The 57671-nt window shown below is 59.7% G+C and carries 50 protein-coding genes (2 of these 50 cut by a window edge); 26 read left to right on the top strand and 24 right to left on the bottom strand.

Features of this window, described 5'->3' with window-relative positions:
- The 3 genes from B060_RS0109190 to B060_RS0109180 all read left to right on the top strand — a co-directional run.
- Positions 1-220, top strand: partial view of a response regulator gene (locus B060_RS0109190; protein WP_018081485.1) — the 3' portion only. It extends 692 nt beyond the left edge of the window; 220 of the gene's 912 nt are visible here — the last part of the coding sequence; the start codon falls outside the window, past its left edge; the stop codon is at positions 218-220.
- A gap of 14 nt (positions 221-234) precedes the next feature.
- Positions 235-1383 carry a hypothetical protein gene (locus B060_RS0109185; protein ID WP_164468319.1) on the top strand — a complete coding sequence of 383 codons (1149 nt, stop codon included), beginning with the start codon at positions 235-237 and terminating at the stop codon, positions 1381-1383.
- A 76-nt stretch (positions 1384-1459) separates the two neighbouring features.
- On the top strand, positions 1460-2656 hold the full coding sequence (locus B060_RS0109180) for a hypothetical protein (protein WP_018081483.1): 1197 nt from the start codon (positions 1460-1462) through the stop codon (positions 2654-2656).
- 64 nt (positions 2657-2720) lie between these two features.
- Here the strand turns inward: B060_RS0109180 and B060_RS0109175 are convergent, their stop codons facing one another.
- The gene (locus B060_RS0109175) at positions 2721-4811 is read right to left on the bottom strand and encodes a prolyl oligopeptidase family serine peptidase (RefSeq protein WP_018081482.1); all 2091 of its coding nucleotides are present in this window, start codon (positions 4809-4811) and stop codon (positions 2721-2723) included.
- A 266-nt stretch (positions 4812-5077) separates the two neighbouring features.
- Here B060_RS0109175 and B060_RS0109170 point away from each other — a divergent pair, with 266 nt between their 5' ends.
- From B060_RS0109170 to B060_RS0109150, 5 genes are all read left to right on the top strand, one after another.
- Complete coding sequence (locus B060_RS0109170; protein ID WP_035422875.1) at positions 5078-5677, top strand: hypothetical protein; 600 nt, start codon at positions 5078-5080, stop codon at positions 5675-5677.
- Positions 5678-5697: 20 nt separating this feature from the next.
- The gene (locus B060_RS0109165; RefSeq protein WP_018081480.1) at positions 5698-6297 is read left to right on the top strand and encodes a hypothetical protein; all 600 of its coding nucleotides are present in this window, start codon (positions 5698-5700) and stop codon (positions 6295-6297) included.
- Between the two features lie 4 nt (positions 6298-6301).
- Positions 6302-6622, top strand: a complete 321-nt coding sequence (locus B060_RS0109160) for a winged helix-turn-helix domain-containing protein (protein WP_018081479.1) — start codon at positions 6302-6304, stop codon at positions 6620-6622.
- A gap of 70 nt (positions 6623-6692) precedes the next feature.
- A complete protein-coding gene (gene phhA / locus B060_RS0109155; RefSeq protein WP_018081478.1) occupies positions 6693-7586 on the top strand; it encodes a phenylalanine 4-monooxygenase in 894 nt (297 codons plus the stop codon).
- 48 nt (positions 7587-7634) lie between these two features.
- Entirely contained in the window at positions 7635-8450 is an 816-nt protein-coding gene (locus tag B060_RS0109150) for a sugar phosphate isomerase/epimerase family protein (protein ID WP_018081477.1), read from the top strand.
- A 46-nt stretch (positions 8451-8496) separates the two neighbouring features.
- Here the strand turns inward: B060_RS0109150 and B060_RS0109145 are convergent, their stop codons facing one another.
- Entirely contained in the window at positions 8497-10389 is a 1893-nt protein-coding gene (locus B060_RS0109145; RefSeq protein ID WP_236621542.1) for a glycoside hydrolase family 2 protein, read from the bottom strand.
- A 125-nt stretch (positions 10390-10514) separates the two neighbouring features.
- Between B060_RS0109145 and B060_RS0109140 the strand changes: the two genes are divergently transcribed.
- From B060_RS0109140 to B060_RS0109125, 3 genes are all read left to right on the top strand, one after another.
- Entirely contained in the window at positions 10515-10811 is a 297-nt protein-coding gene (locus B060_RS0109140; protein WP_023447255.1) for a 4a-hydroxytetrahydrobiopterin dehydratase, read from the top strand.
- A gap of 117 nt (positions 10812-10928) precedes the next feature.
- Positions 10929-11624: a response regulator gene (locus B060_RS0109135; RefSeq protein ID WP_018081474.1), complete on the top strand. Its 696-nt coding sequence runs from the start codon at positions 10929-10931 to the stop codon at positions 11622-11624.
- 248 nt (positions 11625-11872) lie between these two features.
- On the top strand, positions 11873-12055 hold the full coding sequence (locus B060_RS0109125; RefSeq protein WP_018081472.1) for a DUF1328 domain-containing protein: 183 nt from the start codon (positions 11873-11875) through the stop codon (positions 12053-12055).
- A gap of 73 nt (positions 12056-12128) precedes the next feature.
- Here the strand turns inward: B060_RS0109125 and B060_RS0109120 are convergent, their stop codons facing one another.
- The 9 genes from B060_RS0109120 to B060_RS0109080 all read right to left on the bottom strand — a co-directional run bounded on the left by B060_RS0109120 (position 12129) and on the right by B060_RS0109080 (position 19385).
- Entirely contained in the window at positions 12129-12887 is a 759-nt protein-coding gene (locus tag B060_RS0109120; RefSeq protein WP_018081471.1) for a sensor histidine kinase, read from the bottom strand.
- A 156-nt stretch (positions 12888-13043) separates the two neighbouring features.
- A complete protein-coding gene (locus B060_RS0109115; RefSeq protein WP_018081470.1) occupies positions 13044-13415 on the bottom strand; it encodes a hypothetical protein in 372 nt (123 codons plus the stop codon).
- A 3-nt stretch (positions 13416-13418) separates the two neighbouring features.
- A complete protein-coding gene (locus B060_RS27145) occupies positions 13419-13589 on the bottom strand; it encodes a hypothetical protein (protein WP_018081469.1) in 171 nt (56 codons plus the stop codon).
- Positions 13590-13616: 27 nt separating this feature from the next.
- Complete coding sequence (locus tag B060_RS0109105; RefSeq protein WP_018081468.1) at positions 13617-14213, bottom strand: hypothetical protein; 597 nt, start codon at positions 14211-14213, stop codon at positions 13617-13619.
- Between the two features lie 126 nt (positions 14214-14339).
- Positions 14340-15986, bottom strand: coding sequence for a hybrid sensor histidine kinase/response regulator (locus B060_RS0109100; protein WP_018081467.1), 1647 nt, complete (start codon positions 15984-15986; stop codon positions 14340-14342).
- Between the two features lie 72 nt (positions 15987-16058).
- Entirely contained in the window at positions 16059-16502 is a 444-nt protein-coding gene (locus tag B060_RS0109095) for a response regulator (protein ID WP_018081466.1), read from the bottom strand.
- Positions 16499-18259: a sensor histidine kinase gene (locus B060_RS24145; protein WP_236621543.1), complete on the bottom strand. Its 1761-nt coding sequence runs from the start codon at positions 18257-18259 to the stop codon at positions 16499-16501. The genes B060_RS0109095 and B060_RS24145 overlap by 4 nt, the downstream gene beginning before the upstream one ends.
- Before the next feature lie 293 nt (positions 18260-18552).
- Positions 18553-18981, bottom strand: a complete 429-nt coding sequence (locus tag B060_RS24140; RefSeq protein ID WP_023447256.1) for a hypothetical protein — start codon at positions 18979-18981, stop codon at positions 18553-18555.
- Between the two features lie 98 nt (positions 18982-19079).
- Positions 19080-19385 (bottom strand): ElaB/YgaM/YqjD family protein, encoded by a 306-nt coding sequence (locus B060_RS0109080; protein WP_018081463.1) that lies wholly within the window; start codon positions 19383-19385, stop codon positions 19080-19082.
- Between the two features lie 342 nt (positions 19386-19727).
- Here B060_RS0109080 and B060_RS27570 point away from each other — a divergent pair, with 342 nt between their 5' ends.
- Entirely contained in the window at positions 19728-19901 is a 174-nt protein-coding gene (locus tag B060_RS27570) for a hypothetical protein (RefSeq protein WP_018081462.1), read from the top strand.
- 69 nt (positions 19902-19970) lie between these two features.
- Here the strand turns inward: B060_RS27570 and B060_RS0109070 are convergent, their stop codons facing one another.
- Both B060_RS0109070 and B060_RS0109065 read right to left on the bottom strand, forming a co-directional pair.
- Positions 19971-21287 carry a glycoside hydrolase family 130 protein gene (locus tag B060_RS0109070; protein WP_018081461.1) on the bottom strand — a complete coding sequence of 439 codons (1317 nt, stop codon included), beginning with the start codon at positions 21285-21287 and terminating at the stop codon, positions 19971-19973.
- Between the two features lie 84 nt (positions 21288-21371).
- Complete coding sequence (locus B060_RS0109065; RefSeq protein WP_018081460.1) at positions 21372-23693, bottom strand: glycosyltransferase family 4 protein; 2322 nt, start codon at positions 23691-23693, stop codon at positions 21372-21374.
- Positions 23694-24144: 451 nt separating this feature from the next.
- Here B060_RS0109065 and B060_RS24130 point away from each other — a divergent pair, with 451 nt between their 5' ends.
- Positions 24145-25050, top strand: a complete 906-nt coding sequence (locus tag B060_RS24130; protein WP_018081459.1) for a helix-turn-helix transcriptional regulator — start codon at positions 24145-24147, stop codon at positions 25048-25050.
- Positions 25051-25239: 189 nt separating this feature from the next.
- Entirely contained in the window at positions 25240-26226 is a 987-nt protein-coding gene (locus tag B060_RS0109055) for an alpha/beta fold hydrolase (RefSeq protein WP_018081458.1), read from the top strand.
- A 148-nt stretch (positions 26227-26374) separates the two neighbouring features.
- Here B060_RS0109055 and B060_RS0109050 read toward each other — a convergent pair whose 3' ends face one another.
- The 5 genes from B060_RS0109050 to B060_RS0109030 form a co-directional block, all read right to left on the bottom strand.
- A complete protein-coding gene (locus B060_RS0109050; RefSeq protein ID WP_018081457.1) occupies positions 26375-27748 on the bottom strand; it encodes an efflux transporter outer membrane subunit in 1374 nt (457 codons plus the stop codon).
- The gene (locus B060_RS0109045) at positions 27748-29712 is read right to left on the bottom strand and encodes a MacB family efflux pump subunit (protein ID WP_018081456.1); all 1965 of its coding nucleotides are present in this window, start codon (positions 29710-29712) and stop codon (positions 27748-27750) included. Before B060_RS0109045 ends, B060_RS0109050 begins: the two co-directional genes overlap by 1 nt.
- Positions 29713-29725: 13 nt before the next feature.
- On the bottom strand, positions 29726-30922 hold the full coding sequence (locus B060_RS0109040; protein WP_018081455.1) for an efflux RND transporter periplasmic adaptor subunit: 1197 nt from the start codon (positions 30920-30922) through the stop codon (positions 29726-29728).
- Between the two features lie 274 nt (positions 30923-31196).
- Complete coding sequence (locus tag B060_RS0109035) at positions 31197-32246, bottom strand: Gfo/Idh/MocA family protein (RefSeq protein ID WP_018081454.1); 1050 nt, start codon at positions 32244-32246, stop codon at positions 31197-31199.
- 2 nt (positions 32247-32248) lie between these two features.
- Positions 32249-33031 carry a DUF72 domain-containing protein gene (locus B060_RS0109030; RefSeq protein WP_018081453.1) on the bottom strand — a complete coding sequence of 261 codons (783 nt, stop codon included), beginning with the start codon at positions 33029-33031 and terminating at the stop codon, positions 32249-32251.
- Between the two features lie 142 nt (positions 33032-33173).
- Between B060_RS0109030 and dinB the strand changes: the two genes are divergently transcribed.
- Entirely contained in the window at positions 33174-34262 is a 1089-nt protein-coding gene (gene dinB, locus B060_RS0109025) for a DNA polymerase IV (RefSeq protein WP_201768073.1), read from the top strand.
- Positions 34263-34339: 77 nt separating this feature from the next.
- On the top strand, positions 34340-35362 hold the full coding sequence (gene moaA, locus B060_RS0109020) for a GTP 3',8-cyclase MoaA (RefSeq protein ID WP_018081451.1): 1023 nt from the start codon (positions 34340-34342) through the stop codon (positions 35360-35362).
- Here moaA and mobA read toward each other — a convergent pair.
- Positions 35348-35917, bottom strand: coding sequence for a molybdenum cofactor guanylyltransferase (mobA, locus tag B060_RS24125; RefSeq protein ID WP_155847563.1), 570 nt, complete (start codon positions 35915-35917; stop codon positions 35348-35350). The genes moaA and mobA overlap by 15 nt on opposite strands.
- A gap of 262 nt (positions 35918-36179) precedes the next feature.
- On the opposite strand from mobA, the gene B060_RS0109010 reads away from it, so the two are divergent.
- The 5 genes from B060_RS0109010 to B060_RS0108990 are packed head-to-tail and all read left to right on the top strand — an operon-like array spanning position 36180 to position 43083.
- Positions 36180-39608: a response regulator gene (locus tag B060_RS0109010; RefSeq protein ID WP_330217072.1), complete on the top strand. Its 3429-nt coding sequence runs from the start codon at positions 36180-36182 to the stop codon at positions 39606-39608.
- Positions 39608-40435: a CheR family methyltransferase gene (locus tag B060_RS0109005; RefSeq protein ID WP_026172712.1), complete on the top strand. Its 828-nt coding sequence runs from the start codon at positions 39608-39610 to the stop codon at positions 40433-40435. Before B060_RS0109010 ends, B060_RS0109005 begins: the two co-directional genes overlap by 1 nt.
- Positions 40436-40443: 8 nt before the next feature.
- Positions 40444-41049 carry a chemotaxis protein CheB gene (locus B060_RS0109000; protein ID WP_018081447.1) on the top strand — a complete coding sequence of 202 codons (606 nt, stop codon included), beginning with the start codon at positions 40444-40446 and terminating at the stop codon, positions 41047-41049.
- Complete coding sequence (locus tag B060_RS0108995; RefSeq protein ID WP_018081446.1) at positions 41046-42695, top strand: response regulator; 1650 nt, start codon at positions 41046-41048, stop codon at positions 42693-42695. Before B060_RS0109000 ends, B060_RS0108995 begins: the two co-directional genes overlap by 4 nt.
- Positions 42688-43083 (top strand): response regulator, encoded by a 396-nt coding sequence (locus tag B060_RS0108990; RefSeq protein ID WP_018081445.1) that lies wholly within the window; start codon positions 42688-42690, stop codon positions 43081-43083. The genes B060_RS0108995 and B060_RS0108990 overlap by 8 nt, the downstream gene beginning before the upstream one ends.
- A 171-nt stretch (positions 43084-43254) precedes the next feature.
- On the opposite strand, the gene B060_RS0108985 is transcribed toward B060_RS0108990, so the two are convergent.
- Together B060_RS0108985 and B060_RS0108980 are read right to left on the bottom strand one after the other, a co-directional pair.
- Entirely contained in the window at positions 43255-44478 is a 1224-nt protein-coding gene (locus B060_RS0108985; RefSeq protein WP_018081444.1) for a sensor histidine kinase, read from the bottom strand.
- The gene (locus B060_RS0108980) at positions 44468-45025 is read right to left on the bottom strand and encodes a response regulator transcription factor (protein WP_018081443.1); all 558 of its coding nucleotides are present in this window, start codon (positions 45023-45025) and stop codon (positions 44468-44470) included. The genes B060_RS0108985 and B060_RS0108980 overlap by 11 nt, the downstream gene beginning before the upstream one ends.
- Before the next feature lie 117 nt (positions 45026-45142).
- Between B060_RS0108980 and B060_RS0108975 the strand changes: the two genes are divergently transcribed.
- Genes B060_RS0108975 through B060_RS0108965 form a run of 3 tightly spaced genes read left to right on the top strand, consistent with a single transcriptional unit; the run spans position 45143 to position 49562 of the window.
- Positions 45143-46435 (top strand): efflux RND transporter periplasmic adaptor subunit, encoded by a 1293-nt coding sequence (locus B060_RS0108975; RefSeq protein ID WP_018081442.1) that lies wholly within the window; start codon positions 45143-45145, stop codon positions 46433-46435.
- A complete protein-coding gene (locus tag B060_RS0108970; protein WP_018081441.1) occupies positions 46432-47121 on the top strand; it encodes an ABC transporter ATP-binding protein in 690 nt (229 codons plus the stop codon). Before B060_RS0108975 ends, B060_RS0108970 begins: the two co-directional genes overlap by 4 nt.
- Positions 47121-49562, top strand: coding sequence for an ABC transporter permease (locus B060_RS0108965; RefSeq protein ID WP_018081440.1), 2442 nt, complete (start codon positions 47121-47123; stop codon positions 49560-49562). The genes B060_RS0108970 and B060_RS0108965 overlap by 1 nt, the downstream gene beginning before the upstream one ends.
- Positions 49563-49601: 39 nt before the next feature.
- On the opposite strand, the gene B060_RS0108960 is transcribed toward B060_RS0108965, so the two are convergent.
- Genes B060_RS0108960 through B060_RS0108950 form a run of 3 tightly spaced genes read right to left on the bottom strand, consistent with a single transcriptional unit; the run spans position 49602 to position 52586 of the window.
- Positions 49602-50639 carry an aromatic ring-hydroxylating oxygenase subunit alpha gene (locus B060_RS0108960; protein ID WP_018081439.1) on the bottom strand — a complete coding sequence of 346 codons (1038 nt, stop codon included), beginning with the start codon at positions 50637-50639 and terminating at the stop codon, positions 49602-49604.
- On the bottom strand, positions 50640-52043 hold the full coding sequence (locus B060_RS0108955; protein WP_018081438.1) for an APC family permease: 1404 nt from the start codon (positions 52041-52043) through the stop codon (positions 50640-50642). It lies immediately after the preceding gene.
- A gap of 45 nt (positions 52044-52088) precedes the next feature.
- Entirely contained in the window at positions 52089-52586 is a 498-nt protein-coding gene (locus B060_RS0108950) for an MOSC domain-containing protein (protein WP_023447259.1), read from the bottom strand.
- A gap of 210 nt (positions 52587-52796) precedes the next feature.
- Here B060_RS0108950 and B060_RS24120 point away from each other — a divergent pair, with 210 nt between their 5' ends.
- Together B060_RS24120 and B060_RS0108940 are read left to right on the top strand one after the other, a co-directional pair.
- A complete protein-coding gene (locus B060_RS24120) occupies positions 52797-56372 on the top strand; it encodes an EAL domain-containing protein (protein WP_155847565.1) in 3576 nt (1191 codons plus the stop codon).
- 62 nt (positions 56373-56434) lie between these two features.
- Positions 56435-57671, top strand: partial view of an outer membrane protein assembly factor BamB family protein gene (locus tag B060_RS0108940; RefSeq protein ID WP_018081435.1) — the 5' portion only. 881 nt of this gene lie beyond the right edge of the window; only the first 1237 of its 2118 coding nucleotides appear in the window; the start codon lies at positions 56435-56437; the stop codon falls past the right edge of the window.

Below are 57671 nucleotides of genomic sequence, written 5' to 3'. Positions count from 1 at the left end.
CCTGCGCATGCGTCTGATCGAGCAGGCCACCAAGTCCCTGAATGCCTATGTCCACCTGTTCGGTGAGCAGGCTGAAGAGGAGGTGCTCGATGTTCACCTCGACGCTCTGATCCGTCTTAACGAAACACCGCACGCCGACCCGGACGAAGCGGTCAATATCGTCAAACATCTCAATACTCTCGTCAACAAGCGTAAAACCAATCGTAAGGTGTCACAATGAATGCGTTTGCTGTCATGGATAAGACTGCCGGTCCAGGCACGACCAATTTCAACCGCGATGTCCGCAGCCTGGCCAATCTGGGTGATACGGCCTCGACCAGTCGCGTCCTGAATCTGTCGCAGGTTTACGCCACCTCGGCGCGCGAAAAAGATTACCAGCTGAAGCCGTTTTTCCGCGACTCCCAGCTTAACAAGTGCATCCTCGTCAAACATACCCTGCGCAGCAATGAGCGCGAGTTGTTTACGCGCATCCGCCGCACCGCCACCAAGATCATCCTGCCGTTTGACGTCAACGATCTGAAGCTTGGTGGTCGTTCGATCATGGTCAACCAGATCGGTTTCGAGCACTTCTGCCGCGCCTATCTGAATACCGACGATGTCGCCTCCAGCAACGATGTGCAGGTGCTGAAGCTGCTTGATCAGTTGCCGTCGCTCGATCCGTTCCTGGTGCGCGAACATCTGGCGCGCCACGGCAATCGCCCCGGCGCCTGCTATCTGAAAATCTCGCCCTATGATATCCAGCGCATGATCGGTTTTGCCAACGAGGAAATCGAACGCCTGGTCCGTACCGCCTTTTCAAGTTCGATGAGCGGCGGTGCGGCTATCAAGCTGGCCGGCAAAATTCTCGCCAACGAACTCGACAAGGAACTGTGGCCCCTGAAGGCGACTCTGCGCATGTCGGACGACGAGTTCTCCGATGGCATTTTCTCATGGCGCGGCTTTCTCTATTTCAAGTGGCGTCACATCGAGTTGCAGGAAGAGATGCGCCGCGTACTGGAAGGCCTGGCCACCTATCAGCCGCTCGGTGCCTGCGATGAAGGCATGCGCGAATACCTGAAGGAGACGCGTCCGCGTCTGGCGCGAAGCATCGTCAATGCCGTCGCCGCTGTCGGCCGCACGCTCGGTGTTTACGATACCGCCTATCATGCGCTCGTCGATGCCTCAAACCCCGGCCCGTTCCGTCGTTTTCTGCTCGATGGGCCCAGCCTGTTTTACGAACTGGGCGAAAGCATCGGCATCCTTAGCCATATCGGCTCGTTCTGGTCGTATCGGATGGGGCAGCAGATGCTGACCCAACGTCTGACGCCGGCCGAATATGGCGATATCCTTATGGATTTTGAAGACTCGCTGATGGCGGTCGCGCAATACGATACCCGGACATGAGTCGGATATGTCGTCGTGTACCGCTTTTTCCATCCCGTAATGCCGCGTCGTCGCGGCAGATGAAGGTGCGTACCCGATGATCAAGTCCAGCACCGATTTCAGCGCCGGCATCTCCGTGGCCGCCAGCGAAAGCGATTTCTCAACGACACGGGAAATCCGCAATCTCGCCAATCTGAACCGTACCTGGTCATCGTGCCGTATCCTCAACCTGGCCAAGCTCTACACGGCCTACAAGGACAGCGACGACTATAACGCCAAGCCCCTGTTCGAGCACTCGGCGCTGAACCGCGCCCTCATCATGAAGCACACCCTGCGGCTGGACGAGCGCGACCTCTTTCCCAACGGCCGCCGCACGGTGACCAAGATCATCCTGCCTTACGATTCTTATGACCTGCGCCTGGGCGGACGCTCCTTATTCGTGCGCCAGACCGGCTATGAAACCCTGATGCGCAGCTATCTCGGTATCGAAGATATCGGCAAGAACCGCGACGCCCGTGTGCTGCGGTGCCTCGATGATCTGCCATCGCTCGATCCCTTCTTGTTGCGTGAACATCTCGACAAGGCGGGTTTCAATCCTTCCGGCGTCTATTTCCAGATTTCACCGCACGACCTAAGATCCATGACCGCCTTTACGGCGCGCGAGATCGAGAAGCTGGTCAATGTCGCTTTTGGCGGCGGCAAGGATGGCAAGGGCGCCACCAAGCTGGGTAACAAGATCCTGTCCGACAAGCTGACCCAAACCCTGGCGCCGCTGCAGCGGACCCTGCGCATGAGCGACGAGGAGTTTCAGGAAGGCATCATGTGCTGGCGTGGCTTTCTCTATTACAAATGGTGCCACGCCGAACTGCAGGATGGCCTGCGCGATGTGCTGGCCGGCATCGGCGGTTATCGCCCCAGTGGCGGCCATGACGATTCGCTGCGTACCTATCTGAAGAAGGCGCGTCCGCGTATCGCCAAGGCGATCGTGGCGGAGATCAGGGAGGCACGTGCTTCCCTCGACCACTACGACAAGGTCTATCACGCCCTTTCGGCGCGGCGCGATCCGGAGCCGTTTCGGCAGTTCCTGCTGTTCGGTTCCGAGTTGTTTCTCGAACTGGGCCTGAAGATCGGTACGCTCAACCACATCACTTCGTTCTGGCGCTACCGCATGGCGCGCGTTAATCGCAAGGGCGCTAAGCCGTTGCAGGATATCGAGTTCGCCGACATTCTGGTCGATTTTGAGAGCGGGCTGTTCAACGCGATGAAAAAAGACGAGATGCGCCAACGGGCTTAGTCCGCTCGCAAAAAAGGCTCGCCGATGACGGCGAGCCTTTGCGTCGTTTCTGCTTTTACAGAACCTACTTATCCATCAACTTTTGCATGAAATACGTATAGTCGATGGCGTATCTGCGGGCACGTTCCGGCAGGTTGGAGGCTGCCGCATGACCGCCTTCGGTATTTTCATAATAGTAGAACGGCAGCCCCATCTCTTCAAAGAGTGCGGCCATCTTGCGGGCGTGCACCGGTCCGACGCGGTCGTCCTTGGTCGAGGTCTCGAACAGGGGTTCCGGATAGGCGACGCCAGCCTTGACGTTGTGATAGGGCGAGATCGAGCGCAGGAAAGCGCCTTCGACCGGATCGTTCGGGTCGCCGTATTCGCCCTGCCACGAGGCGCCGGCCGACATCTTGGTGTAGTTGACCATATCGAGCAACGGCACCTGCACGTCGACGGCATTCCACAAATCCGGGCGCTGGGTGAGCTGGACGCCCATCAGCAGGCCGCCGTTGGAGCCGCCCATTATGCCGAGGTGGCGCGGCGAGGTGATCTTTTTGGCGATCAGGTCTTCGGCCACCGCCTGGAAGTCGTTATAGATGTTCTGGCGCTTGGTCTTGAGACCGGCCTCATGCCAGCCAGGGCCGAATTCGCCGCCGCCGCGGATATTGGCCAGCACGAAGGCGCCGCCCTTCTCCAGCCACAGCTTGCCGATCGTGCCTGAATAGTAGGGGGTCGAAGAGACCTCGAAGCCGCCGTAAGCGTTCAGGATGGTCGGGGTGGTGCCATCGAGCGCGATGTCTTTTTTGGCGATCAGGAAGTAAGGCACCTTGGTGCCATCCTTCGAGGTGGCCCAGTATTGCTGCACCTGCAAGCCGGCGGCGTTGAAGCGTTCCGGCGATGACTTGATCTTTTCGACGAGACCCGTCGCGGCATCGACATTGATCAGGGTCGAAGGGATCAGGAAGCTCGACACATTGATGAGAACGCGATCGGACTGATCGTCCGTCGAGGCCAGGTCGAGCGCCGCATTGGCGGGCAGGTCGAGCTTTTTCGCCGACCACTTGCCAGCCTTGTGCTCATAGCTCCACACCTCGCCGGTGACGTTGGACAGCAGCGACAGGATCAGGCGGTTCTTCGTCTGGCTGATGCCTTCGACCGACTGGTGCGAGTCCGGCTGGAACAAGAGGGTGGGCTCCAGCTTAGCCGGGGCGGCCAGGGCCCCTTTCAGATCGAAGACCAGCACGGCGCCGCTCTTGAAAGCCTTGCCGCCGGCCGAGGTCCAGTCTTCCTTCAGCGTGTAGATGGCCTGGCCGTCCATGAAGCCGGCGAAGTTCGAGCTTTGTGGCAGGGGCAGTTCGACCGGCTTGTCGCCGACATAGAAAAGTTGCTGGCTGTGGAAGAAGTCGAGCCCGCGATAGGCATAGTCCATCACATAGGCACCGCTGACATCGCGCAGTACGGTGCGACCGGCGCTGACATCGGTCTTTTCGCCGCGATAGATTTCGACCGCCTGATCAAGCGACTGACCGCGCTTGAGTGACTTGGTGATATAGGCGTAGCTCGACTCGGTGACATCGCCCGGCTGCCATTCGCGGGTGATGTAGACCGTATCGGCGTCACGCCACGTAATGCTCTGCTTGCCTTCTGGCAGCTCAAAACCGCCCTTGATAAAGCTCTTGGTGGTGATGTCGAACTCGCGCACGATGATGGCGTCCTTACCGCCGTCGGACAGTTCGATCAGGCAGCGCGTATAGTCGGGCGCCAGGCAGTTGGCGCCTTCCCACACCCAGTTCTTGCCCTCGGCCTTCGAGAGCGCGTCTATATCGAGAATGGTGTCCCACTTGGGTGTGGCGGTCTTGTAGCTGTCCCAGGTCGTCTGGCGCCAGATGCCGTGGGTATGTTCGCCATCCTGCCAGAAATTCTGTACCAGACCGCCATGGGCGAAGTTCGACACGGCGATGCGGTCGGTGGCCTGCAGAATGGCGAGGGCCTCGGCCTGGTTCTGAGCGAAGCGCGGGTCTTTCGACAGGCGGTCGAGTGTCGTCTGGTTGCGTGCCAGCACCCATTTCATTGCGTCCGCGCCGTCGATCTCATCGAGGAAGGCGCGCGGATCGGGCGCATCCTTAGCAGCAGTATTAGGATTGTCGGCGACGGTTTTGGCGACTGTGGTCATTTGAGCCCAGGAAGCGGAGGGTTGCGTAAGGGCGAGGCCGGAGAGGATCGCCGTGGTTACACATAAGGTTTTGAGGGAAGTTTGCATCGGGGAGCCCCACCTTTTTTCGGATGCTGAAAATTGCAGGTGAAACTAGCCGCTTTGTGGCGCTTGGCAAGATTACAAAAGAGTCATAAATCGGCTTCAAAAAAGAACTTTACAAAATAAAGTGTTTTATGTATTTTGGTCGCAACTGCAAAATCAAAATCTTCTTCCAGGAGCCCTCGATGTCATCTCTTTCCCTTACGGCTGATACATCTGCCAGCCCGTCCTCAGAAATGTTGGTAATGGATGGGGGGATGCTGTTCTGGGCCGGTCTGAGCTACGGACTGGCCAGCCTTGCTCAGTATCTTGTCCTCACCGGACATGTCCAATTGCTGCATCCCGCCATGATGGGCCTGATCTGGATGGGGGCGAGCGGCATTTTTGTCATGTTCGGTTTTGTCTTCAAGGTCGGCAGTGATCCGCTGGTGCTGAAACGGCCGTCGGTCAAACGTTTTCGCGCTGTCTGGGGCACCCTTATCATCGGCGCCGCCGTCGTTATCGCCGCCCTGATGATCATGATGGTCCGGTTCGGCGCCGGTGCGGAAGCCGCCTTTGTGATTTCGCCCGTCGCCATTTCCATCTATGGCATCGGCTGGCGCGTGGCGGCGCTGATGACTGGCAAGCGTTGGCCCAACCTCCTGTCGCTTGGCTGCTTCGCCGGCGCTATCGGGCTTGCCTTGCTTGCCGGCCAGCCGGAGCAATCGCTTGCCTATGCCGTCTGCCTGACCTTCTTCGCTGTCCTGCCTGGTCTTGCGCTCATGCTGCGTCAGAACGCCAACTAAATTCTTTAGGAACACACGCCATGTCCAATCTGCAATCCGATATTGACTACATGAAATCCCTGGCGGAGGCCGGTGGCCGCGGACCGCTGAAAAACGGCGCCACCCTGTTCTGGGCCGGTTTGCTCTACGGTGCGGCAGCGATCGCTCAATATGCCATGATCATGGGCTGGCTGCCCAAATCCTCGGGGATGTCGGCCTTTATCTGGCTGGGCGCCAGTGTGCTTTTTGGCATATTGGCAACGGTTTTCGGCTTTAACCGGCTGCGTGTCAGGGGATCGGTTGGAAACCGCGCCACCGCTTCGGCCTGGTCGGCGGTCGGGTTGGGCATTGTCGCCTTTATCGTCTGCATCGCGGTGATAGCCAATATCTACAAAACCGTTGAGCCCATGTCCTATCTGATAGCGCCGGTTATCCTGCTGATGTACGGCATGGGCTGGTGGGTCAGCGCCCTGATGTCGGGGCAGGGCTGGCTGAAAATGGTTAGTCTGGGCTGTTTCCTTGCCGCACCGGCGATCTCGCTGCTGGCGGGGCAACCTATACAGATGTTGGCCTATGCCGGTTGCCTGTTCCTTTTCGCCATGGTGCCGGGCATAGTGTTGATGCGCGCTGAAAAGGCGTAAGCTCATGGCAAAAGAACCAGATTCTGACTTCAATATCGAGGCTTTGGATGACGTCATCCACGGGCGCCTGCGATTGGGCATCATGGCTTTTTTGTCGACGGCCGAATCGGCGGATTTCACCCTGCTTAAGAACCGGCTCCAGGCGACGGACGGTAATCTTTCGGTACAGTTGCGCAAGCTGGAAGAGGCGGGATATGTGGCCATAGACAAGGCCTTTGTCGGTAAGAAGCCCCAGACGACGGTGACCCTGAGCGATGCCGGCCGCACCGCCTATATCGGATATCTCGACGCCATGCGCAAACTGATCGCGGACAGTGGTGGCTGACGGCTTCACGAAATAATCATTTCAATTGCAACCACATCGGCGCTACACTCGGATAAAAGAGGAAGCGCCCATGTTGGACTTGCAGGATGAGAAACCGAATTCCGACCTTCACGGTATTGTCGGCGGCTATGTGCCCGAACGTGCCGACTGGACTATTGATCAGGACTGGGCAGCCTATAGCCCCGAACAGCATGCCACCTGGAAGACGCTTTTTGAGCGCCAGATGAAGCTGGTGTCCGGCCGCGCCTCGCAGCACTATCTCGACGGGCTGGCCGACCTGCCGATCACCGCCGACGCCATCCCCGATTTCGATCGCCTGTCCGATGCGCTGGAAAAGCGCACCGGCTGGCGGGTGGTGGCGGTGCCGGGCATGGTGCCAAACGACGTCTTCTTCACCCATATGGCCAATCGTCGCTTTCCGGCCGGGCAGTTTATCCGCAACGCGCACCAGCTCGACTATCTGCAGGAGCCGGATGTCTTCCACGATATTTTCGGCCACGTGCCGATGATGGTCAATCCGGTCATGGCCGACTTCATGCAGGCCTATGGCGAAGGTGGATTGAAGGCGATGCGCCTCGGTGAACTGGACCGGATCGCGCGGCTATACTGGTATACGGTCGAGTTCGGGCTGATCGAGGAGAAAAACGACGTGCGCGTCTTCGGCGGCGGCATCCTGTCCTCTTTTACCGAGACGCGGTTTGCGCTGGAAGATGCCTCGCCCAATCGCATCGGCTTCGATCTGGAGCGCGTGATGCGCACCAACTACCGCATCGACGAGTTCCAGGAGACCTATTTCATCATGCCGTCGATCGATACCCTGTTCGACATGGCCAATACAGATTTCGCGCCGATCTATGAACGGCTCAAGGCCGAACCGGATTACGAGCTGTCAGAGGTTTTGCCGCAAGACCGTGTGTTCCATTGCGGCACCGGCGCCTATCACAAGGCGCTTCTGAGCATTTGACAGCGCTGCCGTCCCGTGGTCTCTAACCTGCAAAACGGGAGAAACATCATGGAACTTAATCGTCGTCATTTGCTGGCCGGTTTTTCGGCCTTGGGTCTGGTCGGCGCTTCGGCGCACGCGGCCGCCATCAAGCAGCCCTATCAGAAGATCGGTGTCCAGCTCTACACGGTGCGCGATGCCTTCGCCGCCGACCCGCTCGGCACGCTGAAGCGCGTCAAGGCGCTCGGTTTCGATCAGGTCGAAACCATCAGCTTCGGCGGCATGGCAGCCAAGGACTTAAAAGCGAAGCTGGGCGATATCGGCCTGACCGCGCCGTCGTCGCATATCGGTCTGGCTGACTGGCAAAGCCGTCCGGAAGCCGCGCTCGATGATATGGCCGCGCTCGGCGCCGATTATGCCGTGCTGGCCTGGCTGCCGGCAGAAGACCGCGGGAGCTGGAAGGCGTGGGCGGACAAGATGAATGCCTGGGGTACACTCGCCAAGGCGCGCGGTCTGGGCTTCGCCTATCACAACCATGATTTTGAATTCAAGAAGACGCCGGAAGGCGAGATGCCCTTCCATATCCTGCTTGAAAACACCGATCCGGCGCTGGTGACGTTCGAGCTGGATTGTTATTGGGCCAGCTTCGCCGGCCACGATCCGGTCCATGTGCTGCATGAGCACGGCGACCGCGTGCGCCTGCTGCACCTCAAGGATAAACTGGCTGATGGCGGTATGGCGCCGGTTGGTGAAGGCACGATCGATTACGCCGCCGTGCTGGCTCTGGCGCACAAGATTGGCGTCAAATACGGCTATGTCGAGCACGATAACCCCACCGACCCTTGGGCCAGCATCACGACCAGCATCAAGAATTTGAAGGGATAGAGACGACTAATCCTCCCCTGCGAAGCGGGGGAGGATAAATTTCTTCCTATTCCCCCGCCTTCTTCCAGTAATAATCGCTCAGCACAAAGAATGCCTGCTTGCGTTCGCCGTTCTCCGACTCCACACCTTTACGGTTCCAGCCCTGCTGCCAGGTGTTCTGACGGCGGGGCGAGCGGAAATCCTTCAATATCCACGGTGACAGGCCGGCGAGGAAGGGGATCTTGTCGGCCATGGCCAAGGTGTTGACGTAGTATTTCGCCTGATATTCCTCGGTGAAACGACCCTGCCGCTCCGGTTCATGCACGCCGGCTAAAGTCTCGGCGCCAAATTCCGACAGGATTAGCGGTTTGTTGAAGCTGGAATGCCAGACGGTGGCCGGTACATCGGCGATTTTGGCATTGCCATACCAGCCATTATAGGTGTTGACCGCCATGACATCGAGTTCGTGGATCAGCGGATCGTCGATGGTGATGTCGATATGACCATCGATCGTCTTGGTACCGGTCAGCAGCGCCGCCGACACCAGTCGTGAGCCATCGAGCGCCTTGGCTTCACGCGCGAGCGCGGTCAGGAAACTGTTGCGCGCATCAGAGATCGGCGTCTCGTTGGCGACGCTCCAGATGACGACCGAGGCGCGGTTGCGGTCGCGCAGAATGTTCTCGGCCAGCATGGTTTGGGCGGTTTTGAGCGTGTCGGGATTGCCGAACTTCACCGCCCAATAAACCGGGATTTCACTCCACACCAGAAGACCCATTTCATCCGCCATGCGCGTCGTGACCTCGGAATGCGGGTAATGCGACAGGCGGACATAGTTGCCGTTCAGGCCATGCTTGATCTCGCTCAAAAGGGCGCGCGAAGCCTCCGGCGTGATGCGGCGCGACGGATTGGGGCCGAACTCTTCCTCATGCAGGCAGATGCCGCGCAGGAAGATCGGCTGGCCATTGAGGATGATCTGTGTACCCTTGACCTCGATGGTGCGGAAGCCGATCCGGTCGGTCAGCACGTCCGCGCCGGCCTTGACCGTGACATCATAAAGCGTTGGCGTGTCGGGTGACCAGCGCTTGAGGCCTTTTGGTGCGGCTGCGCTTAAAGAGACGCGGCCATCGGCGCCGGTGGTGCCTTTCAGCGTCAGTTTCAACGCTGGCACGCTGACCTCGACCGCCTGTCCGGCCCTGGCATCACCTTCCAGCGCCACATCGGCCTTGATCTGGCCATCGGTGGTCAGGCGGATAAAATCGTCGTCGATAAAGGTCTGCGGCGTCGATACCAGCGTCACGTCGCGGATGAGGCCGCCATAGGTTTCCCAGTCGGTGACCTGCGTTGGCACCGAATCCGGCGTGCGCTCGGAATCGACCGCGACGACCAGATTGTTGCCTGTGGGGCGCAACAGGCCGGTGACTTCAAATGAGAAGGGGGTGAAGCCGCCTTCGTGTTCGCCCAGTCTGTGCCCGTTGAGATAGACCATGGTCTTGTAGTCGGCGGCGGCGAAGCGAATAAACTGGCGCTCCCCCGCTTTCGCGGGCGCATCGAAGCTTTTTTGATACCACATCAGGCCGTTGTAGTAGCGCAGTTCGGGGCTGTAGCCGATCCAGGCCGAGGGCACGGTGCCTACGGGGGCGCGCGCCAGATCGTATTCGTAAAAGACATCGGGATCGTTCTTCATCGCCTGTTCGACATTGACGTCCGAGCCGCGGCCCTTGGTGACGTCATAGGGCTTGCCGTGAAAATCGGCCATGCCATCCTTGTAGGGATCGACGCTGTAATGCCATGGGCCGGAGAGCGACAGCACGTCGCGCCGGTCGGCATTGACCAGCACGAACTGCGGCACCAGAGCGGCATAGGCCGCATTATCGGCAGGTTTGGCCGGTGCCGCCATGACGGGGGCGGTGGTTATCAAAATCGTGAAAACAGCGGCGAACAGGGGCTTGTGGCGGCGCATGGTCATCTCCCTCGTCTTTTATATTTGGCAGGACGCTAACCCTTAAAGATACCGGTGGCAAGATGCCGCATAACCGGCTTTTCCCGCAGCTTGCTAAATGGTCCCAAGGGGCGCAAGATGCCCAGATGAGACCTGTCCTGACAACTGCCGAACTGTCCGCCTTGCCAGCCGATCTGCCGCAATGGACGCTGGATGACGAAGCCAAGGCCATCTCGCGCGACCTTAAATTCAAGGATTTCCGCCAGGCCTTTGCTTTCATGACCCAGGTGGCGGAAGTGGCCGACAGGATGGACCACCATCCCGAATGGTCCAATGTCTATAATACCGTATCCATTCGCCTGACGACCCACGATTCCCATGGCCTGACCCAAGGCGACATCGAGCTGGCGAGACAGATCGACAGCGCTGCAAGCGGCGTATAAGTCCCACTCAAGCATTTAATTTTTATTTTTCTGACAGTAGTGCTTGAACACCAAAAGTTAGTGATCCCCTGAAGTTCAGGGGTCCGGCGGCGTCTATTAGAGGATCACGGAATACCCATGCTCGAAAAGAAAAACACCATTCTGATCGTTGATGATGAAGAAGAAATCCGCAAGATGCTCAGTATCTTCCTCGATGCGGCGGACTTCAAGGTGTGCGAATGTGATAGCGGCAAACAGGCCCTGCGTATGAGCGCTTCGGTTCGTCCCGATCTTATCCTGCTTGATCTAGGCCTGCCCGATATTGACGGCAAGGAAGTCATCACCAAGATCCGCGAATGGTCGAATGTGCCGATCGTGGTTCTGACCGCCCGCGCCGAGGATATGGAGGCGGCCCCCGCCCTCAATATCGGCGCCGACGACTATGTCACCAAGCCGTTTTCAGCCGAAGTGCTGCTCGCGCGTATCAACGCCAACCTGCGCAAATCGGCAGTCAAGGAAGTCGGCGATCCGGAAATCGTTCATGGCCCTATCCGCATGGATCTGGTGCGTCACGAAGTCTATATCGATGATGAACGGGTCGGCTTCACGCCCAAGGAATACGATCTGCTGCGCTTCTTCCTGGTCAACCGCGGCCGTATGCTGACGCACAAGCAAATCCTGAAAGAAGTCTGGGGTCCTGCCCACCTCGAGGATACGCAATATCTGCGCGTCTATATCGGCCAGGTGCGCGACAAGCTGGAAACCCGTCCGGGTCTGGGTAAGTCGATAGTATCGGAATCCGGCATCGGCTACCGGATGGACATGGTGAACTGATTTAGCTCATACGCCGCATGGCTTGCTTAGCATAAGCTCGGACGGCCGGTCGGAATAAGAAACGACCCTGACGAACGCCCCGAAGCCCGTTATGAATGATCATGACGGGCTTCGTCGTATTCAGCGGCTTCTTACTTACCCGTTCCTTATTCTTGAAGGTGCGCTCGCCTTTGTATATTTATGCGGAGAGCGATAGCGTTACCTTAAGGTTTCACGCCAAGTCGGCGGGGCTACAATAGGAGAACGCTATGCTCAACTGGATCGTTACATTCTTTATCCTGGCCGTTGTGGCGGCCTTCTTCGGATTTACAGGCCTTGCCGGCACCTTTGCTGAAATCGCCAAGTTTATCGCAGTGATCTTCGTGGTTCTGTTCGTGGCCAGCCTGGTCTACCGCATGATCACCGGCCGCAGCGCCAATCCCCCGCTATAAGCGCTTAAGGTCACAAACTAAAAGAGCCGGTTCTGAAAAGAACCGGCTCTTTTAGTTTGGCAATACCCGATAATCAGGCGGTCTTTTTATTGGAATAGTAAAGCGTGAAGACCGCGCCGCCTTCGGGGTGGTTATGCAATTCGATGCGGCCGTCGAGGAGGCGCATGATGTACTGGCAGATGGTCAGGCCAAGGCCGGTGCTGGCGTTTTGCTGATCGGTCTTTTGCAGACGCGTATACTTGTCAAAAACCGCCGCCTGTTGGCTCAAGGGGATGCCCTCGCCATGATCGCGGATGCTGACAAACCCCTCATTGCCCTTGAGGCCGTAGGCGACCTCGATCACCGGCACGGCTTCATTTGTCTTGGAGCCCTTGCGCGCGCCGTATTTGAAGGCGTTGTGCAGCACCAGCCCGATGGCGCGGGCACCCAGCATAGGGTCGGTCGTCAGCTCATCATTGCCGTCATCCGGCGCCTTGATCTGGATTTCACCCTTTGTCTTCAGGGGGCCCAGACGCGCCAGGCTGTCACGGATCATATTGCCGAGCTTGGCCGATTCAAACCGTGGTTTGACCGCATCGGCTTCGAACTTGGCCATGTCGAGAATATTGGTGATGAAATGATCTAGACGAAAAGCTTCGGTGAGGGCCGAGCCGATCAGCGACTTGCGCTTTTCTTCGCTCAGCTTGTCATAGAGCATGGTCATGACTTCAAGCGAGCCTATGATGGTGGCCAGCGGAGTCTTGAGATCGTGGGAGACGGACGACAGCATCTGACGATGCAGGTATTCGCGTATCTCGTCGTGCGTAGGGGAGGTGATCTCAGCAGGGGTCATGGTTATGTCTTACCAACAATAGCTTACGACAGCAAATCTATAGATGTATGCGAAGGAAAAGGGAGCAAGGCTTTCAGGACCTTACTCCCTTTTTGTTACCAAACGCGCCAGCCAGGGGAAACTGCGGTTCGGTCTGTGGTACCTCACTCAGGGGGACTAGTCTGCCGCCCGGCTGCGCGACGCCTCGGCATTGCGTTCCTTCTGATTATCGGATGCGGCCTTGATATCATCCGATGTGTCCGAAACCACTCTGGAAGCGGCGGCGCCGGTTTTGGAAACAGCGCTTGAGGCCGATTTGCCGGCGTCCTTGAGGGCCTCACCGGTTTTGTCGAGCGCCTCCTTGTCGGTGATCTCGTCCGCCGCCTTGCTCACCTTGGCGGGGACGGCGTCGATCGCTTCCCCGACATGTTCGCCAACGGTAACGACGTGGTTTTTGTTGTAGATCCACACACCGCCGATCACGACAATGATCAGCAGGATAATAAGCAGCAGAGTTGTTCCAAAGGAACTGCGCGGCGCGTCATTCATGGTTTAATCGTTCCAGCTGTCGGCAATGCTGACATACATGGCCAATTCGGCATCGTCTTCGTCGGCATCAAAGAGTACCGGCGGCACATCATCTTCGAAATACTCACCGTCAAGGCTGACCTGACGTACAGGCGCGGGCTTGGGGGCGGGAAAAGGAATGATCTGGGCGTTCATGGTGAGCTCCTTGATGGGAGTGGAAACTTAGGCCAAACGGGATTGAGGATTGCTGACAGGCGGAATTTCGGCCGGCAATTCGGGGTTGCTGTCCGGCAGGGGCTCCGGATTGACTTCCGGCTCGTGAGGCGGAATCTCCGGCTCTTCCGGATCGTTTGGGCCGCTGGTGGCGAAGGCTTCTTCAACGGCAGGTATCAAGCTGTGGATACGTCGCAGGGCCTTGGAGATATCCTCGATACGACGCTCCTGGTCGGCAGTTGCCGCATTACCACCTTCGCCTTCAAAGCGCAGATAATCATCGAGCGACAGGCCGAGTTCTTTTTGCGCCTCAATCAGGGTGTCGTAACCGGCCTCACTGATCTTTTGCGCCGCTTCAAGGCCTTTGAGATAGGTGTTGGTCCAGTCATTCAGGCGGGCAACCTGCACCTTGACATCGGTCTTGAGGCGGGCGGCGTCGCAGCCGGTCAGCAGCCGCTTCAGATCATGCGAAACCTTCTGCACCGAGGCGATGTGATCTTCGTCATAAAGCGCGGAGAGTGCGCCGAAATCAGGCGTTGAGGCGGTATCGGCACTGGCAGTCACACCCTGGCTTGTCGGGCTTGTTCTGACACTTGTATCGAGCATGGCTTGTCTCCTGATGGTAAAATTTTATCCGCAAATGGCGGACTTGATTTCACCTTAGGGAAAAGCCTGCAAAGGCTCAGTGCTTAAGCCGGAGATCGCCTGTAAGGCCAGCATAAGGGGCCAGACTTATGCCGCCGCAATTGTACGCGAAGCGCCCAGTTTTTGCGCCAGGATATCGGGCAGGACGGGCTTGGAGATATAGTCATCCATGCCGGCCGCCAGGCAGCGTTCGCGGTCGCCGGCGAGGGCATGGGCCGTGACGCCGATAATGGTGTGGCGCGGCACCCGGCCGGAATTTTCGGCTTCGCTTTCCCGTATACAGCTTGTCGTTTCCAGCCCGTCCATGCCATGCATCTGCACGTCCATCAGGATAGCGTGGAAAGGGCCCTGCCCCTCATCGAGCGCATGCCTGATCAGGGCCAGGGCCTCGGCGCCGGACGTGGCGGCCTGGGTGTCGTAACCCAATTCTTCCAGCATCAGCGACAGCACCATGATGTTGGGTTCGTAGTCCTCCACGATCAGCACACGGGGTTTGTGGCCATCGGGCGCGGGGCCTGGATGGTAATCCGGCGTGACGTCCACTGGCTTTTCGCTGCGCTTGCCTTCCGGCAGTGTCAGCGACACCATGAAGGTAGAGCCGTCGGAATCGCTTTTCACCTCGATATCGCCGCCCATGAGCTGGACCAGCGAGCGCGCGATGGAAAGACCGAGGCCCGAACCGCCGAAGCGGCGCGTGATGGTTTCATCGGCCTGGGTGAATTTCTCGAAGATGATCGGCAGCTTGTCGGCCGGGATGCCGATACCGGAATCGTGGACATTGATCGACAGGGCGTAGTGGCCGTTTTCAGCCGGCGCGGTCGTGGCGATAATGGCGATCTCACCGCGATCGGTGAATTTCAGCGCATTGCTGACGAGGTTCATGAGCACCTGCTGGAGGCGGGAGCGATCGCCGACCAGCCAGACACCGTTCGTTGTGTCATCGATGCGCAGGGTCAGGCCCTTACGCTCGATGTCCTGCCAGAACATGGTGCGGATGTCTTCCAGCACGGCTGAGACCTCGAAAGGAATAGCCTCCAGTTCGATATGGTCGTCCTCGATGCGGCTGATATCGAGCAGGTCATTGATCAGCTTGAGCAGCAGGTCGGCATTGCTGCGCAGGGTATCGACCATCTTGCGCTGGTCATCGTCAAGGCGGGTGCGCGACAGCACGGTGGCGAGGCCGGTGACGACGTTCATCGGCGTGCGGATTTCGTGGCTCATGGTGGCCAGGAAGCGGCTCTTGGCCTGATTGGCGGCTTCGGCTTTTTCCTTGGCGGCGGTCAGTTCGACGCTTTGCTGGGCGTTTTCACGCAGCAGGCGTTCCTTGGTGAAGGCGGCGACCATAATGGCGGGCAGCAGGTCGAGATAGGTCTGGTTGACGTCCTTGACCGCGTAATCGGCGGCGCCCTTTTCAAGCGCTTCCAGCGCGATGCGCTCGTCACCGCCGGCGGTCAGGATGACGGCGGGCGGCGCAATGGGCATCTCGGCCAGATGGTCGAGCAGTTCCAGCCCACTCATGCCTGGCAGGTTGTAATCGACCAGCAGAAGATCGAAATCACGCTGATTTAATAGTTTAAGCGCATCCTCGGCCGTTGCGGCGGTCTCGACCTTGAGGCCAAGCCGTTCCATGCGCTTTTGCAGCAGGCGCGCCAGGGCATCATCATCCTCGACATACAAGATGTTCTGTATGGAGGGCGGGCTAGCCTTGGCATCGTTGTGACCGGGATGGGGCATGGTATCTTACAGGCCTGTTTATCTTACATTTCCGACGGCCAAAGGTCTTCGGCAAGGGCAAGCTTAAGCGAACTATTTAATGTGTGGCACGCGAACTATGGTCAACATAAGGCCAAGCTTACGTATGGCTTCGGAAAAATCCTCGTACCCTACGGGCTTGGTCATGAAGGCGTTGCAGCCGAGCGCGTAACAACGGTCGATATCCTTCGGATGGTCGGTCGTGGTCAGCACAATGACCGGAATGCGCTTCGTGCTGTCATCGGTTTTGAGGCGGCGCAGGATCTCGAAACCATCAATATCCGGTAGGTTGAGATCGAGCACCACCACACTACGGTCGAGGTGTTCGGGGGTGGCGCCGGCGCCAAAGAAATAGGCGATAGCCTCTGTGCCATCCTTTAGGCGTGTGATCGGATTGAGCACGCCGACGCGCTGGAGGTTACGGTTGATCAGGCTGGCATGGCCTTCATCATCCTCGATCAGGACCACTGAAAAGGGCTCGGTATAGGTGCTTATCATGCCGCGCGCTCCTTGCCGGTCTGGTCATTGGAAGCGGCCAGAGGGTGGCGTTTGGGCAGGCTGAAATGGAAGGTGGTGCCGACATTGAGCTTGGATTCAAACCAGATGGCGCCGTTGAGTTTGCGTAACGTCGCCTTGACGAAGGCCATGCCGAGGCCGAGGCCGCGCACATCGCCGGTATTGCGGGCACGGCGGAAGATATTGAACACGCGCTCAGCGTCCTCGGCATCGATGCCGCGGCCGTTGTCGCGGATCGAGAAGATGTAATCGCGTGAGGTTTCCAGACAGGTGATCTCGATATGGCCGGGCTCATCGGGTCGTAAATATTTCACGGCATTGTCGAGCAGATTGGAGAAGATCTGCTCCAGCGCCACCGGATCGGTGATCAGGCGCGGCAGGCCTGAGGCCTTGACCTCGACGCCTTTGGTGGAAATCTCGTAACTCTGCGCGCCCATACATTTGTCGAAGACGACCTGGGCGTCCACAAGCTCATCACGGTAGGTGAACTTGCCGATGCGCGACAGATCGAGAATGGCGGTGGTGAGGGTATCCATGCGATCGACCGCATTGCCGATAAAGCCAAGCGCCTCGGGGATATCCTGTTTCAGAATAGTTTCCAGCCGCGTCCAGGTCTCGGTGCCGAGCTTTTTGCTCTGCGGTTCCAGCAGGCTGTTGACGTCTTTCACCGCCAGGCCCAACTCGTGCGAAAAGCCTTTCAGATTGACCAGTGGTGAGCGCATATCGTGCGAGGTGATGTAGGTAAAGGCTTCCATGTCGGCATTGAGCTGGCGCAGTTCTTCTTCGCGGTTCTTCTGCTCTGTGATGTCGGTATGGGTGCCGATCATGGTGCGGATCTGGCCGAACTTGTCCCAGGTGCCGATGCCGCGCGACATGACCCAGCGCCAGGTGCCATCCTTGTGCTTGAGGCGGAAGACGTTGTTGTAGATCGGTGTTTTCTTGATGATGTAGTCGTGGCGGACCTGCATATAGGTCTCGACGTCATCAGGATGGATGCGCTCGATGAGGTCGCGCACGCTGTCGCCCAGTTCCCCCTCGCCAAAGCCGATCATCGCCTTGAATTCGCGCGACATATACATGGTTTCGTTGACGAAATTGATCTCGTAAACCCCGTCATTGATGCCGTTCATCACCGCCCGGAAACGCATTTCGGAGCGAGCGTTGCGCGCCTCGATCGCTTCGTTTTCGGCTTCCAGTTTGATGATGATGATGGTGCCGGCGAGAAAAATGCCGATGCCAAGAATAGTGCCGATAATGACGATATAGAAGAAGTTGGTCTTGTGCGGTGCCACCAGCGTGCGGCGCTCTTCCAGACGGTACAGGCGGTGTTCAATATTGGCTTCGATCAGGCTGCGCAACTCGTTCATCTGGGTTTTCTGGATATCGAGCGCGTTCATGCTGATCTGCCCGCGACCGTGGGCGCGCATGTAATTCATCTGCGATTCCAGCAGTTTTTGCAGGCTGTCGACGCGGTCGAGCAGATTGTTGGTTTCGGCGAAAGCGTTGGATTCGTAATAGGTGGCCTGGCGCAGGGCGCGAATCTCATCGGGCAGGCGGTCGGCGGCGCGCTGGAAAGGCGCCAGATAGCGACCGTCACCCGAAAGAACATAGCCGCGCACGCCAGTTTCCATATCGACCACATCCATAAGAATGTTTTTCGTCTGGCGAATATTTTCATATTCGTAGCGCATGTAGTCGTTGAGATTTTGCGATTTTTGGTACTGGCTATAGATAATCATGCTGAAAGCGCAAAAAGCTATAGAAATCAGACTGAAAAAGGCCAGGTACAAATGTTTTACATTTATTCCCCACGGCGCTCTCATAGCAAATTGCCAACTTTCATGGCGCTATAAGATATTTATATCTTAACTCGCCCCATTATTACTGATTAGTCTTGTAAAAACGTTTGCCGCCGCACCCAAGGCTAAAACATTTAAGGGTCAGGCTAACCTACAGGCTGTAATAGGGCAATAAGTGTCAATCGTAAAAATATAAAGATAGTATAAGGCCGAAAAGCGCAATCTGTAGCCGTTTAACGTTTTGTGTGCCCGGGTTTGACGCCATGCGAGGTGCGCAGGCCATTCAGGAATGAGCTGGCCACATTCGTCACACGGTCCACCACGGGGGCAACAATTGGGGATTGGCTGCGGAAAATAAGCTCTACGCCCTCCCGAACCTGCCCGAAAATGCGGGTGGCGATCGTGGCTGCTATGCCCAGAATGATAAAGGTGAGGGCGGCCGTGCCAAGGCAGGCCAAAAGCACGCCCGCGCCCGCTATCAGCATCTGCGTATAGGTCAGCCACAGAAGCAGGCCGGTCATCAGTGCAAAAAGAAAGGTGCCAAATACGCCCAGAAGCATAACAACCACCAATCCGGATACCACGCTCATGAGATAGGCTTTCGACGCATTGAGCTTTTTCGTTGCCGATAAAAGCTCGAAAACTCGTGAAATCCAAAACATGAAGTGCGGTCTCCGGTGATGCGTTATGCTCCAGGATGTATTCGGCTCAAAAGTCAGACCGGCGCCAGGGGAAACGCCGGTCTGACCTTTTGAATAACCTAGCGACGGGTCAGAAGCGCGCCGATAATGAAGCCTGCGCCGAGCGCGATGGCCGATGAGCGGATCGGGTTGCTCTTGATTTCGTTTTCAATCTTGCTGGTCGCGTTCTTGCTGTTATCGATCGTGCGATCGAACAGGCTGCGCACCTTCTGGCCGGCTTCGTTGGCGTAACCACTGACGTCATTGAGCACGTCATGGCCGCGATCCTCAACATCGCGCAGCGTGTCACGGGCGGTGTTGCGAATGTCGTTTTCGGCCAGGCTCTTGGTGACGTTGGCGGCGACTTTGGTGGCGGAAGACAGCATGGGATTTCTCCTTACGAGAAAAACAGGATATGAATGGGGGGAGGAAAAATGGGGGTCACGTCCACGGCGGGCTTGTCTTAAGCCCAGGGGCTGGGGGGGCGGAGACGGGCTTGAGATAAGCGGCTGTGGACGTGATGTGCTCAGACTATCGGGCCATCTTTAAGGAAGCGATGCGCTCACCATGGGCTGAAAATAAAGAACGCATAAACGCCGGATATTTTCTTAAGCGCTTACCCCATCCTTACGTGCAAGGCCGCATCCGGTGCGTCAATTTTATGCTCAAGCGGCTAGGGTTCGGTGATCGCCAAGGTCGGCGACGCATCTTTATCCAGGAGATTCACCATGACGGTTAAAGCCAGTATCAAGGAAACAACGGGCGCTGCGGAAGAAGAGCTCGGCGAAGCCCTCGGCAATGACAAGATGGCCGACAAGGGGCGTCAGTTGCGCAACGAAGGCCGTATTGAAAACGGCAAAATGCCCAAGACCCACACGCCGGGCACCGAAAAAGATCACTGATCCTTTTGCCGAATAGGCCTGACTAAAAAGCCTCCCGCATTTCGTCGGGAGGCTTTTTGATAACGGTCCTTACTCCGCTGCGTTTTTTTGGCTGTCCGCGGGTTCGTAACCGAGATGATTCAGCAGGTCCTTGATCTTGATCGAGGCGAAGTGGATCGAGGAATCGGCCACGCCATAGGGCATGAAGATCCATTCGCCGCAGCGCAGGGCGCCACAGGTATAGATGACGTTGGGCACATAACCTTCGCGGTTGTCTTCCGAAGGCGACAACAGGGCTTCCTTCGAACGCGCCAGAACGATGCGCGGATCATCCTTGTCGAGCAGGGCGGCGCCGAGCGAATACCGCCGTACCGCGCCAACGCCGTGTGTCAGCACCAGCCAGCCCTCCTCAAGCTCGATCGGTGAGCCGCAATTGCCCATCTGGACCAGCTCCCACGGCGCCTCGGGGCCCAGAATCTTGTCGCCATTGTTCCAGGTGTATTTGTCGTCGCTCTCCAGATAGAAGACGCTCTCGTGATCCAGCCGGCCGACGGCCGCCCAGCGCCCGTTGATCTTGCGCGGGAAAAAGCCAAGCCCCTTGTGTCCTGCTGCGGCGCCGCGGAAAGGCGTCAGCCGGAACGAACGGAAGTCCGAGGTTTCCATACATTCGCAGGCGGTTTCCTTGCCGTTATAGGCCGTGTAGGTGCCCATATAGGTGGTGGTGCCGCTTTCATCATGGAACCTGACCATGCGCAGGTCTTCCAGGCCGTTGCTTTGCGAGCGTGTGACCGGAAACAGCACCGTCTCGGAAATCGGGCAGGCCTGATGACCGTGTACCGTCACGGCGCCATCAACCGGCGCAGTGCCCAGCGGTTTGGCGGCAACGGCGAAATCGGCTTCTGGACGTAATTCCATCGAGCCATCCGGATAAAACGTGCCTTCGCGGAAGGACACGGTCGAGATATGGCCTTCGCCGACCGTGCGGGTCGACATGACGAAATTGGTGCCGCCATTGTTATTGCTCTGATCAGGGTGGGGCACGACCGATGGGTTCATGACCGCCGCCGCCTGATAGCTGTATTCGTGACAGAAATAGGCGCCGATCAGCGCCATATGATCCTCATCGAGATTCTCCATCCCGCCCTGTATGGCCTGTATGGCGTTGAAGCGTTCCAGGAAGATGGCGCGTGTCTGCCAATGCCGGCCGGTGAAGTCGCGGTTGACGATTTCCAGCTCCTGCCGCACCGTTTCGGCCGACATATGGATGATGGCGTCGCAGATGCGGCCGACGCGCGACATCGTGCCCATGGCACTGTCGCGCGGGCTGTTGGAAATCGAAAACGGCAGGATAACGACGCGGTCTGGGTTGGAACGCAGCATCGTGGGGCTGATCAGCATATCGGTCATAGGATGTCCTCAGATAGGTATAACGCGTGCGGCGGGCCCTTTTATAGGGCCCGCCTGAAACGGATTGTTGGCCAAGCCGGCAGTTTACAGCTCGGCCTTGAGTGCGGCCCAGCTCATGGGGTAGGAGAGGATCGACTCTGCGCCCTGGTTCAGGTTCAGACCATTCGGATTGAGTCCGTCATAGCAACCGCCGTCGCCATCAAGCAGGGAAAGACCGGAAGTGTTCTCACCGTGGAACCAGGCAAAGGCGCGCAAGGCCTCTGCCTTCCAGTGCTCGTCACCGGTAATGCGCAAGGTGCTCAGGCAGGCGTCGATTGTGGCCAGGACTTCCAGCGGCTGCTGGTCGTAAAGGGGGTGATCGGGACCATCGGCGGAGAAGCGTGAATTGGGGATCGGCACGAACACGCCGCCGCGCGTTTGCTTTTGCATCAGCCAGCGCATCGCGGTCAGGCCATCGGCGATCATGTCTGGCTCTGACAGGAAGGCGCCGCCGACAATCAGGCCTTCACAGACCCGCGCATTATCGTAGGAAAGCTCAGGCTCGAACCAGCTACGGCCGTTCTTGCTGTGGCTCTTGTAACGGTCATGCACATCGCGGGTGAGATAGCGCACCATGACCTGAATGTCCTGAGCATCGCCGAAGACGCCGAAGGTGCGGACCAGGGCCTTGATCATGACAGCGCGCGAGCGCAACGAAGCCCAGGCGCCGGCCTTTTGCATGACCTGATAGCCGAGATCGCAGGCCCACTGGCGCAGATCGGCGGGCAGGCTGGAGCGCGCCACATCGACCAGCGATTCATAGGAGCGGGCGTTGCAGTCGTCGAAGCCACCGTCATCGAGCCATTGACGGCCGTAAGACATGAAGTTGCGGAAGCCTTCGCCGTTCCAGGCGTGGTTCATAAAGGCGGCGTAGCGATAGGCCAGTTGCGTTTGTTCAGCCGTCAGAGGGCCGAGGTTCGACTGACGCGCCACCATAGACAGGGCTCGGGCATTGTCATCGGCGCAATAGCCATGCTGGCGATCGGGCAGGCGATACCTGCCATGCTGAAAGATGCCGCAATCGTCGGTCATGCGCTGGATCGCGGCCCAGGACGGCGCTGCCGGCAAGGCGTGCGCGTCATGCTCAGCGGGTGCTTCGTGCGCGATAACGTCGTGACGGGCGCGGTTGACATAGGCCTGCGCCACCGCCGACCAGCGCGAGGGCTGGGCCGCCATGTAGGCGCGCATCGACATATCTGAGCGCATCTTGTCATCGCCCAGCAGCGCAGAGATGGCGGTGGCGAAAGCGCCGGAGTCGTTGAAGGGGCAGAGGGTGCCGACACCGTTGGCCAGCGCTTCGACCGCGTGCCAGTAGGGGGTGGAAACCGTCGGGCGGCCGAGCGCCAGAGCGTAGGACAAGGTGCCCGACGTGATCTGGGTTTCGGTCAGGTAGGGCGTAACGTAGACATCGGTAGCCTGCAGAATATCGATCAGGTCGTTGTCATTGATGAAGCGGTTGATGAAGCGGATATTGTCTTCAACGCCCAGATCCTTCGCCATCTGTTTCAGGCTGTCGCGGTATGTCTCGCCCTCGTCGCGAACCAGGTGCGGATGGGTGGCGCCGATGACGAGATAGACGACATCCGGCGAGGTCTTGCGGATTTCCGGCAGGGCGGCGATGACGGTTTCGATGCCCTTGTTCGGCGACAGAAGGCCAAAGGTGGTGAGCGTCTTCTTGCCGGAGAGATGCAGCAGCGATTTGAATTCATTCGTGTTGCGCAAAGGGCGCGACGGGGCGCCATGCGGCACCACGGTGATGTGTGTGTCCGCAACGCCGTAGACGCGCTTGAGAATGGCCGCGCCCTTGTGCGCCATGGTGACGAGGGTGGAGGACAGGCGGATCAGGTCGTTCATCACGCGGCGCTGCTCATCGTTCGGATTTTCCAGAACGGTGTGCAAGGTGGTGACGATCGGCATATTGAGGCGTTCCAGGCAGGCGATCAGATAGGCGCCGGACGGGCCGCCATAGATGCCGAACTCATGCTGCACGAACAAAACCTGTGTGCCGTTGCTGTTCAGTTCGTCGGCAAGATCGCGGTAGGCCTTGATGTCGTTTTGCGGCACCTGATGGGTGACTTCGAGCGGATAGTCATAGGTCGCGCCCGGATCGTTCATGGCGATGACGTTCCAGTCGGCGTCGGGCAGGGCCTTCGACAGGCAGGTGTACATATCGCGGGTGAAGGTGGCCAGACCGCACTGACGCGGCGGAAAGTTGCCAATGATGGCGGCGTGGGTCAGGTCGACATCTTCCGCAGTCATCAAACGCGGCGGGGCTATGACCTTGAGACCGCTCTGAACGCTGTGGGGCAAGCCTTCGGTTTCCGCCTCAAGATGGCCGGCAATTTCAAAACTGTTGGCTTGTAACATGAGGCGCTCCGGGGGTTAAAAGGCGCCCAGCAGCAAGTGTACAGAAGAAGCCTCTGAAGCCAGCTTATGCGGGGCAGAACGAGAATGGGACGGCAATTGTAAGGAGAGCGGCAAGGTAAGCACGTCCTTGCGCTGTGAACCGACAGTGACGGTTCGCCTGTAAAGAATCAGTATGGTTAGAGGTGCACTGCAATAAGTGCGCTGTCACAGTTGCGTGAATCCGCAGGGAGGCTGCAGGGGTTCAGCGTGGCCAAATCTGCCATGGCGGCAGACGCTATTGGCCTTGGTTCATCGGGCCTGCGGATGCGCGCCCTGAACCTGTATAAGCATAGCACGTTCGTTCGCATGTGCACAAGGCGTTTGACGGCAAGGCCCGGAAAGGGGGCGGTTGCTATGCTGCACTTGCTAAAAATAAGCGTGTAAAGCAGGATCAGGAAGCTTGACGATTACGATGGGGAGGATTTTAGTCATCGTCATGACAGCGGCGGCTAAGGTTCATCCCAAAGAGCATAAATTATCGGCCTGGCAGGCGGCGGGATGCAGCTTTCTGCGTTTCGATCTTGTGCCTGACAAGGGCGTGGAACTCAGCAAGGTTTTCCACGACGAGATCGTCATCCTGGCCTTCAGGGGGACGGCGTGGTCGGCCGGCCAGAACAACCAGACCTATGAGGAACGGGCCGATTGCCTGATCCTGCGCGATGCCGGTCAGGTCTATTCGGCCCGCATGGAGCATATCGATCCGCAAGGCGCCGTATGCCGCGAGATACATATCCGGCCGGAGCGCCTGCGCGAACTTTATGAGTTGGCCGATGATGTGCTGCCGGCGTTCGATTTCAAGCGCCCGGTGATCGAAAACCGGCCTCTCACCGAGCTCTTGTTCAGGACACATGCTCTTTACGAAGCGGACGGTTGCGAACTGGAGCGCAGCAGTCACCTGCTGTGGCTGGTGGGCGCCATCGCCCGCGCGACCAGCGGCCAGGCCTTGCGACTATCCGCCAAGTCGTGCAGCCGGCGCAGCCGCATGGTCATCGACTATATCCGCAACCATTTCGACCAGAAGATCGCCCTGCCGGAACTGGCCGAGCTGGTCCAGATCAATCCCTATGTGCTGTTGCGCCAGTTCCGCGCCGAAATCGGCGTGACACCTCACGATTATTTGCAGGCCTATCGGTTGTATCGTGCGCGACAATATATGCAGGACGGGGTAAGATTGGCGGAGGTGGCGATCCTGTGCGGCTATGCTGACCAGAGCCACTTCAATCGCCAGTTCAAGCAGAGATTTGGTATCACGCCAGGACAGTTTTCGCCGCGATTGTCAGGCGTAAGATGCGCGCGCTCAGTAGTTAGTATGCAATAGCGTTAAAGTCGGTCATTATTGTACAAGACCGCATCAATAATAAAAATCTAATAACGATATGGCGCGCATGCAGGATTTAGGCCTGATGCGTGTCATAAGGGCATATTTAATACACGCTATGTGTTCGCATAAGCTTGTTCTTTAGTTGCGCCAGTATTTATCGTCTCAATTTTATTCATGGAGACATCTATGTCCGATGAACCGACCGGTTTAGGGCGACGCGACATGCTGATCGGCACTGCCTCTCTCGCTGCCGCTGCTGGCTTGCCGATGGCCGCCGATGCCAAGGCCCGCAAGAAACCCGCCCCGCATACCCCCGCCAAAGGAGCTACGACCATGACCAACCCAAGCTATGTCACCACTAAGGACGGCACCCAGATCTATTTCAAGGACTGGGGTCCGAAGACCGCGCAAGCCATCGTTTTCCACCACGGCTGGCCGCTGTCGTCCGACGACTGGGACACCCAGATGATCTACTTCCTGAGCAAGGGCTTCCGCGTCGTGGCGCACGACCGCCGTGGCCATGGCCGCTCGACGCAGGTCAGCGAAGGTCATGACATGGACACCTACGCCGCCGACGCCAATGCCGTCGTCGAACATCTCGATCTGAAAAACGCCGTCCACATCGGTCACTCGACCGGCGGCGGCGAAGTGGCGCGCTATGTGGCGAAGTTCGGTGGCAATGGCCGCGTGTCGAAGGCCGTTCTCGTCAGCGCCGTCACGCCGATCATGCTCAAGACCGACGCCTTTCCTCTGGGGCTGCCGATCAGCGTGTTCGATGGCCTGCGCGAACAGACCGCCAATAACCGCGCGCAGTTCTACAAAGACCTGCCGATCCCCTTCTATGGTTTCAACCGCGATGGCGTGAAACCGATCGACGGCGTGATCGACAACTGGTGGCGTCAGGGCATGACGGGCTCAGCCAAGGCCCATTACGAAGGCATCAAGGCCTTCTCGGAAACCGATCTGAGCGGCGACCTGAAGGCTATCGACGTGCCGGTGCTGATCCTGCATGGCGATGACGACCAGATTGTGCCGTACAAGGCGTCCGCCCTGGAGGCCATCAAGCTGGTCAAGCACGGCACGCTGAAGATCTATGAGGGCTATCCGCACGGTATGTTGACGACACATGCCGATGTCATCAATCCTGACCTGCTGGCCTTTATAAGGGCGTAATCTCCCTAGATCCTCCCCTGCAAAGCGGGGGAGGTGTCAGCGCGTCGTCGCTGACGGAGGGGGCAGCGCCATAGTCAGTTCGCCCCCTCCGGCGGGACAAGCCCGCCACCTCCCCCGTACGCTGCGCTAGAGGGGAGGATGAAAACGATCACATCCCCCCGTCCTGACCGCCGCCGAGTGCCTGATAGAGTGTCGACTGATTGATCAGTTGCGACAGGCGAGTGTTGTCATAGCTCAGTTGCGCCGCACGGGCCGATTGCTGGGCGTCGAGCCAGACGCGTAACGCCACAGAACCGGTGCGATAACGCACGGCATAGAGCGCTTCGGCCTTTCGCGCCGCTGCCAGACTGGCCGCCTGCGCCTCGCCCTGCTGCGCCAGACGGGTGCGGTTGGAAAGCGCATTGTCTGTATCGGCCAGGGCCTGCAACAAGGTGGTGCGGAAATTGGCGACCGCGATCTCATAGGCCTTTTCCGACATGCGGATATTTTGCTTCACCCGTGGATAGTTGAGGAAGGGCAGGGTGAGCCCTAAGCCCAGCGAACCGGCCGGAGTGCTGAACAGACTGCCGAGTTCGGCGCTGGAGGCGCCGCCGGAGGCGCTCAAGGTGAGGGCCGGATAGAGCGAGGCCTTGGTGATATCGACATCGGCCAGGGATTCGCGCAGTCGCAACTCCGCCGCGCGCAGATCGGGGCGACGGCTTAAGAGCTCGGCCGGCAGACCGGCGCGTACCTCCGGCAGCGGGACATCTGGCAGGCTTTGCGGTTCGGCGCTGGCGTCCCAGATGTCGCCGCCAAGCAGGACAGTAACGGACGAACGGTACTCGACCAGTTGCTGCTCAAGCGCGGCCAGACTGGCGAGTTGCGCATTGACGCTCTGATCGGCCTCGGCCACCTCGACGCCCGACACCGAACCAGCATCGTGCTGGAGGGTGACGAGATCGCGCACCTTGCGGACAGAGGCAAGATTCTGCTCACCCACCGCGATCTGCTGACGGGTGTAGGCGATGCGCCAGTAGAGCTCGGCGGTGGTGCCGATCAGCGCCAGTTGCGCCGCCTGACGGTCTTCCTCGGTGGCTTGTGCTTCCCAGTTGGCGGCGCGTGTGTTGGCGCTGAGGCGGCCCCACAGATCGACCTCATACGAGACGCCGACACTGGCGGAATAGGTGGTGCTGTCGGAGGTTGAGGCACCGAGGCTGCCGGACGCTTCGGGCACCTGATCGAGCCGCGTCAGCCCGGCCTGGAGTTGCGCCTGCTGGACTCTCAGGGCTGCCGCGGCAAGGTTGTCGTTCTTCGCCAGCACGCGCGATATCAGCGTATTGAGCGCCGGATCGTTGAAGGCCGTCCACCAGTCGCCGGAAATGGCGGTGGCGGCGCTGCCCTCGCCGGCCATACCTTCACTAGCATGGGCGAACTGCGCCGGCGTCGGCACCTGCGGTGTTTCATAGGGCGTCGAGGCGCAGGCGCTCAAACCGGCCGCCATGATCAGCACCAAAACGCTTCTGTTCTTCAGAAAGTAGGTCATCAGTCCCTCATAAGCGCGGTGACGGGGTCGAGGCGGGCGGCGTTGCGCGCCGGCAGGAAGCCGAAGACGACGCCGATCAGGGTGGAGCAGAGGAAGGCGGCGACAATCGAGGTGACCGAATAAATCAGCGTGAAATCGGTGCTAAACATCTTGAACAGCACACCGAAACCGAGCGCCGCTAGGATGCCGAGGATACCGCCGAGCAGGCAGACGAGCACGGCTTCGATCAGGAATTGCTGCATGATATCGCGGGTGCGTGCCCCCACGGCCATACGCACGCCGATCTCGCCGGTGCGTTCGGTAACCGAGACGAGCATGATGTTCATGACGCCGATGCCGCCGACGACCAGCGAGATGACGGCGATGACCGAGATCAGAAGGGTCAGGGTGTTGGTGGTGGCCGTGATGGTCTGGCGGATTTCATCGGTGTTGAGGATGGTGAAATCCTGCGTACCGTGGCGCCGGGTCAGGAGTTGGGTCACGCCTTCCTGCGCCACTTCCGAATTGGTGTCGTCCTTGACCCGCACCGTGATGCTGCGCAACACACTGGTGCCGAGCATCCGGGCGTTGACCGAGGTATAGGCCATGTAGATGTTGAGCGCGTCGCCGCTGCCCCCGCCGAAGCCGGAGCTTTTGTTGGTGACGCCGACGATGCGCGCCGGCACTGAACCAAGCAGGATGACCTGGCCGAGTGGTGAGCCCTGCCCGGTCGGGAAAAGCGTGCTGTAGGTGTTGTCGTCGATCACCACATCCTGCGTCAGGCGGTCTACGTCTTCGCTCGTCAGCCAGCGGCCTTGCGCCATGGTCAGGCCGCGCACGCGGTCATACTGATCGCCCACACCCATGATGGTGGCGTTGGCGGCGATTGACCCCGAACGCAGAACGGCGTTGGTCTGGACAAGCGGCGTCACGCTGTCGGCGTAGGGTTGTTTGGCCAGAATATCGGCGTCGGACACCACAAGCGTTCGCACCCGACCTGACCGGGTATCGCCGAAGCCGCGTCCGGGATTGATCTGCAGCGTATTGGTGCCGATGGAGGCGATCTGCGCCAGCACCTTTTGCCTTGAGCCTTCACCCAGCGCCACAACGCAGACCACCGAGGCGATGCCGATGATGATGCCGAGCATGGTCAGAAAGGTGCGCATGCGGTGGGCATTCATGGCCAGCACGGCCATGCGGAAGGCTTCGTTGAAGCTGTCGATGACGGCCTGCAAACCGCCTTGCGATGTGGCGGTGATCGGCGGCAGGCCCTGGTTCTCGACCTCTCCATGACCTGCGCCCTTGCGGTCGTTGATGATGTGACCGTCGCGGATTTCGATGACGCGCTCGCAGTGCTCGGCCACCTCCATGTCGTGCGTGACGATGATGACGGTGTGGCCCTGCTTGCGCAGGCCCTTCAGGATACGCATGACCTCTTCGCCAGAGGCTGTATCGAGCGCGCCGGTCGGCTCATCGGCCAGCACGATCTCGCCGCCGTTCATCAGGGCGCGCGCGATCGAGACGCGCTGCTGCTGACCGCCCGAAAGCTGGCCGGGACGATGGCCGGTGCGGTCTTTCAGGCCTAGCCGTGCCAGCAGTTCGCCCGCACGAACCTTGCGCGCTTCGGGTGGTGTGCCGGAATAGATGGCGGGCACCTCGACATTGCCCAGGGCCGTCAGGTCATTGAGCAGGTGATAGCGCTGGAAGATGAAACCGAAGTGCTCACGGCGCAGTTCGGCCAGATCGTTGGGGCCAAGTTCGGCCGTGGTGCGCCCGCCGACCGCATAGACACCGGAGGTCGGCCGGTCGAGGCAACCCAGTATGTTCATCAGGGTCGACTTGCCGGATCCGGACTGGCCGACAATAGCCAGCATTTCGCCGGGCGCGATGGTCAGGTCGATATCGTGCAGCACCGTGATAGTGCCTTCGCCGGCGGGAAATTCCCGGCGCAGCTTCTTCACTTCCAAAAGGGGCGGGGTACTCATCTGTGCGCGTCCCTTACAGTCCGCCTGGAGGTGGACCGCCCATGCCGCCGTTGCGACGGTTGCCGCCACCGCTGCGGCTGGAAGACGAGGCACCGGAACCGCTGGACGAGGCCGCCTGGGCGATGACCACCTGTTCGCCGTCTTTCAGACCGCTCAGCACCTGCACATTGGTGCCGTCATTGATACCGATAGTAATCTTGCGGCGTTCGGGGCGTTTGTGCTTGTCCTTCGGATTGGCCACCATGACGGAATAACCGCCATCCTTACCCTTGCGGCCAAGCGCTGCTGAAGGAATGGTCAGCACGTTTTTGGCACCCTCGAGGACGATATCGACCTGGGCGGTCATGGTGGTGCGAAGCGTGCCATCGGGATTATCGACATCAAAGATGGCATAGTAATAAATGGCCGAGGACGAGGCGGCGGTGGTCGTATCCGGATCGAAGGTGGTCGGCGCCGGCTCGATGCTGCGCAGCTTGGCGTAATACTTCTTGTCGGGATCGCCAAGCGTGGTGAAATAGACATCCATGCCGGCCTTGACGTGCGCAACGTCGGCTTCGGAAACCTCCGCCTTGACCGTCATCTTGTCGAGCTGGCCAAGGCCCACAATGGTCGGGGCCGATTGGTTGGCATTGACCGTCTGGCCTTCCTTGGTGACGATGGCGATGACCGTGCCATCCATCGGTGCCAGAATGCGGGTATAGCCGAGATTGACGTTGGCCGTATTGACCGAGACATTGGCGGACTGGATCTGGGCGTTGGCGGCATCAACGCTGGCCTGCGCGCTTTTCAGCGTGGCGAGGGCGGCTTCATAGTCAGCCTTCGAGCCGGCATCGGCCTGATAAAGGGTCTGCTGGCGGGTGAAATTGCTTTGCGCCTGCGCCAGGGTGGCCTGAGCCGAAGCGCGCTGTGCGGCGATATTGTTAAGCTGGGCCCGCGCGGTTTGCAGGCTGTTCTTCTGGGTCTGGGAATCGATCTCGGCGATCAGGTCGCCTGTATGAACGTTATCGCCCAACGCCACGGCGAGCTTCGTCACCTGACCGGAGACCTGCGCGCCGACGCTGACCTGCTTGAACGGCTCAAGGGTGCCAGAGGCGAGGACGGTTTTCTCGACATTACCCATGGTGGCGGCCTGGGTGACCAGTTCCGGCGGTTTCGGGCGATTGAAGAAGATCAGCCAGATGGCGATGATCGCCACAAGCGCCGCAGTCATGATCGCTGCAAGTCGAAGGAAGCGTTTGTTTTTATACCACATATATCGAAGCCGCCGTTAAAGGTTTCGGATCGCCGACCAACGGATGGCCGTAGAAGAAACAGGCCATTAACATGCCCGCTGGGGCAGGGTGATGTCAGGGCGTGCAACATTGCACACGCATCACGTGTGGCCTCAGGAGCCGCAAGTCATCACCCACAGATATTTCTACGGAAGACTGTGAAATATCTGTCGTAAGGAAACGATGAGGTTCGTAGGTAAAAGGGCGGCGGTGCTAGTCCAGGGCTTCCCATGCCCCTGAGGTTTCCGAGCGGAACAAGGCATCGATGATCTTCATATTGGTGCGCGCATCGTCCATGCCATAGGGCAGGTCGGTCTCACCACGTACGGCGCGGCAGAAGGCCTCGCCCATCAGGGTGTACTGGTTGGAGGCTTGCAGGGTGTGCGTCACCGCCGTGGCGCCTGTCAGGGTCTGACCGTCATCGATCGTGACGATCTGTGGTGCCTCGGGTGGCTGGTTGAATGGGATCGACAGGGAAAGCCGGCCCTTGTCACCGAACACGGTCACCGATTGCGCCGACGCCAGACAGGTGGAGACCGCGAAGGTCAGGTGGCGACCGGCGCCAAAATCGAGCAGGCCGGAGGTGATCGTGTCGGTGCCGAACGTCTTGTCCCGGCTGATCAGCGCCATGACGCGCAAGGGGTCGGCTTCGAAAAAGAAGCGCCCGGCCACGATAGGGTAGCAGCCGATATCCATCAGCCCGCCGCCGCCCCACTCGACCTTGTTACGGATATTGTGCGGGTCGGTGTTGTTGTAACTGAACTGAGACTGGATGACCTGGGCCTGGCCTATGGCGCCTTCGCGGATCAGGCGGCGCGCTTCCAGCCATTGCAGCGAATGGCGCACCATAAAGGCTTCCATAATGTGGGTTCTTTTAGTTTGCCCTACCGCCGTCTGACGGTCCAATCCGCTGCTTGAGGGCGGACTCACCTTCGCCAGTTCATCGATCTCGGAGGCCTTGAGCGCCATCGGCTTTTCGCACAACACATGCTTGCCGGCACGCGCCGCCGCCAGGGTCATCGGCACATGCAGATGGTTCGGCAGCGGGTTATAGATGACCTCGATCTCCGGATCGGCCAGCAGGTCTTCGTATGAGCCGTAAGCCCTCTCAAGACCAAGCTTATCGACTGCGGCTTGCGCCGATTCCAGATTGCGCGAAGCCAGTCCTTTGACACGGATCAGATCGCTTCGCATCAGCGCCGGTATGACCTTTTTGACGCCGATATTGGCGGTCGACAGAATGCCCCAGACAACCTTTTTCATGCTTATAGTCTTTCAATCAGGCCCATGGCCGCGGCGGGGTTGAGCGTCTTGTAGCCGCTGATGACATAGAGGTAGACGTCGCGCGGTGTCGGCTTCTGCACCTTGCCGTAATGGGCCAGATCATTGGGGATCTGCCCTTCGGCCAGGGTGCGGGCGCGGTAGGCCCATTCATCGAGCGCCTGCTCGCTATAGCCGCGCGGCTCGTCTTCGCGGGTGCCCATGATGCGGACATAGGCGAAATCGGCGGTCAGGTCGGCGATGACCGGAAAGTCCGAATCGGCGCCGGTGATGACGGCCACACCGTATCGACGCGCCAGATCGACAAACTCTTCACACTGGAAAGTGGGGTGTCGCACCTCGACCGCGTGGCGGAGTTTGACGCCATCGACTTCTGGCGGCAGCAGCTTAAAGAAGTTCTCGAAATCCTCCGGATCGAATTTTTTGGTCGCCATGAACTGCCAGTTGATCGGGCCCAGCTTGTCCTTCAGTTCGCTGATGCCGCTGTTCAGGAAGCGCTCAACCGACTCTTTTGATTCCGCCAGGTTCTTGCGGTTGGTGGCGTAGCGCGTGCCCTTGATGGCGAAGACGAAATCATCCGGCGTTTCGGCGTGCCATTTCTGGAAGGAGGATGGTTTTTGCGCGCCATAATAGGTGCCGTTGATCTCGATGGAGGTCACTTTGGAGGACGCATATTCCAGTTCGCGTTTCTGCGTCAGACCGTCCGGATAGAAGGGGCCGCGCCACGCTTCGTAGGTCCAGCCGCCGATGCCGACATAGATGGTCATAACGCATTCTCCCTTGCTTTTAAGGTTGCCTTGGCAACTCTTGCCCGATGTGGTGCCAAACTATGCCATAAGGGCGCAACCTGTTTTTGGCAGTATTTTGCATGTTCACTTTATGTTCCGAGTGTGGCATAAGTCAATGACCATGGACGACCACAAGCCAGCCCTGCAGAGAAAGATCATCCACGTCGATATGGACGCCTTTTTCGCGTCGGTAGAACAGCGCGATCATCCAGAATTGCGCGGCAAGCCGGTGGCGGTCGGCGGCGGTTCGGAGCGCGGTGTGGTGGCGGCGGCCTCTTATGAAGCGCGCAAGTTTGGCGTTCATTCGGCCATGGCCTCGGTGACGGCCAAGCGCAAATGTCCGGAGCTGATTTTTGTGCGCGGTAATTTCGAGACCTACCGTGCGGTATCGAAGCAAATTCATGAGGTCTTTGCCGAATATACGCCATTGATCGAGCCGCTATCGCTCGATGAGGCGTATCTCGATGTGACCGAAAACCTGAAAGGCATCGCCTCTGCCACTCAGATCGCCGAAGAGATCCGCGAGAAAATCCACGCCGCAACGCAGCTCACCGCCTCGGCCGGTGTGTCGTACAACAAGTTTCTCGCCAAGCTGGCTTCGGACCAGAATAAGCCTGATGGTCTTTTCGTCATCAAGCCAGCCATGGGGCCATCCTTCGCCGCTTCCCTGCCAGTCAAGAAATTCCACGGCATTGGCCCGGCCACGGCGGCGAAGATGAACCGGCTCGGTCTCTATACCGGCGCCGATATCCGCGCCCAGTCGCTCGATTTTCTCGAACAGCATTTCGGTGTGTCTGGGCGATACTATTATGGCATTTCACGCGGTATCGACCATCGCCAGGTGCGCCCCGATCGTGAGCGCAAGTCGATCGGCGCCGAGAATACCTTTTTCACCGATACCACGGATTTCGATACCGCCTGGGGGTTTCTGGAACCCTTGATCGACAAGGTTTGGACCTATGTCGAGGCGAAGCAGATCAAAGGCCGGACTGTGACGCTGAAGGTCAAGTTTTCGGATTTCCGCATCATCACCCGCAGTCGTTCAGGCCTTGTGCCGGTAGCGAGCCGTGAGCAACTGGCACAGTTCACGCGCGTCCTGCTGGAAGGTGTGTTCCCGGTCGGTAAGGGCATACGGTTGCTGGGCGTGTCGATGTCATCCCTGGGAGAGAAAGCCGAAGAGACGCAGGCGCAGTTGAGCCTGTCGCTGTAACCTGGTGGCGGACGCTATCTGAGCTAAAATGATGCGCAAGACTTGTGGACACACCGCGTGGGGCCTAGATTGGCTTTATGTCCATGCGTGCTCCCCTCATCGATGCGTTCGGTCGGCGCCTCAGCTATGTGCGGCTTTCGGTGACCGATCGTTGCGATCTGCGCTGCACCTATTGCATGAGTGAGCAGCAGACCTTCCTGCCGCGCAAGGACCTGCTCAGTTTCGAGGAAATGGAACGCTTAAGCCTGTTCCTGATCGACAGTGGCGTCGAGCGCCTGCGGGTCACCGGTGGTGAGCCTCTGGTGCGCAAGGGCGTGCTTGATTTCCTGCGCCGGCTCGGCGAGCAGGTGCATACCGGGCGCTTGAAGGAACTCACCTTGACCACCAACGGCACCCTGCTCGAAGGCGCTGTGCCGGCCCTGGTTGAGGCCGGGATCAGGCGCATCAATGTGTCGTGTGATAGCCTCAAACCCGATGTTTACCGCAGGGTGACCCGCGGCGGCGATCTGGCACGGGTGTTGAGCGGCATAGCGGCGGCGCAGGCGGCCGGCCTCCATATCAAGCTCAATGTCGTGGCCCTGGCGCAGGATAATCAGGCGGATATTCCGGATATTCTCAGCTTCGCGCATGCGCGTGGTATTGATCTGTCGCTGATCGAGACCATGCCGCTGGGCGATGACGTCGCCGGACGTGAGGTGCAGTTCCTCTCACTGAAAGACGTGCTGGCGCACTTGCGCAGTTTCTGGCAGGTCGAAGGCGTCAGTGATACCACCGGCGGGCCGGCGCGCTATTATCGCATCAAAGAGACCGGTGGAAAACTGGGCTTGATCACCCCGCTCAGCCATAATTTCTGCGACACCTGCAATCGCGTGCGCATCACTTGCACCGGCCAGCTCTATATGTGTTTGGGCCAAGACGATCACGTCGATCTGCGTGCGGCCTTGCGCGAAGATGCAAGCGATGCCGGACTAAAGGCAGCCTTGGCGGAAGCCTTATTGCACAAGCCAAAAGCACACGATTTCTATATTTCCGGCGCCGGTCTCGTCCAGCCCGCACGCAGTCATGCGCCAGCACGGCCTATGTCCCTAACCGGGGGCTAAAGGCGGGTGGTTGATATTGGTGAAGGCCGCATCATCGCTCACGGCGATGTGCCCGGTTTTCAGCGTCGCCAGGAAGCGCATGACTGCCAGACCGCCTTCAGCTTTTTTCAGAGCATCGCGCAAGTCCGCCGCCAAAGAAACCTGCCACAGAGCGCATAGCGGATAGTCACGCGCGCCCTTGAAATAGACCACATCGGCAGGCGGGGCGGCCAAAAGTTGCGCTACCATGTCAAACGGCAGGTGCGGCATGTCGCACGGCGTGGTGATGACCGAGGTGTCTCCGTCGGTCTTTGCCATGTCGAGCGCGCTCAAAACACCGCTCAAGGGGCCAAGGCCTGTGAGCTCATCGAAGATCAGGCGCGCATCCAGGCAGGATAAGGGCAGAGCAAGTGGCGTCCCCGGCGCACCGGCATTGATAACGATCTCGCGGGTTTGCGGTTTCAGGCGCGCCATAGCGGCTTCAATCAGGGTCGAATGTCCATAAGGCGCAAAGGGCTTGTGCCCGCCCATGCGCTTGCCTTCTCCGCCGGCGAGGATTACGACTTTCGCTATCATGGTCAGAATGTACCGTGCGCCCTGCCGTTTGGCAAAGGCTGAGTGGCGTTCAAAACCTTTAAAATACAACCGTCTTTATGGAATTTTTATAAGGAGCCACGGGCTCCTTATTGGATGCTTACGGCGTGCTCCATAGGGTTTTTATATACGACGGCCAGAAATTTATTTCTGTGCCGCTTGCTGCGATGAAAAAATACGGGGGACTGGAAAGCTGATGTTACGAAACTTTGCGACGCGGCCAGGGCGCCAGATACGCGCCGATTTGACAGTATCACTTGGCCTGGCGCTGGTGGGTATTTTCTTCATCATCAGCGGCATCGTTTCCTACGCGAATATCCAGACCGTCCAGAAGGACGCCCTGCTGGTTCAGCAGACACACAAAATTCTGATCGGGCTGAACGAGCTGTTGTCGACCGTCAAGGATGCCGAAACCGGCCAGCGTGGCTATGTCCTGACCGGCGAGGACAGCTATCTCGATCCTTACAATCTTTCGGTCGCGCAGGTTGACGATCAGTTGACCAAGCTCAACCTGTTGCTGGCCGATGAGCCCGAACAGCAGGTGCGGTTATCGCGTCTGCGCGAACTCACCTATGGCAAGCTGGGGGAGTTGGCCCGCACGATCGAAATACGCCGTAATCAAGGCTTCGAGCCTGCGCTGGTCATCGTCAGGGGGAATAGCGGCAAGGCCTATATGGACCAGATTCGCTCGCAGGTCTTTGGCATGCAGGCGGTCGAGACGCAACGCCGCGAACAGCGCGTTGCCGAAATGAACGAGGCCTACAAGATGGCGCTGATCAGCGTCACCGTGGCGGCTGTGATTGGTGTTCTGTTGTCAGGCCTGATCACCTGGATGATCACGCGTGCCTCGACGCTGCGCCGACAGGAAGAGTGGCTGCAGGCTGGCCAGGTGGGGGTCAGCGCCACCATGATGGGCGAGCAGCGGCTGGATCAGCTTGGCAACAGCATCCTGACCTATCTGTCCAACTATACCCATGCCCATGCCGGCGCCTTCTTCGCGCGGGTGGATGGTGTTTATCGCCGGGTCGCCACCTTCGGTGTGCCCGAGCAAAATGATATCCCGGTTGTATTCGGGACGCAGGACGGTCTGCTGGGCCAGGTAGTCACCGAGGCCCAGACCCTGGTGCTGCGTGATCTGCCAGAAAGCCATCTGGCGGTGTGCGCAGCACTCGGTAAATGGCGGCCGCGCCATGTGCTGATCGCGCCGGCCCGGTCGGAAAAGGTGGTCGATGCCGTTGTCGAGCTGGGCTTTCTTCACACCATGCCGGACAGCACGCAGGAACTGCTGGCGCGCGTGTCGGAATCGATCAGCATCGCCATACAGTCGGCCAATTATCGCGCCAATCTGCAAAACCTGCTCGAAGAAACCCAGCGTCAGTCCGAAGAACTGCAAAGCCAGGGCGAGGAGCTGCGCGTCAATAACGAGGAACTGGAAGAGCAGAGCCGCGCACTGAAAGAGACGCACTTCCGCCTTGAGCAGCAACAGGCCGAACTCGAACAGACCAATGCCCAGCTTGAGGAGCAGGCGGCGATTCTGGAGCAGCAGAAGGACGATCTCGGCCGCACCAAACAGTCGGTCGAGCTGAAGGCGCAGGAACTGGAGCAGGCCAGCCGCTACAAGTCCGACTTCCTCGCCAACATGTCGCACGAACTGCGCACACCGCTCAATTCGTCGCTGATCCTGGCCAAGCTTCTGGGTGATAATCCGGACGGCAACCTGACCGAGGAACAGGTCAAGTTCGCCCAGACCATCCAGTCGTCGGGCAATGACCTGCTGGCCCTGATCAACGATATTCTCGATCTCAGCAAGATCGAAGCCGGCCAGATGGAGATCCGCGCTGAAAGCCTGTCGCTCAGTCGCCTGATCAAGGATATGCAGCGCGTCTTCGATCCGATCGCCGGCCAGAAGAAGCTCGATTTCAAGGTAAAGGTGGCCAAGAATCTGCCCGACGCCATCGAGGCTGATCGCCAGCGTCTGGAACAGGTGCTGAAAAACCTGCTGTCCAATGCCTTCAAATTTACCGAAAGCGGTTCGGTCGAACTGGCCCTGTCAAAGGGTGCTGACGATCAGATTGTGATGACCGTGACCGATACCGGCATCGGCATTTCGCCCGATCATCAGGATGCCATTTTCGACGCTTTCCGACAGGCCGATGGCACGATCAGCCGCAAGTATGGCGGCACCGGCCTTGGCCTGTCGATTTCGCGGGAACTGACGCGCCTGCTCGGCGGCCGCATCAGTCTCAAGAGCGCCATGGGCAAGGGCAGTGCCTTCTCGCTCACCCTGCCGATGGCCTATGATCCGGGGGCCGTCGTGCCGCGCGCCATCATGCCGGGGATCGAGCGCGACGATACGCTGGAGATCGCCGCAGCGCCTCACGTCAAGTCACCTGTGATGGCTGAGAGCAAGGCCAGAACGGCCAAGCCGGTGCTCAAGCCGGGCCGGGTGCAGGATGATCGCGACAAGCTCGATCCGTCGCGCCGTACTATCCTGGTGGTTGAGGACGATGTCTCCTTCGCCGCTATTCTCTACGACCTGGCCCATGATCAGGACTTCCTTTGCCTGGTGGCGACCACCGCGGAAGAAGCGCTCGACATGGTGCAGCAATATACGCCGTCAGCCGTGGTGCTCGATATCGGCCTGCCCGATCATTCCGGCCTGTCGGTGCTCGATCGTCTGAAGCGTGACAACCGCACCCGCCATATTCCGGTTCACGTCGTCTCGGGCAGCGATTACCAGCACACCGCCCTGTCGCTTGGCGCGGTCGGCTATATGCTGAAGCCCGTCAAGCGCGACGAACTGGTGGACGCCTTCAAATCGCTGGAAGAGCGCCTGAGCCAGCAGATGCGCCGTGTCCTGATCGTCGAGGATGACGAGGTCCAGCGCGACAGTGTGGCGCGCCTGCTGAAAAGCAACGACACCCAGACCATCGCGGTCGGCACGGCGGCGGAATGTCTCGAACTGCTGAAAGTCCAGACCTTCGACTGCATGGTGCTCGATCTCACCCTGCCCGACGCCACTGGCTATTCGCTACTGGAAACCCTCAGCCACGAGGATGCCTACGCCTTCCCGCCGGTTATCGTCTACACCGGCCGCGATCTCTCCTACGACGACGAGCAGAAGCTGCGCCGTTACTCTTCGTCCATCATCATCAAGGGCGCCAAGTCGCCGGAGCGCCTGCTCGATGAGGTGACGCTGTTCCTGCACCAGGTGGTGTCGGAACTGTCGCCCGAGCAACAGACCCTGCTCAAGAAGGCCAAGAGCCGGGACGCCATGCTGGAAGGCCGTCGTATTCTGGTGGTCGAGGATGATGTGCGCAATGTCTATGCCGTCACCAACATCTTCGAGCCGCTGGGCGCCATCGTCACCATCGCGCGCAATGGCCTCGAGGCGCTCGATGCGCTGGAAAAGACCAATGATCGCAAGGACAATCCCGACGCCGTCGATCTGGTGCTGATGGACGTCATGATGCCCGAAATGGACGGCCTGACCGCGACGCGCGAAATCCGCAAGCGCCGTGACTGGGCCAAGCTGCCGGTGATCATGCTGACGGCCAAGGCGATGAAGGACGATCAGGAGCGCTGCATTGACGCCGGCGCGAATGACTATATGGCCAAGCCGCTCGACGTCGAAAAACTCATTTCCCTGGTGCGCGTATGGATGCCGAGATAATGCCCCCAAAGACGGAAGACATCGAGATACGGCTTCTGCTTGAGGCCATCTTCCGTAAGTACCACTATGACTTTCGTGGCTACGCCATGGCGTCGATCAAACGCCGTCTGTTGCAGGCGCGCGACCATTTCAACTGCCAGACCGTATCGGCCTTGCAAGACATGGTGCTGCATGATCCCGGCATGATGACCGCCATGCTGCCCTATCTGACCGTGCAGGTATCGGAACTGTTTCGCGACCCGCTCTATTTCAAGGCCATCCGCGAAAAAGTGGTGCCGCACCTCAAGACCTATCCCTCGCTCAAGGTGTGGATCGCGGGTTCATCGACCGGCGAGGAGGTCTATTCCTTCGCCATCCTCTTCCGCGAAGAGGGGCTGTTCGAGCGCACGATGTTCTACGCCACCGACATCAATCACGACGCGCTGAAAAAGGCTGAGGCCGGGGTCTACAGCCTTGAGCGCATCAAGCTGTTCACCGAAAACCACCGTCTTTCGGGCGGCAAGGGTTCGTTGTCGGACTATTACACCGCCGCCTATGGCGCCGCTTCGTTCGACAAGACCCTGCGCAAGAATGTCGTCTTTTCGGATCACAGTTTGGCCACCGACGCCGTCTTCGCCGAAACACACATGGTGTCGTGCCGTAATGTGCTGATCTATTTCGATCGCGAGCTTCAGGATCGCGCCATCACCCTGTTCAAGGGCTCGCTGGCGCGCAAGGGCTTCCTGGGGCTGGGCTCCAAGGAGACCCTGCGCTTTTCTTCCAGCGCGGACGCCTTCACCGATTTTGCTCATGATGAGCGCATCTACCAGAAACGGGATGTGACATGAGTACCGTAATGAAAAGCCGGAAAGCCTCGGATATTATCGTGCGCCATACTGAGCCCGAAGCGGTGGTGATCGGCGTGTCGGCGGGTGGTCTGAAGGCTTTGTCGGCGATACTGCCCACCCTGCCGGCTGACTATCCCCTGCCGATCATGATCGTTATTCACCTGCCGCCCGATCGCAACAGCGTGGTGGCCAAGTTGTTCGATGACAAGTGCGCGCTGACCGTGCGCGAGGCTGACGACAAGGAGGACATCCTGCCCGGTTATGTCTATTTCGCGCCGCCCGACTATCATTTGCTGATTGAGTCGGATCGCCGTCTGTCTTTGTCGTCCGAAGAGCCGGTGCTGTTCTCGCGCCCCTCGGTTGATGTTTTGTTTGAGACCGCCGCGGATGTTTACGGTGAAGGGCTGATCGGCATTATCCTGACGGGCGCCAATCCCGATGGCGCCGCCGGCCTCAAACAGGTCGTCAAGGAAGGTGGCCGCGCTCTGGTGCAGCGCCCCGATCAGGCCTATGCCAGCGCCATGCCCGAAGCCGCGCTGGCCATGTCTCCGCAGGCCGAATCCCTCACACTGGAACAGATCGCCGATGAGCTGATCAAGGCGGTGCAGGTATGAAACCGGCCTTCACCATACCCGTTCCCATCCTTATCGTCGATGATCTGCCGGAAAACCTGATCGCGCTCGAAGCTGTGCTACGCCGTGACGGGCTGGAATTCATCAAGGCGAGTTCCGGCACCGAGGCGTTGGAAATCCTGCTCAAGACCGAGGTCGCCCTGGCGCTGCTCGATGTCCAGATGCCGGAGATGGACGGCTTCGAACTGGCCGAAATGATGCGCGGCTCCGAACGCACGCGCCGCATCCCTATCATCTTCCTGACGGCCGGCGTCACCGACCGCTCGCGCCGTTTCCGTGGCTATGAGGCGGGTGCGGTCGACTTCCTCGAAAAACCGCTTGAAGCCGATATTCTGCGCTCGAAGGTGGCGGTGTTCTCGGAACTGTACGTGCAGCGCCGGCAGATCGCCGTCCAGCGCGATAATCTGAAAACCTTCGCCGAAGAAAATCTGCGTCTGCTCAAGGATAGCCGCGACAACGCCCAGGCGCTCAAAGAGGCCGATGTGCGCAAGGATGAGTTCCTTGCCACCCTGGCCCACGAATTGCGCAATCCGCTGGCGCCGATCCGTAATGGTCTGCAGATCCTGCGCATGTCGCCGGAAGGGCCGCGTGCCGAGGCCGTACGCGGCATGATGGACCGGCAACTGACCCATCTGGTGCGGCTGATCGATGACCTGCTCGATGTGTCGCGCGTGTCGCGTGGCCGCATTGATCTGCGCAAGGAGCGCATGCGCCTGCAGGATGCGGTGCAGGCCGCCATCGAGACCAGCAAGCCCCTGATCGACGCCAATACGCACAGCTTCACCCTGGATATGCCGGACACGGCGCTGTGGGTCGAAGGCGACCTGACGCGCCTGGCGCAGGTGATCAGCAACCTGCTTAACAACGCCGCCAAATATACCTCCGAAGGCGGCGATATCCGCATGAACGTCAAGCCGCATGACGGCCAGGTCGATATCGAGGTCATCGACAATGGCCTGGGTATTGAGGCCGACATGTTGCCGCGCGTCTTTGATCTGTTCGCGCAAGCCGACCGCCATCTTGATCGCTCGCAAGGTGGTCTGGGGATTGGTCTGGCGCTTGTCAGCAAGCTGGTGGAGATGCACGGCGGCACCAGTCGCGCCTTCAGCGACGGGTCGGGCACGGGCAGCACCTTTACCGTTAGCCTGCCGCTGGTCGATGAAGCCGGCGGCGCCATCGGTAAGCCGCTGCAAAAAGCCAGCAAAACTGCCCACCCGCTGAACGTGCTGATCGTCGATGACAATGTCGATTCCGCCCAGACAAGTCTGTGGATGCTGGATCTGATCGGGCACAAGGCGACCGTGGCGCACGAAGGCGCGAAGGCGCTGGAAATCGCCCGTGATTTGCTGCCTGACGTCATCCTGCTCGACATCGGCATGCCCGGCATGGACGGCTATGAGGTCTGCCGCGCCCTGCGCCAGATGCCGGAAACCCAACACAAGGTGTTGATCGCCCAGACTGGCTGGGGCCAGGAAAGCGATCGCCAGAAGGCGTTTGCGGCTGGATTTGACCACCACATCACCAAGCCGGTCAGTCTTGACCTGCTGACGCAACTGCTGGCAGATATAGCCGAGCCAAAAGCGTCCCCTACCCACACTGCCCAAGCGGGAGAACCAACCCATGGCTGACGGAACAGGCACGGCTGACACCATGCGCATCATGATTGTCGAGGACAATGAAGCCCTGGCGCAGACGACCGGCTGGCTGGTCGAGATGATCGGCTATGAATACAAGCTGGCGGCTGACGCCAAGCAAGCCATCGCCACCTATGCGGACTATAGGCCGCATGTTTTCATGATCGATATCGGCCTGCCCGGCATGAACGGTTACGACCTGTGCCGCGAGCTGAAATCACGTCCGGATCTGGCCAAGGCCGTTTTTATCGCTCAGACCGGCTGGGGCGAAAGCGAACACCGCCGCCTGACGCAGGAAGCCGGCTTTGACCACCATCTCGTCAAGCCGCTCTATCTCGAAACCCTAGAGACGGTGCTCGCCGAAATCGCTGCCGCCAGGTAAAGGTCCATCCTTGGCCGATTGCGTCGCAGTCGTCGCTAGCGGGTACTTTAGTACCCGCGTCGCTAGCCGGCTAGCACGCGACTCAAGGCTGAACCTTTACCGCATGGGCGTTTGATAAAGAAAAGAACTCACCCTCCCCTGTAGCGGGGGAGCGGGGCGATACCGTAGCCTCTACCCCACCCTTACCTGAAACCGGAAGCACGCACCGCCCAGCGGATCAGGCCGCACTTCCTGAACTGGCACAAGCAACAGCGCGCTGCCGTGACCCTGAACAATCTGTCGCGCCAGGCTCAGCCCCACGCCGGTGCCGGTCACCTTGGTTGAATAGAATGGCATAAAGACCTGATCGGCGCTCTCGGTCGGGATACCCTTGCCGGAATCCTCGACCTCGAAAACCATCACATCGCCCTCGCGCTTCAGGCGCAGACGCACGCGCGCATCAGCTTTTTCCAGCGCCGCCTGCGCACCATTATTGAGCAGGTTCGAGACGCCCAGCCACATCTGGTCCTCGTCCATCAGCAGCGACAGGTCAGTCCCGTCTGTCTCCAACTCGAAACGCACGCCCTTGTCGGCCCACTGCGCCTCAAAACTCTCGGTCAGCACGTCCAGCCACAGACCAAGCCCGCACGGCCGGATCACCGGCGACGGCAAGCGGGTGAGCGCGCGATAGGCGTTGATAAAGTCGGTCAGCCCTTCGGTGCGGGCCACCACGCGCTCCAGCGCTTTTGCCGCCTGAGCGCGAGATTCCGGCGTGTCATCTCCCAGCAGATCGAGGGCACTCTTGCTCATCGAAGCCACCGGCGTCAGGGCGTTCATCAGTTCGTGATTCAGCACTTTCAGCAGATCCCGCAGGGCGCTGGCCTCGGCGGCACGCACATCGGCGGAGATATCGGTCAGCACGGCCAGATGCGACAGGGCGTCCTCTTCTTCCATCTCGGCCAGATGCACGGCGAAGGTCTGGCCCTTCCATTTGATCTGGCCGCTCATATGGGCCAATCCGAGAGCCGTCGCCTCGCCCAGCAGCGCCTTGCGCGCCGCCACTGGCAGGGCGTAGGAGACATCGAACAACTGCCGGGCGGCGCGGTTGACCGCGATCAACTGGCCGTTATTGGGTTGCAGCAACAGGGGCGAGGGGGTCTGGTCAAGGAGCACCTGCAAGCGCCGGCGGCTCAGTTCGGAGGTGAAGGTGGCGCCTGGCTGGCTGCGTTTTAGCAGGTCACGTCCGAAAGAGAAGGCGTTGTGAGTCAGTCCCATGGTGGCCAGGGTAATAGCCCCCAGGGCGCAGACCAGGGCGCTGGCATAGAGCCCCTTGGTGAAGGCCAGCCAGGCGAAGGCGCCGAGTACGAAGACGCCGCCCTGACCGGCCAGCGGAAGAAGGATGCGTCTATAGTCCATGCTTTTCCATTCGCCGGTAAAGCGCCGCGCGCGTGACGCCGAGATCCTTGGCGGCCTGGGAGATATTGAACTGGTGGCGGTTCAGCGCCTCCTTGATCAGTTCTTTTTCCGAGCGTTCCAGATTGAGATCGGCCGGCGGCACGGGCGAACTGACCGCGCGCGGTGCGGCCAGGGCGGCATGGATGCTGGCCATGAAGCGCTCATTGTTCCACGGCTTGACGACGAAATCCTGCGCCCCCATCCGCATGGCCTGAATCGCGATGCTCATGCCGGAATGGCCCGTGACTACCACCACGGGCAGGGCCGGGGTGAGCCGCATCTGCTCGGCCAGAAAATTGAGGCCGGCCTCGCCCGAGGTATCGCCGCGCCGGTAATTGAGATCGAGCAGCAGGATATCAACCGGCGTGGCGGCCAGCTTTTCGCGGGCCTCTTCGGGCGATTGCGCCTTGATCAGGGTCATGCCGTGGCGCGTTAAAACCAGCCCGGCGGCGTCGAGAATATCGGCGTCGTCATCGAGAAACAGAGCAGTGCGTGGCGGCTTGGACATGTTCGAAAACGGACACTTTTGAGTGGTGATGATACCGCATTAAGCGGTCAAAAAGCCTGAAAGTCAAATAAAAAGAGTGGTTTATGTCTGTGGCGAAACCTGTGTTAGCCTCTTGTCATGCCCGATAGTCATCAAAAAACAGCCCGCACCGATCGTCTGCTCACCAAGCCCTGGTGGCGTCGCCGCCCTGTGCAGATCGGCGCGGCCGCCGCCATCGCCCTTGCCCTGACGCTGACCGCCTTCGTCTTCATGCCGGCCGCCAACACCGTGACGGTCGCCGCCGATACGCTCGATACCGGCGAGGTGACCATGGGCGCATTTCAGGACTATGTCGCCCTGCGCGCCGGCGTCCTGCCTCTGGAGATCACCTATATCACCGCCGAAACCAATGGCCGCGTCATCAGCGTGGTGGCCTCGGATGGCGCGATGGTCACGCCTGGCCAGCCGCTGGCCATGCTCGGCAATCCCGATCTGACGCTTCAGGTGTCGTCACGCGAGGCCGATATCTCCGCTCGCCTGAGCGACACCAACAACCAGCTCATGAATCTGCAAACCTCGCAGCAGGCCAGCGAACAGGCCATCGCCGATGTCGCCTACGCCCTGCACAGGGCCGAGGAACAAATGGTGAAGTACAAGATGCTGCGCGACCACGGTGTGCTCAATGACGCCGCCGTCCAGACCTATATTGATGAGGTGGCTTACCAGAAGCAGCGCCTGGCTGCCCTCAAGGCGACGCAGGCGCAGCAGGCACAGTTTTATACCACGCAGGCGGCGCAGATTCGCGCCTCGGCCAATGACCTGCGCCGCAGCCGTGACGAGGTGCGCAATGGCCTGAACGCCCTCAACCTGACGGCGCCGGTCGAGGGCCGCCTGACCGATTTCAACCTCAAGCCTGGCCAGGCCGTCAAGATGGGCGATCCGCTCGGCGAGGTCGACTCTGAGGGCACCTACAAGCTGAAGGCCGAGGTTGATGAGTTCTATCTGTCGCGCCTGAGCACAGGCCTGAAAGCCAATGCCAATGTGCATGGCAAGCCGGCCGCGGTCCATATCAGCAAGATCTTCCCGCAGGTCAATAATGGCCGCATCACCGTTGAGCTGGAATTCGATAACGCCATGCCGAGCGATCTCAAGCGCGGTGAAACCATCGATGTTCGCCTGTCACTTGGCGCCACCCAACAGGCCATGCTGGTACCGTCAGGCGCCTGGCTCAATGACACCGGCGGCGCCTCGATCTTCGTGCTGGATGGCAGCGGCAATAAGGCCAGCCGCCGTGTTGTCACCGTCGGCCGTCGCAATCCGGAATATGTCGAAATCCTTAGCGGCCTCAAGCCCGGTGAACACGTCATCACCGGCGGCACCTCCAATTTCCTCAAAGCCCAACATCTTCGTTTAACTCAGAGCGCAAAATGACCAACCTGATCGAACTCCAGAACATCACCCGTCTCTATCGTTCGGACGAGGTGGAGACGACGGCGCTGCATAATATCTCGCTGCATATCAAGCGCGGGGAATTCGTCGCCATCATGGGGCCTTCGGGCTGCGGAAAATCGACCCTGCTCAATATCCTGGGCACCATCGATCGCCCGACCTCCGGCGCCTATCTGTTCGATGGAACGGACCTGGCGAAGACCAGTGAAAACCAGCTTGCCAAACATCGCGCCGGGCACCTGGGCTTCATTTTTCAGAGTTTCAACCTGGTCGACGACCTGACCATCTACGAGAATATCGAACTAGGCCTGCTCTATCGCAGCGGCCTGAAAGGCTCGCGGCGCAAGGCGATCGAAAGCGCCATGGACAAGGTCGGCATCGCCCATCGCGCCCGCCATTTTCCGCACCAGCTTTCCGGTGGTCAGCAGCAGCGCGCCGCCATCGCCCGCGCTATTGTCGGTTCGCCCGACCTGATTCTGGCCGATGAACCGACGGGCAATCTCGACACGGAAAACGGCGCGCAGGTGATGCAGATTTTACAAAGCCTGAATGCCGCAGGCGCTACCATCATCATGGTCACCCACTCGCAGAGCCACGCCGATCAGGCCAGGCGTCAGGTCGATATTCTCGACGGCCAACTGGTCGCCTCCGTCGCGCAGGTGCTGTGATGTTGAAAAGCACCTTTACCGCTTTTTACCGGTCGTTTGTCCGCCATCCCCTCTATGCCCTGCTCAACCTGCTGGGTCTCAGCCTGGGCATCGCCGTTTTCATCGCGCTCAGTCTCTTCTATCGTTTTGAAACCAGCTATGAAAGCTGGAGCCCCAAATTGCCGCAAATCTATGCGATCGGCATGCGTTTCCATTTCCCCGGTATGACGGATAATACAGGCGACGGCTCAATGGGCGGGCTACTGGAGGAGCTTAAGACGGCCTATCCACAAACCGAAGGCACGCGTTACTGGCCTAACAGCGTCATCGTGCACAAAGGGGCCGATGTCTTCAACGAACAGATCGACCTGGTAGACGCCAATTTCCTTACTTTTTTTGGTGTGCCCGTCGTCTACGGTAATTCGGCCAATGCCTTGAGTGATCCCTCCCATGTTGTGCTCAGCGCCAGCCTGGCGCGCAAATACTTCGGCGTGACGAACGCCGTTGGACGCACCATGATCCTAAACGACGAGGAGGGATTGAAGAACTATACCGTTAGCGCCATCATTGCCGACCTGCCAAAAAATTCGGTGATGAAACTCGATATATTGCGCCTTCTCACGCCGCAACGGACAGCGCTTAAGTACAACTGGCATCACTGGGGATCGGTACAAGTGGGGACCTATCTCAAATTCAAAAACCGAACGGAAGCCTATGCCTTCGCGGCGCAGTTTCCAGCCTTCACCGATCGCCAGGCCGGGCAATCGTTTGGCGCTGACGTCATGCCTCACAAGGTGCTGGAGCTAAAACTCATTCCGCTTGCCGACGTGCACCTGATTTCGCCTAAGCTGAAAGCCGCCGTCATATCCTTGGGCGTTGTCGGTATTGTTGCCTTGGCGCTTGCCTTAATCAACTATGTCAACCTGGCCACGGCACGCGCTGGGCTGCGGGCACGGGAGGTGGCTGTACGCAAGACGCTCGGGGCGGCGCCCCTTGTCCTTCGCCTGCAATTTATCTTGGAAGCCCTGCTGACCCTGCTTCTGGCGTTCGTGGTTGCATTGTCTTTTGTTGAACTTAGTTTACCTCTGCTCAATAGTGCTGGCGGTCTGTCCCTCAAGCTCGATTACCATGCCGATGCCATCTGGATCGCGAGCGTGCTGGCCATTGTGATGTTGGCGGGTCTTATTGCCGCGCTTTACCCAGCTTTCGCCTTGTCCGCGTTCAAGCCAGCCCAGGTTCTGGCGTCCAGCCGCACACCGGGCGGCGGCCGCACGGCCGGCATCTTGCGTACGGGGCTGGCCATGGTGCAGTTCACCGCCGTGGCCGTAGCGTTTATCCTGATCATGGGTTTCATGCTGCAAATTCACCACATCCAGAATGCGGACATCGGGTTTCAGCGGAGCAATCTGATGATTGTCAATTCGATACGCGACAACGCCGTGACTCAATCACAACGGGACGCCTTTGCTGTGGAAGCACGCGCCTTGCCGGGCGTCAGTTATGTCACCATCGCCAACGCGATTCCGGGTGACACGAGTATGATCAACAATTCGAGTATTGTCCGGCCTGGCCAGGTTGATAGCGCAACCGAGTCGCCGACCGTGAGCTCCTCCATTGTAGGTCCTGATTATTTCGAGCTTCTCGGCACGAAAGTGCTGGTTGGGCGTATTTTCGACGTGCAACGTGGCGAGGACCAGATGTGGGATGACAAGACGAGCGATAAAGATCGTGTTTACAGTGTCGTCATCAGTCGCCGCACCACCAAGGATATGGGCTTTCCGTCACCGCAGGCGGCGCTTAATCAAATAGCACGTTTCAACGACCACACCGTGCGCATCATCGGCATCGTCGAAGACATGCGGTTTTATAATCCCAATGAACCTATACCGGCAAAGCTATACGCATTCGATGCGCACGCCTCCGATTCCGTTGTGGGTATGGTGCGCTATCAAGGATTGTCTGCGCCGGCCATGCGCGAAAAGTTGCAGCATCTGTGGCGGCAAATAGCCCCTGCCGTCCCCTTCGACGTAACAAGCGCGGCTGACAATCTCGACAAATATTACAAGCCTGAACGCGACCGCACGAATCTGTTCACCATGGGCGCCGGCATCGCCGCCCTGATCGGCTGTATCGGCCTCTATGGCATGGCGGCCTTCAATACAGGCCGCAGGGTGCGCGAAATCGGCGTGCGCAAGGTTCTGGGGGCGTCGGCAGGGCAGGTAGTGCGGTTACTGCTGTTGCAGTTCCTGCGTCCGGTCGCCATCGCTGGCCTGATCGCATGGCCGTTGGGCTGGCTGGCGCTTCAACGCTGGCTATCACAGTTCGACGACGCTATTGCCATGCCGTTATGGGTTTTCCCATTAGCATCAGGCATCGCTCTGGCCATTGCCTTGGTGACGGTGGCAGGCGTGGCCTTTGGTGCCGCCAGCTCGGAGCCCGGAAAGGCCTTAAGGCACGAATAGGGGCGATCTAACCTGACAAGGGATGCTGACGGCAATGGGTTAACGCGTGAGAAATTCACCGACCCATTGCTGGAAAGCCGCCACGGCGATCTCATGCTTAGGCGATAACCGGCCGGTCTCGTAAACCCCGGCATTGAGGTTGTCCTGTACCTTCTCGACGATCCACTTGTCCTCGGCCGTCACCTGATCCGACATGGCGAGGGTGGCGTCCGGCACAGGTTCGCCATCCGGCGTCAGGTAGAGATAATCGAGCTGCGTCTGCTTATGGCCAACCGGCGACATGCGCTCGATCATCAGCCCGCGGTTATAGACATTGATGCCGATATTGGGCCACACCCAGCCCCACAGGCCGTCATAGACCGCGTCGGGTGATTTCGGCGGCGCATCGTGCAGCACCACCTTGCCATCGACCGTCACCTTATACTGCTCGCAGATGATCTCGGCATCGAGCGTCGGGTGCATGGCCGGCACATGATAGCCTTCGAGATAGTTCTCGACATAGGTCTTCCAGTTGCACTCCAGCAAATGCGTGCGACGCAAACCGACCCTGAGCCCTGACCAGTCGGCATCGCCCAGCCGCGCATCGAGCGGCGCCATCTGGCTCAACAGATCGGGCAGATCGTCACCGATGCCGGCAAAGACCAGCCCGCGCCAGATGTGCAGGCGCACCGGGAACAGACCGAAATCGCGCGGATCGAAATCGGACGCTGCGCCGAAATCACGGGCGGCGCGCAGGCGGCCATCGAGCGTATAGCGCCAGCCATGATACTGGCAGGTTAGCGCCCCGTCGCAGGTGCCGGCGTCTTCGCGCACCAGCGGTCCGGCGCGGTGACGGCAGACATTGTGGAAGGCGCGCAGGGCACCATCATCCCCGCGCACGATGATGACCGGATAGCCGGCCAGGGTATCGGCGCGCCAGTCGCGCGCATTCGGCAGGGCGCTCTCATGCGTCAGGAACTGCCAGTTGTTGGCGAAGATGTGTTTGCGCTCGGTCGGCCAGCAGGCGGGATCGGCATACCAGGTCGCCGGCGCGGTGACCGGCGCCTTTTGCTTGGGCGGGGTGTCGGTGGTGTCCATTCAGGCTTGACCCTTGTTGCGGAGGGCGTTGACGGCATAGATGGCCGCGCCGATGGCGATGAGGACCGCAGAGGCGATCAGAAGCTTGAGAAAGACGCCGAGCGGATCGGCCTCAGCGGGGCTGGGGGCCATGCTGCCCAGGATGGCGCTGAAGGCTACGACTAAGCCCAGAACCGCCAGGGCCCTGGCGCCCGTTTTACCGCCGGGCGTGCGCCAGTCGAGCTTGCGATCCGATTGATCTTGGGCTTTCCAATAGGCGATGAACATCCACAGATAGGGGATGATGAAGGTTAGCACGCCCATGCTGACAACGAAATCATAGGCGCCTGCCAGGGTGGAGCCAAAGGTGCTCAAGCCCATGATGATGACGACGAGCACGGCCTGAATGAGGATGGCTACGGTCGGTGCGCCGGTCTTCGGGTCGGTATGGCCGATGGCCTTCGGCAACATGCGGTCAACCCCGATAGCGAAGGGCAGTCGGGCCGCCGCGCCGAACCAGGCGCTCATGCCGCCAAGGAAGGTCAGGGCGGTGGCGGCCAGCACATAGGGTTGCCAGGCATGGACGTGCAGCCGGTTCAGCGCCACGCCGAGCGCATCGGGCAGACCGCCGAGCCGCGACGCCACGTCCTGAGGCACGATGGCCAGCATGGCGGCGGTGCCGCCGGCATAGCCGAGGGTCTGCAGCAGGCCAATCAGGATCAGGGCCGAAACGATGGTCTTGACCCCGCCCTTCACATCATTGCGCATCAGGGCCACGCCTTCGATGCCGCCAAAGGCGAAGACTATGGTGGCCCACAGGATCGCGCCATTGGCGTCGAACGGCGGCGTGTAGTCGGCGGCGGCGAAATTTGTGGCGGGGCCGTAGATATCGGTGAGATAAAAGGCGGCCCACAGGATGAAAAACAGCAGCGTAACCGAGACGGCGGCCGAGGCGATCGGCAGCCATTTACCGACACCGAAGCCCCGTGCGTGCATGGCGGCTACCCCTGTCAGGATCACCGTGGCGGCGGTGAAGGCGCCAAGCGGCTGACCCATCACGACGCCAACGGGTTCGCACTCTGGGATACCGCGCAGCGCCTGACCGAGCAGGTTGACGATGAAGAAAAGCAAACTGGCGAAATAGGGGATATTGCAGGCCCAGTAGAGCCAGCCGGTCATGAAGCCGGGAAAGGGGCCTTGGGTTTCGCGCACCCAGGCATAGACGGCGCCTTCTTCGGGATAGCGGGCGGACAACTCCAGTGTGGCGCAGACGAGCGGGATGAGAAACAAAACGGCGGCGGCGATCCAGATCGGCAGGGCCACCGGGCCGGTGGCAGCACCGGTCGCCAGCCAGCGAATGCTGAAGTTCATCGCCGCACCGTAAAGAGCGATGCCCCACAGGCCTGTTTTTCGGTTAACACTCATGACAGCCCCCTGCTCCGAAGACGGATGATTGCGGCCGTAACGGTCTTACGTCAAGGGCAAAGCCATCAGTGCATCGCCCAGCCTGACCGTGCCGCCTTCCAGCACCCGCGCTGTGATGCCGCCACGGCTGCGCACGGCGTTGTAACCGCCGACGCCGAAGGTCTCCTCCATGCGCGAACAGGGGTGACATTCGCCGGTCATTTCCAGCAGGGCCGTGCCCAGCCGAAACGACTTGTCCTTGAGCGCCAGCAGATTGATGCCGCTGACCACAATGTTGCGGCGGAGCTGTTCGGGCGTGACGTCCTGGCCGAGGTAACTGGCGATGGCGCTTAAGTCTTCGCGCTGGATCAGCGTGACATGGCGCGTGCCGCGTTTGGGGTTGTTGTAGTGATCGCCGATCACACCGGTGTTTGTATCCAGTTCCACCGTCCCAACCACCGTCAGCGGGCCGCGCCGTTGTGAGCGCAGGCCGATCCATTCGACCGTGCCCGGGCGCATGTCGGCATTGAGCAGGGCGGAGAGAGAAGATTTGGGATTGAGCATGCGGCTTTCCAAATGGCGAACCCAAGGCTAACGCCGCAGAGGCAAGTCCGCAAGCTGTCCTTTGTGTCGCCGAAGCTCCGGGGAAATCCTGTCAGCCAGATTTTAAGACTTGCGGGTTAGGTTGGTCGCACGGCTTTCGCGACCGGTTTCGCCTGCGCCGTGACGTAGGGCTGCCAGTACAGTTGGGTGCGGTATCGAGTTGTGGGCCATATGACAAAAGCACGGACGGCCAGCGGCGGTGGGCGCTCCCTTTCCAGACGTTTGACCTGGCTCGTTATGGGCTCGGTGCTGTTGTCAACCCTGCCGGTCGCCGGCCTGTTCATCGTGCGCGAAACCACGCGCGAAGCCGAGTCGCGCTGGTCGGTGATGAAGACCGCGGCCGATGTTCTGGCCTCGGGCAGCGAAGATGCCGTGGCGATGAACGACCGCGGCCGCGCCTTCAATACCTTGCGCTCTGTCACCCGCACCCCCGGTATCACCTATGCCCGCGTTGAGGCGCATGATGGCTCGGTCATCGCAGAAATGGGCGCTGCCGTGCGCCTGAAAGGCGCTGTGGCGCTTGATGCCGAAAGCCGTCACCCCAGCGTCATGGCGCTGGTGACGACGCGCACGATTCAGGTCCACGCACCGGTCATGAATGGCGGCCACCAGATCGGGCAGGTGGTCATCATCCACCGCTCGGAGGATTTTACCCGCACCCTGTTGCTGGCTCTGGCGGGTGTGTTCGGACTGGTGATCCTGGCGCTTTGCATCGCCCTTTACATTGTGCGTCGTTTGCAAGGCGCCATGATCCGGCCCCTGACCGAACTGACCGCCTCGGTGGAGGCCATCTCATACCATGGCGACTATTCGCGCCGGGTTGAGGCGAAGGTCGATGCCAGGGACGAGATCGGCACGCTGGTGACCGGTTTCAACGCCATGATCGACGCCATCCGCATCCGCGACGGCAAGCTGGAAGCGCATCTGATCGGTCTGGAAAACCAGGTGGCCGAACGGACCCGCGATTATCAGGACGCACGTGACGAGGCGATGGCCGCCAACGCCGCCAAGTCCTATTTCCTCGCCACCCTAAGCCACGAAATCCGCACGCCGATGAGCAGCGTGATGGTCATGGCCGAACTGCTGGCCGCCGAAAGCTTGTCAGCGCGCGCCAAACGCCATGCAGGCACCATCGCCAGGTCGGGCCGCACCCTGCTGGCGGTCATCAACGATATGCTCGACTTTTCCAGGATCGAAGCCGGCAAGCTGGAGGTCGAAACCTGCGAGGTCGATATCCTCGATCTGGTCGATGACACGGTCATGCTGTTTCAGGACCGTGCTCGTGAAAAGGGGCTGGAACTGGTGGTCCATGCCCATCCGGACGCGCCGCGTCTGGTGCCGGCCGATCCGGTGCGGCTGGGACAGGTCGTCTCCAATCTCGTGTCCAACGCGCTGAAATTCACCGAAAGAGGCCATGTGATCATCGCCATCGAGCCCGATAAAAAATCCGGGTTCTGGCGTCTGGTCGTGAAGGATACCGGCATCGGTATCACGCGTGACAAGCTGGGTACGATTTTCGCCGCCTTCAGTCAGGAAGACCAGACGACGACGCGCCGTTTCGGCGGCACCGGCCTCGGTCTGTCGATGTCCAAACGCCTGATCGAGGCCATGGGCGGCGCCATCGCCGTGACCAGCGAGCAGGGGCCAAAACCTAATCAAGGCACGCAGGTCCATGTGCGGATGCCGGCACTCGAAGACAGCATGAAAACCTGCGCGCCGCCGGTCATTCATGATCTGGTGCGGCCGGTCGTCCATGTCTTCGTGCGCGGGGATATGGAACATGACGCGGTGATGCAGCGCTTCCAGCAGGCCAATGTCCGCTTCGGTCCCGATAAGCCACGCCTTGTGCTGGCCGATGAAACTGGCCGCATGACCCTCGATGCCGGCGTGGCGCCGGAGCGTCTGGTGCTGCTGGCCCATCCGGACGACCTCGAGGCGGGGCAATGGGTCAGCGAAGGCCGTGCGGCTTGCGTCCTGCCGCGTCCTTTACGTCATCGTGATATCGACACCCTGATCGAGCGTCTGCGCGATGATGATGATTTCAAACTCCATGATACCGACGCAGATCCCGAAGGCGTCGACGCCAGCTATCCCACGGCGCGAGTCCTGGTGGTGGATGACGACGAACTGAACCGCGAAGTCGCTATCGAGGCACTGGCGCGTTTCGGCATCCAGGCCAGCGTGGCAGTCCATGGCGCCGATGCTCTGGCGAAGATGGCGGCGGAACCGTTCGATCTGGTGCTTATGGACGGTTCCATGCCGGTGATGGATGGCTTTGAGGCGACGCGGCAATGGCGCGCCAGAGAGACGGATAAGCGCCTGCCGATCGTGGCTCTTACTGCCCGCATTATCGGCCCTGCCGCCCATGCGTGGAAAGAGGCGGGCATGGACGATGTGTTGCACAAGCCCTTCACCCTGCAAGATATGGCGCAGAGTCTCCGCTCGCTACTGCCGGATACCTTGCGTGAAGCGCCGGTGGGCGACCTCGTGGCCGAGGAAGCGGTTCTGGTGTTGCCGGAGGATGACGCCGATCTGTTCGATCGCACCGTGCTGGGCTCTCTGGTAGAGGGCATCAACAAGGGCCGAGGTGATTTCGTCCGCCGTGTTGTCGGGCTTTATCGCAGCCATGGTCCGCAGGCCATCGCCGCCATGCAGGCCGCCCACGCCGAGGGCGACGAGGACCGTCTGGCGCGTTCGGCCCATGCGCTGAAATCGATGAGCATGAATATCGGCGCCAAGGCGGTCTCCAGCGTGGCTGGCGCGATTGAGCGCGCCATTCGCGTCGAGCACCGTGCCGTTTCGGCCGAAGAGATCGCCCTGGCCGCATCGTGGGTGGAACGGACGCTGGCCGGTTTGGCCGTGGTGATAGTGGGCGAGGCCCAATCTGAACCCACCAAGCCGGAACCGGCGAAAAGCAAGACCAAGAAGAAATCCGCGCCCGTTGTGGCCGCGTCAAAGGACGATCCCGAAGCGACGCTGGTGCGCGAAATGGAGGCCGATATCGCCGCCCATGCCTTCGAAATGGAATATCAGCCGATCTATGACCGCACCGGTACCGAGGTCATCAGCGCCGAGGCTTTAATGCGCTGGCATCGCGGTGACCGTGCGCCCATTGGTCCGGCTGTCTTTATACCGGTGGCCGAACGTTCCGGCCTGATCACGCGCCTCGGCACCTTCGCGCGCCGTCGCGTGCTGGAAATCGCCGCGGGCTGGGATATCCCGGTGGCTATCAATGTCTCGCCGATCGAACTCGACAAGCCGGGATTTGTGGCTGGCGTGCGTGCGCTGCTCGATGAAACCGGCTTTGATCCGAAACGGCTGGTGCTGGAAGTGACCGAAACGGCCTTTCTTGGCGAGCCTGACCGCGTGCGGCAACTGTTCAAAGAATTGCGCAATCTGGGCATCAAGCTGGCGCTCGATGATTTCGGCGTCGGCTATTCTTCGCTGACGGCCTTACACCGTTTCCCGTTCGACAAGATCAAGATCGACCGCGAATTTGTCATGGCGCTTGATGGCGAACCGCGCCCCGCTCTGGAAGCTTTGGCGATCATCCAGGCCGTCACCGGCATCGGCCGTGCTTTCGGGATGCAGGTGGTGGCCGAAGGCATCGAAACCGGCAGCCAGCACAGCCACCTCAAGGCGGCGGGTGTCCACGCCATGCAGGGCTATCTGTTTGGCAAGCCGATGGCGGCGTCATCGCTGGCTCACCTGATCGGCAAGCCGCCGGTTAAAAGCGTAAAGTTGTAATCGATAACAACTCATGATTATCTGGCTTTCAAGCGGGCAAAATAGCCAGCGGAGGAAAGCCCATGCACGTAACCAAAGCCCTTGGCCTGAGCCTGTTGTTCGCACTCGCCGCCTGTTCCGGCGAGCGTCCGATCGACGACACCTCATTGACCTCCGGCGCTGACTGGGCGGTCTATCACGGCAATGCCAACGGTACGCACTATTCGACGCTCGACCAGATCAACACCGACAACGTCAAAAACCTGAAAGTGGCCTGGCGCTTCGATACCGGCGATGGCTTCGGCGAAGGCGGCAGCGGCTCCGACATGGAGGGTAACCCGCTGATCATTCGCGGCCAACTCTACGCTGTATCGCCGAAGGGACGCGTCTTCTGCCTCGATGCCGCCAAAGGCAAACAACTATGGGTTTTCGATCCGGCCTTTGGCGATGTGGTGAACACCAAGCAGCGCCTGCGCGGCGTTTCGTACTGGTCGAACGCCCGTGAAGAGCGCATCCTCTTCACCTTCCGCTCGAAACTGATGGCGGTCGATGCCCGCACCGGTGTGCTGATCGAGGGTTTCGGCCATAATGGCGAGGTCGATCTCAAGGCAGGCCTTGGCCGCGATCCGTCCACCATTTCGGTCAGCAATGTGACGCCCGGTGTGGTTTATAAGGACCTGATCATCATGGGCTCGACTGGTAATACGCCGGGTCATATCCGCGCCTATGATGTCCGCACCGGCGCTCTAAAGTGGATATTCCACACCATCCCGCATCCGGGCGAGGCCGGTTACGAGACCTGGCCGAAGGACGCCTGGAAGACCGCCATGGGGGCCAACGCCTGGTCGGGGCTGACGCTTGATCCGGAGAATGGCATTGTCTATGTGCCGCTCGGTTCGGCCGGCATGGGCAACAAGGATTTTTACGGTGGAGATCGCGCCGGCGACAACCTTTTCGGCACCTCGCTGGTGGCGCTGGATGCCGCTACCGGCAAGCGGCGCTGGCATTTCCAACTGGTGAAACACGACGTCTGGGATCGTGATCCGCCGACCCCGCCGACCCTGATCACGGTGGGCGGCAAGCCGGCGTTGGCACAGGTCACCAAGGCGGGCGTGGTCTTTATCCTCGATCGCCTGACCGGCCAATCGCTCTATCCCTTGCAGGAATTGCGCCCGCCGGCCTCCGATATTCCCGGCGAGATAACTTCCTCGACGCAGGTCTTGCCGCTTAAGCCCGAGCCGTTCGCCCGCCAGACCCTGACGGCTGACCTGCTGACGCAGCGCACGCCGGAAGCCCATGCGGCGGTGGCCAAAACCTTCG

The sequence above is a fragment of the Asticcacaulis benevestitus DSM 16100 = ATCC BAA-896 genome (assembly GCF_000376105.1).
In the GTDB taxonomy this organism is placed as follows: Bacteria; Pseudomonadota; Alphaproteobacteria; order Caulobacterales; family Caulobacteraceae; genus Asticcacaulis; species Asticcacaulis benevestitus.
The sequence above is the reverse complement of the archived record's forward strand: the minus strand, read 5'-3'. Positions and strand labels throughout refer to the sequence as shown.

Coding starts and splice junctions, on each gene's coding strand:
- B060_RS0108970 (WP_018081441.1), top strand. CDS start 46,432: ATGACCAACCTGATCGAACTCCAGAACATCACCCGTCTCTATCGTTCG.
- B060_RS0109160 (WP_018081479.1), top strand. CDS start 6,302: ATGGCAAAAGAACCAGATTCTGACTTCAATATCGAGGCTTTGGATGAC.
- B060_RS0109125 (WP_018081472.1), top strand. CDS start 11,873: ATGCTCAACTGGATCGTTACATTCTTTATCCTGGCCGTTGTGGCGGCC.
- B060_RS0109000 (WP_018081447.1), top strand. CDS start 40,444: ATGAAAAGCCGGAAAGCCTCGGATATTATCGTGCGCCATACTGAGCCC.
- B060_RS0109140 (WP_023447255.1), top strand. CDS start 10,515: ATGAGACCTGTCCTGACAACTGCCGAACTGTCCGCCTTGCCAGCCGAT.
- B060_RS0109115 (WP_018081470.1), bottom strand. CDS start 13,415: ATGAATGACGCGCCGCGCAGTTCCTTTGGAACAACTCTGCTGCTTATT.
- B060_RS0108950 (WP_023447259.1), bottom strand. CDS start 52,586: ATGCTCAATCCCAAATCTTCTCTCTCCGCCCTGCTCAATGCCGACATG.
- B060_RS0109185 (WP_164468319.1), top strand. CDS start 235: ATGGATAAGACTGCCGGTCCAGGCACGACCAATTTCAACCGCGATGTC.
- B060_RS0109165 (WP_018081480.1), top strand. CDS start 5,698: ATGTCCAATCTGCAATCCGATATTGACTACATGAAATCCCTGGCGGAG.
- B060_RS0109145 (WP_236621542.1), bottom strand. CDS start 10,389: ATGCGCCGCCACAAGCCCCTGTTCGCCGCTGTTTTCACGATTTTGATA.
- B060_RS0109050 (WP_018081457.1), bottom strand. CDS start 27,748: ATGACCTACTTTCTGAAGAACAGAAGCGTTTTGGTGCTGATCATGGCG.
- B060_RS24145 (WP_236621543.1), bottom strand. CDS start 18,259: ATGATTATCTATAGCCAGTACCAAAAATCGCAAAATCTCAACGACTAC.
- B060_RS0108975 (WP_018081442.1), top strand. CDS start 45,143: ATGCCCGATAGTCATCAAAAAACAGCCCGCACCGATCGTCTGCTCACC.
- B060_RS0108955 (WP_018081438.1), bottom strand. CDS start 52,043: ATGAGTGTTAACCGAAAAACAGGCCTGTGGGGCATCGCTCTTTACGGT.
- B060_RS24120 (WP_155847565.1), top strand. CDS start 52,797: ATGACAAAAGCACGGACGGCCAGCGGCGGTGGGCGCTCCCTTTCCAGA.
- B060_RS0108980 (WP_018081443.1), bottom strand. CDS start 45,025: ATGTCCAAGCCGCCACGCACTGCTCTGTTTCTCGATGACGACGCCGAT.
- B060_RS27570 (WP_018081462.1), top strand. CDS start 19,728: ATGACGGTTAAAGCCAGTATCAAGGAAACAACGGGCGCTGCGGAAGAA.
- B060_RS0109170 (WP_035422875.1), top strand. CDS start 5,078: ATGTCATCTCTTTCCCTTACGGCTGATACATCTGCCAGCCCGTCCTCA.
- B060_RS0109065 (WP_018081460.1), bottom strand. CDS start 23,693: ATGTTACAAGCCAACAGTTTTGAAATTGCCGGCCATCTTGAGGCGGAA.
- moaA (WP_018081451.1), top strand. CDS start 34,340: ATGTCCATGCGTGCTCCCCTCATCGATGCGTTCGGTCGGCGCCTCAGC.
- B060_RS0109070 (WP_018081461.1), bottom strand. CDS start 21,287: ATGACCGATATGCTGATCAGCCCCACGATGCTGCGTTCCAACCCAGAC.
- B060_RS0108985 (WP_018081444.1), bottom strand. CDS start 44,478: ATGGACTATAGACGCATCCTTCTTCCGCTGGCCGGTCAGGGCGGCGTC.
- B060_RS0109150 (WP_018081477.1), top strand. CDS start 7,635: ATGGAACTTAATCGTCGTCATTTGCTGGCCGGTTTTTCGGCCTTGGGT.
- B060_RS0109040 (WP_018081455.1), bottom strand. CDS start 30,922: ATGACTGCGGCGCTTGTGGCGATCATCGCCATCTGGCTGATCTTCTTC.
- B060_RS27145 (WP_018081469.1), bottom strand. CDS start 13,589: ATGAACGCCCAGATCATTCCTTTTCCCGCCCCCAAGCCCGCGCCTGTA.
- B060_RS0109080 (WP_018081463.1), bottom strand. CDS start 19,385: ATGCTGTCTTCCGCCACCAAAGTCGCCGCCAACGTCACCAAGAGCCTG.
- B060_RS0109105 (WP_018081468.1), bottom strand. CDS start 14,213: ATGCTCGATACAAGTGTCAGAACAAGCCCGACAAGCCAGGGTGTGACT.
- B060_RS0109175 (WP_018081482.1), bottom strand. CDS start 4,811: ATGACCACAGTCGCCAAAACCGTCGCCGACAATCCTAATACTGCTGCT.
- B060_RS0109135 (WP_018081474.1), top strand. CDS start 10,929: ATGCTCGAAAAGAAAAACACCATTCTGATCGTTGATGATGAAGAAGAA.
- mobA (WP_155847563.1), bottom strand. CDS start 35,917: ATGATAGCGAAAGTCGTAATCCTCGCCGGCGGAGAAGGCAAGCGCATG.
- phhA (WP_018081478.1), top strand. CDS start 6,693: ATGTTGGACTTGCAGGATGAGAAACCGAATTCCGACCTTCACGGTATT.
- B060_RS0109030 (WP_018081453.1), bottom strand. CDS start 33,031: ATGACCATCTATGTCGGCATCGGCGGCTGGACCTACGAAGCGTGGCGC.
- B060_RS0108995 (WP_018081446.1), top strand. CDS start 41,046: ATGAAACCGGCCTTCACCATACCCGTTCCCATCCTTATCGTCGATGAT.
- B060_RS0108965 (WP_018081440.1), top strand. CDS start 47,121: ATGTTGAAAAGCACCTTTACCGCTTTTTACCGGTCGTTTGTCCGCCAT.
- B060_RS0109055 (WP_018081458.1), top strand. CDS start 25,240: ATGTCCGATGAACCGACCGGTTTAGGGCGACGCGACATGCTGATCGGC.
- B060_RS24140 (WP_023447256.1), bottom strand. CDS start 18,981: ATGTTTTGGATTTCACGAGTTTTCGAGCTTTTATCGGCAACGAAAAAG.
- B060_RS0109045 (WP_018081456.1), bottom strand. CDS start 29,712: ATGAGTACCCCGCCCCTTTTGGAAGTGAAGAAGCTGCGCCGGGAATTT.
- B060_RS0109095 (WP_018081466.1), bottom strand. CDS start 16,502: ATGATAAGCACCTATACCGAGCCCTTTTCAGTGGTCCTGATCGAGGAT.
- dinB (WP_201768073.1), top strand. CDS start 33,174: ATGGACGACCACAAGCCAGCCCTGCAGAGAAAGATCATCCACGTCGAT.
- B060_RS0109180 (WP_018081483.1), top strand. CDS start 1,460: ATGATCAAGTCCAGCACCGATTTCAGCGCCGGCATCTCCGTGGCCGCC.
- B060_RS0109100 (WP_018081467.1), bottom strand. CDS start 15,986: ATGCCCCATCCCGGTCACAACGATGCCAAGGCTAGCCCGCCCTCCATA.
- B060_RS0109120 (WP_018081471.1), bottom strand. CDS start 12,887: ATGACCCCTGCTGAGATCACCTCCCCTACGCACGACGAGATACGCGAA.
- B060_RS0109005 (WP_026172712.1), top strand. CDS start 39,608: ATGCCCCCAAAGACGGAAGACATCGAGATACGGCTTCTGCTTGAGGCC.
- B060_RS24130 (WP_018081459.1), top strand. CDS start 24,145: ATGGGGAGGATTTTAGTCATCGTCATGACAGCGGCGGCTAAGGTTCAT.
- B060_RS0108990 (WP_018081445.1), top strand. CDS start 42,688: ATGGCTGACGGAACAGGCACGGCTGACACCATGCGCATCATGATTGTC.
- B060_RS0109035 (WP_018081454.1), bottom strand. CDS start 32,246: ATGAAAAAGGTTGTCTGGGGCATTCTGTCGACCGCCAATATCGGCGTC.
- B060_RS0108960 (WP_018081439.1), bottom strand. CDS start 50,639: ATGGACACCACCGACACCCCGCCCAAGCAAAAGGCGCCGGTCACCGCG.